The organism is Mycobacterium marinum (genome assembly GCF_003391395.1).
In the GTDB taxonomy this organism is placed as follows: domain Bacteria; phylum Actinomycetota; class Actinomycetes; order Mycobacteriales; family Mycobacteriaceae; genus Mycobacterium; species Mycobacterium marinum.
Genome location: NZ_CP024190.1, coordinates 2,762,740 through 2,820,410 on the forward strand (window position 1 = coordinate 2,762,740; position 57,671 = coordinate 2,820,410).

Below are 57,671 nucleotides of genomic sequence, written 5' to 3' on the forward strand. Positions count from 1 at the left end.
CAGCAACCGCAACGGTTCAGCCACTACCTGGCTGGCCAGCACGTCCTCGACCGAGACTTCCTTGCGGTAGCGGGCGTTGGGGTTTTGCAGGCCGTGCCGGGAGTTCTTGACTTTCACCTGGGCGAAATCCTCGAGGGTGGCCCCGTACAGGTCCATCCGGCGCCGCGCGAGCAAGGCGAAGTAGACCGGGTTGGTAGCCCCGATCAGGTGGAATCGCTGCCAATCGGGATCGTTTTTGCGCTCACCGCCGACCGGGGCGAAAAACCCTTTCGGGGTGGTGTCGGCGCCGACCACCAACGCAACATCGCAGAATCCGGCCAGAATCTGGGCCCGCGCGCTTTGCAGCGCCTGGGAGCCGCTGGCGCACGCGGCGTAGCTCGAACTGACCGGCACGCCGTTCCAGCCGAGCTTCTGCGCGAAGGTGGCGCCGGCCACAAAGCCCGGGTATCCGTTGCGGATGGTGTCCGCGCCGGCCACCAGCTGGATCTGGCGCCATTCCAAACCGGCTTCGCGCAGGGCGGCGCGGGCGGCAGCGACCCCGTACTCGGTGAAGTCGTTGCCCCACTTGCCCCACGGGTGCATTCCGGCGCCAAGGATGTAAAGGGGTTCGGGGGCACTCATCAGGCGATCCTCCAGGCGTACACGATGCGTTCGACGCCGTCCTCGTCGGTGAACAGCGGCATGGTCGTCAGCTCCATCTCCATGCCGATCTTCAAGTCGGCAGCCAGCGTGCCTTCGACAACTTTGCCCAGCACGATCAGCCCCTCGTCGGCGAGCTCCACCGCGGCGACGGCGAACGGCTCAAAGGGGTCGGGGGACGGGTAGGGCGGGGGCGGAGCGTAACGGTTCTCGGTGTAGCTCCACAGCTTTCCCCGACGGGATAAAGCAACGGACTCTAGTTTGTCGTTGGCGCAAGCCGGATTGGGGCAGTTGTTCTCGCGCGGGGGGAAAACATAAGTACCGCACGGGGGGCACTTACTGCCGATCAGATGGGGGCTTCCGGCTTCATCGGTGGTGAACCAACCCGCGACCGCCGGTTGTTGACTGGTGACCTCTGGCACCGGGCCAGCCTACCCAGCACGAGCACAAAACTGAAACGTGTTGCAGTTCTGCCGGTGGTTGGGCTCGGTCGGCGCGTCGCACCGGATGCCTAGAGTGTGAGCCGTGAGTGTCGCGACCGAGCAATCCACAAAGCCGACGCTGATGTTGCTAGACGGCAATTCGCTAGCCTTTCGCGCGTTCTATGCGCTGCCCGCGGAGAACTTCAAGACCCGCGGCGGGCTAACCACCAATGCCGTCTACGGCTTCACCGCCATGTTGATCAATCTCCTGCGCGACGAAGCGCCCACGCATATCGCGGCGGCATTTGACGTCTCACGGCAGACTTTCCGCTCCGAGCGCTATCCGGAGTACAAGGCCAATCGAAGCTCGACCCCCGACGAGTTCCACGGTCAGATCGACATCACCAAGGAAGTTCTCAACGCGCTGGGGATCACGGTGCTGGCCGCACCGGGATTTGAGGCCGACGACATCATCGCGACGTTGGCCACCCAGGCTGAAGGGGAGGGGTACCGGGTGCTGGTCGTCACCGGCGACCGAGACTCCCTGCAACTGGTCAGCGATGACGTGACCGTGCTCTACCCGCGCAAGGGCGTCAGCGAACTCACCCGCTTCACCCCGGAGGCCGTCGTGGAGAAGTACGGGCTCACCCCAGTGCAGTATCCCGACTTCGCCGCCTTGCGCGGTGATCCCAGCGACAACCTGCCCGGCATTCCCGGAGTGGGGGAGAAGACCGCGTCCAAGTGGATTGTCGAATACGGTTCGTTGCAGGGGCTGGTCGACCAGGTTGACTCGGTGCGCGGCAAGGTTGGCGACTCGCTGCGGGCGAATCTGGCCAGCGTGGTGCGCAACCGGGAACTCACCGATCTGGTGCGCGACGTGCCGTTGGCGCAGACCCCAGAGGCCTTGCGGCTGCAGCCCTGGGACCGCGACCAGATTCACCGGCTGTTCGACGACCTCGAGTTCCGGGTGCTGCGCGACCGGCTCTTCGATACGCTGGCCGCCGTCGAACCCGAGGTCGACCAGGGATTTGACGTTCGCGGAGGTGCGGTGTCGCCCGGCGCAGTGGCACAGTGGCTGGCCGAGCATGCCGTGGACGGGCGCCGCTGCGGCCTGACGGTCGTGGGTACCCATCTGCCCCATGGTGGCGACGCCACCGCACTGGCCCTCGCCGCCGCCGACGGCGAGGGCGGCTACATCGACACCGCCACGCTGACCCCCGATGACGACGCGGCGCTGGGTGAGTGGCTGGCCGACCCTGCCAAGCCCAAGGCACTGCATGAGGCGAAGCTGGCTATCCACGATCTGCGGGGCCGGGGCTGGACGCTCAACGGTGTCACTTCCGACACCGCGCTGGCCGCCTATCTGGTTCGTCCGGGCCAGCGCAGCTTCACTCTCGACGACCTCTCACTGCGCTACCTACGTCGCGAATTGCGGGCAGAAACACCTGAGCAGCAGCAACTTTCGCTGCTCGATGACGACGACACCGACGTCGCGGCCGCCCAGACTGCAATCCTGCGGGCGCGCGCCGTCATAGACCTCGCCGATGCGCTGGATGCCGAGCTGGACAGGATCGACTCCACCGGGTTGCTGGCCGACATGGAGTTGCCGGTGCAACACGTGCTCGCGGAAATGGAAACGGCCGGCATCGCGGTCGATCTGACGATGCTCGGCGGGCTGCAAAGCCAGTTCGCTGACCAGATCCGCGATGCCGCTGAGGCCGCCTACGCCGTGATCGGCAAGCAGATCAACCTGGGCTCACCCAAGCAACTGCAGGTCGTGCTGTTCGACGAGCTGGGAATGCCGAAGACCAAGCGGACCAAGACCGGTTACACCACCGACGCGGACGCGCTGCAGTCGTTGTTCGACAAGACCGGACATCCTTTTCTGCAGCATTTGTTGGCGCACCGCGATGTCACCCGCCTGAAGGTGACCGTGGACGGGTTGTTGAACTCGGTCGCCGACGACGGCCGGATTCACACCACCTTCAATCAGACCATCGCCGCAACGGGCCGGTTGTCGTCGACGGAGCCCAACCTGCAGAACATCCCGATCCGTACCGACGCCGGCCGCCAGATCCGCGACGCTTTCGTGGTCGGCGACGGATACAGCGAGCTGATGACCGCCGACTATAGCCAGATCGAGATGCGGATCATGGCTCATCTGTCGCGCGATGAGGGTCTTATCGAAGCCTTCAACACCGGCGAGGATCTGCACTCGTTTGTGGCCTCGAGGGCCTTCGGCGTGCCCATCGAGGAAGTAACCGGTGAATTGCGCCGCCGGGTGAAGGCGATGTCCTACGGGTTGGCCTACGGGCTGAGCGCCTACGGGCTGTCCAGCCAGCTCAAGATCTCCACCGAGGACGCCAAGGTCCAGATGGATCAGTACTTCTCTCGATTCGGTGGGGTGCGCGACTACCTGATGGCCGTCGTCGAACAGGCCCGCAAAGACGGCTACACCTCCACGGTGTTGGGGCGTCGGCGCTACCTTCCCGAGCTGGACAGCAGTAATCGACAGGTACGGGAGGCAGCGGAGCGCGCCGCGCTCAACGCACCGATCCAGGGCAGCGCCGCCGACATCATCAAGGTGGCGATGATCGAGGTCGACAAGGCGCTGAAAGAACACGCCCTCAAGTCGCGCATGTTGTTGCAGGTACACGACGAATTGCTATTCGAAGTAGCGGCCGGCGAGCGCGAACAGATCGAGGCACTGGTACGCGACAAGATGGGCAGCGCCTATCCGCTCGATGTGCCCCTGGAGGTGTCGGTCGGCTTCGGCCGCAGCTGGGACTCGGCCGCGCACTGATCGGTGCCGCGCGGCCCGAGCTGGCTCTGCAACGCCGCACTGCTTGTCGCTCATTTGGACCCGCTGTCGAGCATCGTCATCGCCAACGATGTGTTCATTTCAACCGACGCTCGGGGCCTGGCTACCCGGTTGCGCCGCTGGTACAGGTGCCGCTGATGCTGCTGGAAGCGGTTGCGCTGCTTTGGCGGACACCCGTCCTGGGCCGGCGGGGCACCGCAGGGTAGGCTGATCACGATTCACCGGCTGGGCAGGCCGAGTTTGTCCAGCATGCACGCCGTCGAGTAGCCTCGACGCATACCCGCTGGTGCTCGATGGCGGGTTACACCAAAAACAATTGTCCTAAGTCCCTACGATCGACCCTGTCCGGAGCAACCCAACAATATGCCGAGTCCCACCGTCACCTCGCCGCAAGTAGCCGTCAACGACATTGGCTCCGCCGAGGACTTTCTCGCCGCAATAGACCAAACGATCAAGTACTTCAACGATGGTGACATCGTCGAAGGCACCATCGTCAAAGTGGACCGGGACGAGGTGCTCCTCGACATCGGCTACAAGACCGAAGGGGTAATCCCCGCCCGCGAGCTCTCGATCAAACACGACGTCGACCCCAATGAGGTCGTTACCGTGGGCGACGAGGTCGAGGCCCTGGTTCTCACCAAAGAGGACAAAGAGGGCCGGCTCATCCTCTCCAAGAAGCGCGCACAGTACGAGCGCGCCTGGGGCACCATCGAGGCGCTCAAGGAGAAGGACGAGGCCGTCAAGGGCACCGTCATCGAGGTGGTCAAGGGTGGTCTGATCCTCGACATCGGGCTTCGTGGCTTCCTGCCTGCCTCGCTGGTCGAGATGCGCCGGGTTCGTGATCTGCAGCCGTACATCGGCAAGGAGATCGAAGCCAAGATCATCGAGCTGGACAAGAACCGCAACAACGTTGTCTTGTCGCGGCGGGCCTGGCTGGAGCAGACCCAGTCCGAGGTGCGCAGCGAATTCCTCAACCAGCTGCAGAAGGGCACCATCCGCAAGGGTGTGGTTTCCTCCATCGTCAACTTCGGCGCGTTCGTCGATCTCGGCGGTGTTGACGGTCTGGTGCACGTCTCCGAGCTGTCCTGGAAGCACATCGACCACCCGTCCGAGGTGGTTCAGGTGGGCGACGAGGTCACCGTCGAGGTGCTCGACGTCGACATGGACCGCGAGCGGGTTTCGTTGTCGCTGAAGGCGACTCAGGAAGACCCGTGGCGCCACTTCGCCCGCACCCACGCCATCGGCCAGATCGTGCCGGGCAAGGTCACCAAGCTGGTGCCCTTCGGTGCGTTCGTCCGCGTCGAGGAGGGCATCGAGGGTCTGGTGCACATCTCCGAGCTGGCTGAGCGCCACGTCGAGGTGCCCGACCAGGTGGTCGCCGTCGGCGACGACGCGATGGTCAAGGTCATCGACATCGACCTGGAGCGTCGCCGGATCTCGTTGTCGCTCAAGCAGGCCAACGAGGACTACACCGACGAGTTCGACCCGGCCAAGTACGGCATGGCCGACAGCTACGACGACCAGGGTAACTACATCTTCCCCGAGGGCTTCGATCCCGAAACCAACGAATGGATGGAAGGATTCGACACCCAGCGTGCCGAATGGGAAGCCCGCTACGCCGAGGCCGAGCGCCGGCACAAGATGCACACCACGCAGATGGAGAAGTTCGCTGCTGCGGAGGCGGCCGGACATGGCGACAACGGTGGTGGCTCGTCGAGCAGCAGCTCCTCGGAGAAGTCCGCGGGTGGATCGCTGGCTAGCGATGCCCAACTGGCCGCGCTGCGCGAAAAGCTCGCAGGTAACGGGTAGTCGCGTTCACGGATGCTGCGCATCGGGCTTACCGGTGGCATCGGTGCCGGAAAGTCGGCGCTGTCTGCGACATTCGCAGAATGTGGCGGCATCATCGTCGACGGCGATGTGCTGGCTCGCGAAGTAGTTGAGCCGGGTACCGAAGGACTGGCCGCGCTGGTCGATGCCTTCGGCCATGACATCCTGCTGCCCGATGGGGCACTGGATCGGCCGGGGCTGGCTGCCAAGGCGTTTCGGGATGAGGCGTCACGCTCGAAGCTCAACGGCATCGTGCACCCGCTGGTGGCCCGCCGTCGCGCCGAGATCATCGCGGCAGTATCCGATGACGCGGTTGTCGTAGAGGACATTCCGCTGCTGGTGGAATCGGGGATGGCTCCGCTGTTCCCGCTCGTGGTTGTCGTGCATGCCGACATGGAGGTACGGCTACGACGACTGGTCCACCAGCGCGGCATGTCCGAAGACGATGCCCGCGCCAGGATTGCCGCACAGGCTAGCGATGAGCAGCGTCGTGCCATCGCCGATGTCTGGCTAGACAATTCCGGCAGCCTCGATGCGTTGGTCGAGCGTGCGCGTGACGTGTGGAACAACAGGATCCTGCCTTTCGCCCACAACCTGAGCGTGGGTCAGATTGCGCGGTTTCCTGCCCGTGTGGTGCCGGCAGACCCAAGTTGGCCAGAGCAGGCGCAGCGCATCGTTGCGCGCCTCAAGACCACATGCGGTCACAAGGCGTCGCGGGTCGACCACATCGGCTCGACCGCTGTCGCGGGATTCGATGCCAAAGACGTCATCGACATCCAGGTCACCGTCGAATCACTTGCGGTAGCAGACGAACTGGCCGAGGGGCTGCGCTCGGCCGGTTATCCGCGCCTCGAGCACATCACCCAGGACAACCCCAAAGAAGACCCGCGCAGCCTCATCGACCACTACGACCACGGTCGTGACCCTGCGTTGTGGCATAAGCGTTTTCATGCCTCCGCGGACCCAGGCCGACCGACGAATGTGCACATTCGGGTGGATGGCTGGCCCAATCAGCAGTTCGCCCTGCTGTTCGTGGACTGGCTGCGGGCCAATCCCGGGGCCCGCGCCGATTATCTGGCCATCAAGCGCGACGCAGAAAAGCAGGCGGCGCTCGCTGGCGGCGGCGGCGTGGAGCATTACGTCACCACAAAGGAGCCCTGGTTTCTCGACGCCTACCGGCGGGCATGGGAGTGGGCCGACTCGACCGGATGGCGGCCGTAGCCGGTCCGGTGGTGCGCCGCGCGGTTTCGCAGTTTGGGATGCGCTGTTGCGATTCCATGCCACCGGTTGGCGGCCCATCCCCATGTGGTGCCGATCGGTCGGTGGGCGCGAGTAACGTCACGGCGATTCGGGTTCGTTTCCCATCGCTTGGCTGGGTGCAACGGCATGATCGTCGCTGCGTTTGACCAGTAGCCAGGCCTCTTCGCTGCCCTCCCGAATCCGGGTGAGGGCGTAGCCGCCCCTCAACTTCTGGCCGTGCAAGTGAAACGACAGATGACCTCGATCGAGCCCTTTGGTCATTTCATGTTGGGTTCTGTTGGCGTAGGTGCCCTGGTCCCAGACGACGACAACGCCGGCACCGCATGCGGCGTCGGGAATCACTCCCTTGGATGAGGCCCATTTGACGGGGTGATTCTCGGTGCGACGGGCCATCCGCTTGTACTCGGGGTTGGTCGACGGACCGCTGGGGATCGCCCAGGATACGAGGACACCGCCGATCTCGAGGCGGAAGTCATAGTGACCGCTGCCTGCCGCGTGATGCTGGACGACAAAACGCGGCCCTTCGTCGGGTTTGCGCTTCTTCCAGCGGCGCCGTCCCCGGTGTCGGACGCCTTGGTCGGATTGCCAGTTGTGGCGGTTGTCGCGGAGGGGCATACGACAGGATTACCCACTAGCCAATTCTGGAAACGACCCAGAAAGGGCGTCGGGTGATGCGCTCACGTGGGCCGCCATGTGAGCGCCATGCCCTTGGACGCCAGCCACCGCACCAGGTCGTAATCGTGGTGGGCCAGCCCATCGACCGCGGACACCGCCCTGTGCACCGCTTGCTCGGCCGCCTCGGGGGTCAGCAGGCCGTGGTGAAAGGCGCCCAGCAACTCGTCGACGTCAGCCAGTTTCGCGCCCTGACCAGTGCGAACTTCGATGTCGATGTAGTGGTCCTCGGAGTGCCATTTCGCGGGACCCGCGGTGTATTCGCCCACGTCGAGGTAATAGTCGAAATCGCGCTCATGCCCCGGATTGAAGTGGAAGACCGTGGCGCGCAACCCCAACGACGGCAACAGCCACGACTCGAGGTAGTGGAATTGGGCGCGGCCCGGAGTGGGCCGGGCCAGGTAGAGCCCCCACGGGTGCATCGCATACTCATCGACCGCCCGCACGATGCCTTTGGGATCGGTATTGGTGCGGGCGGCCACGTCGAAGGATTCGTGCTTGGGCGGATGAATGATGACACCCTACCGACCGCTCAGACCCGTGGTTGTCTCCCTCCGACATCAGGGTGCCGGCGGGCATTGCGGGTACGCTCGCCGGGCTTCTTGTCGGTGTCTGCCTTTACCCTGGTGGCATGGCTTTTGCCACTGAGCATCCTGCCGACCACGTGCCGGTCGCGCATTCGGAATACCGTGCCGTCGATGACGTGGTGCGTACCGGCGCCAGTTTCGAGGTAATCAGCCCGCACGATCCAGCCGGCGATCAGCCGGCCGCGATCAACGAACTGGAACGCAGAATCCGAGCCGGCGAGCGTGACGTGGTGCTGCTCGGCGCCACCGGAACCGGCAAGTCGGCTACCACGGCGTGGCTGATCGAACGATTGCAGCGGCCCACCCTGGTGATGGCGCCGAACAAGACCCTGGCTGCGCAGCTGGCCAATGAGCTGCGAGAGATGCTGCCGCACAACGCTGTCGAGTACTTCGTGTCGTACTACGACTACTACCAGCCCGAGGCGTATATCGCCCAGACCGACACCTACATCGAAAAGGACAGCTCCATCAACGATGACGTGGAGCGGCTGCGGCACTCCGCGACCTCCGCGCTGCTGTCGCGGCGTGACGTGGTGGTGGTGGCCTCGGTGTCCTGTATCTATGGTCTGGGCACCCCCCAGTCCTACCTGGATCGTTCGGTCGAACTGCAGGTCGGCACCGACGTCCCACGCGACGGCCTGCTGCGGCTGCTGGTGGACGTGCAGTACACCCGCAACGACCTGTCTTTCACTCGCGGTTCCTTCCGGGTGCGCGGTGACACCGTGGAAATCATCCCGTCCTATGAGGAGCTGGCGGTCCGCATCGAGTTCTTCGGCGACGAAATCGAGGCGCTCTATTACCTTCACCCGCTGACCGGCGACGTGGTCCGGCAGGTCGATTCGCTACGCATCTTCCCGGCCACCCACTATGTGGCCGGGCCGGAGCGGATGGCACAGGCGATCTCCACGATCGAGGAGGAGCTTGCCGAGCGCCTCGCCGAACTCGAGGGCCACGGCAAGCTGCTGGAGGCGCAGCGGCTGCGGATGCGCACCAACTACGACATCGAGATGATGCGGCAGGTCGGGTTCTGCTCGGGCATCGAGAACTACTCGCGCCACATCGACGGACGGCCCGCCGGCTCAGCTCCTGCAACGCTGTTGGACTACTTCCCGGAGGATTTCCTGCTGGTCATCGACGAGTCACACGTCACCGTTCCGCAGATCGGCGGCATGTATGAGGGCGACATTTCGCGCAAGCGCAACTTGGTGGAGTTCGGATTCCGGTTGCCCTCGGCGGTGGACAATCGTCCGTTGCAGTGGGAGGAGTTCGCCGATCGGATTGGGCAGACGGTGTACCTGTCGGCCACGCCGGGGCCCTACGAACTGAGCCAGTCCGGCGGTGAATTTGTCGAGCAGGTGATTCGTCCGACCGGCTTGGTGGATCCCAAGGTGGTGGTCAAACCGACCAAGGGACAGATTGACGATCTCATCGGCGAGATCCGGCAGCGGGCCGAGGCCGACCAGCGGGTGCTGGTGACGACGCTGACCAAGAAGATGGCCGAAGACCTCACCGATTACCTGCTCGAGATGGGTATCCGGGTTCGCTACCTGCACTCCGAGGTCGACACGTTGCGCCGGGTCGAGCTGCTGCGCCAGCTGCGACTTGGTGAGTATGACGTGCTGGTCGGCATCAACCTGCTTCGTGAGGGCCTGGACCTGCCGGAAGTGTCGCTGGTGGCCATCTTGGACGCCGACAAGGAGGGCTTCCTGAGGTCGGCGCGCAGCCTGATCCAGACGATCGGCCGCGCCGCCCGCAACGTATCCGGTGAAGTGCACATGTACGCCGACAAGATCACCGACTCGATGAAGGAAGCGATCGACGAAACCGAGCGGCGGCGGGCAAAACAGGTCGCCTACAACGAGGCCAACGGGATCGACCCCCAGCCACTGCGCAAGAAGATCGCCGACATCCTCGACCAGGTCTACCGGGAGGCGGACGACACCGAAGCCGCGGAGTCAGTTCCGATCGGTGGGTCGGGTCGCAACTCATCCCGGGGCCGGCGGGCCCAGGGTGAACCCGGCCGGGCCGTCAGCGCCGGGGTATTCGAGGGTCGCGATACCTCGGCTATGCCCCGCGCCGAGCTGGCCGACCTGATCAAAGACCTGACCTCGCAGATGATGGTCGCGGCGCGCGACCTCCAATTCGAGTTGGCCGCCCGGTTCCGCGACGAGATCGCCGATCTCAAGAAGGAGTTGCGCGGTATGGATGCCGCCGGGTTGAAATAGCGCAGGCGGCGATTCCTCACCTCCTACGGTGTAGAGGTGACCGAGACCGCGAGGGAGACCGGTAGCTGGCGAGAGCTACGGAGCGGGCATCTGGGGACAGCCACCCTGCTGGCCGGCGGTGTCGCGATGTACGCGACCAACGAGTTTCTCACCGTCAGCCTGCTGCCAAGCACCATCGCCGAAATCGGGGGCAGCCGGCTTTATGCTTGGGTGACGACCCTGTATCTGGTTGGCTCGGTCGTCTCGGCCACCACGGTCAACGCGATGCTGCTGAAGGTCGGCGCTCGCATGTCGTATCTGATGGGGCTGACCGTGTTCGGCTTCGCCAGCCTGGTCTGTGCGGCCGCGCAAAACATGGAAATGCTGGTCGCCGGGCGGACCCTGCAGGGGGTGGCCGGTGGATTGCTGGCAGGGCTGGGTTATGCGCTCATCAATGCGGCTTTGCCGCACAACCTATGGACCCGCGGGTCGGCGCTGGTCTCGGCGATGTGGGGCGTCGCGACCTTGATCGGGCCCGCCACGGGCGGATTGTTCGCGCAGTTCGGATTGTGGCGGTGGGCGTTTGGCGTGATGGCGACGATGGCCGGGTTGATGACGTTCTTGGTCCTGGTCGTGCTGTCCAACGGGGTGGGAGTGGGCGGCGAGAAACCGGTGGCCCCGGCGCACAAGGTGCCGGTGTGGTCGTTGTTGCTGATGGGCGCGGCCGCGCTGGCCGTCAGCGTCGCCGAAATCCCGCAGTATCTGGTGGCGACCGCCGGGCTGCTTGTCGCCGGCGCCTTGCTAGTCGGCATCTTCGTGATTGTCGACTGGCGCATGCATGTCGCGGTCCTGCCGCACAGCGTGTTTGGTAGCGGACCATTGAAATGGATCTATCTGACCATGTCGGTGCAGATGGTTGCCGCGATGGTCACGACGTATGTGCCGCTGTTTGGTCAGGGGTTAGGGCACCTGACGCCGGTGGCTGCCGGATTCCTCGGTGCGGCTTTGGCATTCGGTTGGACGGCCGGCGAGATCGTCAGCGCTTCACTGACCAACCCCAGACTCATTGGCTACATCATCGCGGCAGCGCCGCTGGTAATGGCGTCGGGTCTGGCGCTGGGTGCCGTCACGCAGCGCGCGGATGCGTCGCTGCCGACCGTGGCGCTTTGGGCGCTTGCGCTGCTGATCACCGGGGCCGGTATCGGTATCGCGTGGCCGCATCTCACGGTGCGCGCAATGGATTGCGTCGACGACCCGGCCGAGAGCAGCTCGGCGGCCGCGGCGATCAACATTGTGCAGTTGGTCTCGGCGGCGTTTGGCGCCGGACTGGCCGGGGTGGTGGTCAATACCGCGACCGGTGGAGAGGTGGCCGCTGCCCGGTGGCTCTATACCGTCTTCACTGTGCTGGCCGCGGTCGGCTTCATCGCGTCCTACCAGGCGACCCACCACGATCGTCGCTCACCGGGTTGACTTGATGACCTGCGAGTAGTGGAACTGCCATCGCTCGACGATGTGGAATCCCAGGTAGTGGGGGAATAGGTAGACGGGGGTTTTGCCGAACGCCGTCCCCGGCGACAACGCCGGCCCGACTTCATGGTCAGGAAGTGCGTTGTCGCGATTGGAGATCGTCCACAACGTCGCGCACTTGTTGATCTTCTCCGTGGTCAGCCACACGGCAACATGGCCGTCCCACAAGGTGCCGACCTTGGGCCCGTAGGCGCCGCGCTCCACGTCGATCAGCGACCGGAACGCGGCCGGCCGGGTGGCCAGTAGCGCGCGGACCGGTCCCGGCTTCCAGGGCACGGTGTTGTCCACCAGCAGACAGTCTCCCGGTGCGGCATGGGCGCTGATGACATCGGCCACTTGGCTGTAGTCCCAACCCTCCTTGGCGTACGGGCCGCGTTGGGTGAAGAAATAGTTCGGGAACGCCGCGACGGCCAGCAGCACCACGACACCGGTGATGAGCCAGGGTTTGCGGGCGAGCGTGACGATGCAGACCGCCAGGATGACGGCGGTCGCCGGGGCGGTGAGGATCAGGTAGCGGGGGTAGTAGATCGGTTCAACGATCGCCGAGTACAGCAGAACGATGCCAGTGGGTATGACGACCCAAGCGATGCTGGCCAGCAGTAGCGGGCGCGTCCCCTCGCCCGGCCTCGCTATGCCGGTCAGCCGCACGGCGATGGCGGCGACGACAAGCACGCCGGCCAGGATGGCGAACGCAACACTGTGGTCGAAGTATTGGCGATGCACCACGTCCAGGAACAGATTGCGGTTCAGCCCCGAGATCCATCCGACCTGCCAAACCTGCCCGTGCGCGAACAGCACGAACGGCGTCATTGCCCCAATCGCGACCACCGAGGTGACGGCCCACCAGATGCCGGGAGATTTTCGAGATTTCTTGGGGGCCAGCAGCGGTAGCAGCGCGCCATAGACGGGCACCAACAACCCCAGGTTGATGTTGATCAGGATCGACACCATCAACACCAGCGCGTAGAGCAGCCATAGCCATGGCCGGTTACGCCGCACCGCGGCGACCAGCAGCACGGTCAGCCAGACCGCGGCCGCCACCGACAAGGCCGACGAGCGGGCCTCGATTCCCGCCCACGTCACCCGCGGCAGGATGGCAAAGACGGCACCCGCGCACAACGCGGTGGAGCGTCCGGAGAACTGCTTGGTGAACACGACTACACCCGCGGCGGCACCGCCGATGGCCAAGCTGCTGGGCACCCGCGACCAGAATTCCGTCGGCGGAAAGATCGCATACCAGCCGTGCATCAGCAGGTAGTAGAAGCCATGCACGGCATCGATGTGGCCCAGCAGTTTCCACAGCTCCGGCAACGTCCGGTTCGCGGCGGCCGAAATCGTTGCGCCCTCGTCGAACCACAGAGAGGGCCTACCGGCCCAGGCGACGCTGATCAGCGTTGCCAGCAAAGCCATCAACCACGGGTCGAGCAGCTGGCCACGTGGGCGTACGCGCTCGGCCTTGTCGGTAGCCGTCGCGCCCTGCTCGAGCGTCGGTGTGGACATGATGCTTGTCACTGTAAGGGCCCTGCGATGATCCTGGTCACGCGTGATCTTTCGGGGGTTGGGCGGCCGTTGACCGCGAGGTTTGGGGGGCCCGCCCGGCTGGGCGACCCATAATCGCGAAAATTGTTGTGCTGCTTGAAATTCCAAAGCCGGCGTTGAGGTTTGGGGGCGTTGTCATTGGCAATAGTGTCCGATGAACCCCGCTGGCCAGGCAAATAGATGCTTGCGCCACGCCGTTCCGTTGTGGTTAATCTGAGCCACCTACATCAGGCAAAGAGATACTGTCTGGGGTTGGCGTAGCAACCGACACTGGGAGGTTTAATGGGCGCCTATGGGACCGTGGTGGTAGGAACCGACGGTTCGGACTCGTCGTTGCGTGCGGTGGACCGCGCCGCGCAGATCGCCGGTGCCGATGCCAAGTTGATCATCGCGTCGGCGTACCTGCCTCAGCACGAAGACGCGCGGGCGGCTGACGTGCTCAGGGAAGAAAGCTACAAGGTCACGGGAACCGCCCCGATCTACGAGATCCTGCACGATGCCAAGGAGCGGGCGCACAACGCCGGTGCCAAGAACGTCGAGGAGCGCCCGGTGGTCGGCGCTCCCGTCGATGCGCTGGTGAACCTGGCCGAGGAAGTGAAGGCCGACCTGCTGGTTGTCGGCAATGTCGGGCTCAGCACGATCGCGGGCCGGTTGCTGGGATCGGTGCCGGCCAACGTCTCGCGGCGGGCCAAGGTCGACGTGCTGATCGTGCACACCACCTAGCGGTCAAACTTTGCTGCCGGGTTTCCGGCTTCGCTTACGTCATTCGTTGACGTGATGGACGTCCGGTCCATCTGGTAACGGTTCGTCGTAGCTGGGCTTGCCGCTGTCGAGGTGATGACGGCCGCTCGCGCCGTTGTTTCATGCCTGCGGCCATCGAAGATTGTGCGCAGCGGCGGCGGATCATATCAGAAAGACTGTCGCGGCCTGGGAAATTCTGTGTTTAGTATCTGTGATTTCCCTGTGTGTAGGCGTAGATTTGAGCCGGCGGCGAATGGTCTGACTGATCCGAGGGCCGACCGAGACCGACTCCCGTGACCTTGCCAAGCCTGTCGTGGCCGAAATGTCGGGTCGCACGAAGGGAATCGACGATGTCGGAACAAGAAGAAAACATCGAGCGGATCAGGCAGGGATACGCGGCGTTTGCTGCCGGTGACATCGAGAAGGTGATGAGCCTGTTCGATGACAACATCGAGTGGGTCCAGCCCGGTGAGAGTGAAATCAGCGGCACCTACCACGGCAAAGGTGAATTCGGCCAGTTCCTGGCTCGGCTGGCGGAGAAGTCGACGACGGCCACACCCCACAAGTTCCTTGCCGACGGTGACATGGTTGTCGCGCTCACCGATGTCAGTGTTGGCCAGGAGAGAGGTCAGGACGCTGACGTCTACACGCTTCGCGACGGCAAAGTGGTGCGGGTGCAGGTGCACACCGATACCGCGTTGATGGAGCGCGTCTACGGGCGCAAGCAGGTCGCGGCAAGCTAGCAGCGTGGACCGCGATCGTCCGTCTTAGTTCCTACTGTTGAATCATCAGAAAGGCTCGGCCCGTCATCCCGGTTCGGGGGACGGGCCGACTGCTGCTTGGAGTCCGACCGCGATCGGGGCTACCAACCCCGCTCGCGCCATTCGTCGAGATGAGGACGTTCGACGCCCAGCACGGTGTCATCACCATGGCCGGGGTACACGACCGTGGAATCCGGGTAGACGTCGAACACGCGGCTGCTGACGTCCTCCACTAGTTGGGTGAAGTCACCCGGCTGCCAGGTCTTGCCGACCCCACCCGGGAATAGACAGTCACCCGTGAACAGTTGGGTGACCCCGCCCGTGGCAGCCCCGTCCAGGGCCAGCGCGATGGATCCGGGGGTGTGTCCGCGCAGGTGGATCACGTCGAAGCTGAGCTCGCCGATTTGTACTCGGTCCCCGTTGGCCAACAATCTGTCCGGTTTGACTGGTAGGGGTTCGGCGTCGATCTCGTGTGCGGCCGTTGGGGCGCCGGTGGCTTCGGCCACCGCCTGCAGCGCCTGCCAATGGTCAAAGTGTTGATGGCTGGTGACGATCAGCGCGATCTTGGGGGCGTACCGCCGGATCAGGTCGATCAGCACCTCGGCGTCATTGGCGGCATCGATCAGCAGCGTCTGCCCGGTCGCCGAACAGGTCACCAGGTAGGCGTTGTTGTCCATGGGGCCGACCGACGCCTTGAGGATGGTGGCACCAGGCAAAGTGCGCCGAGCCACGGTCCCGGGGTCGACGTGTCCGGTGTAGTTGTCATCGACGACGGTCATAGGCGCCAGGTTACTGCGGCGCCCGAGCCGGCCTGACCAAACCCCAACCGTCCCGCCTTGTTCAGCCCTTGTCATAGGGGCCACCTAGCATGGAATGCGGCCCATGCCGTGCCGCGTTCGTATTGGCTGATATGGGGTCACAAGTCGGAAGCCCGACGGGCATTCCGGCAAACGAACTTCTGTGAAAGGGACAGCGTGGCTGACCGCCTGATCGTCAAGGGTGCGCGCGAGCATAACCTCCGCGGTGTCGACCTCGACTTGCCCCGTGATGCGCTGATCGTGTTCACCGGTTTATCCGGATCGGGCAAGTCCTCGCTGGCCTTCGACACGATCTTCGCTGAAGGCCAGCGCCGCTATGTGGAATCACTGTCGGCCTATGCCCGCCAGTTCCTGGGACAGATGGACAAGCCGGACGTCGATTTCATCGAGGGACTTTCCCCGGCGGTGTCCATTGACCAAAAGTCGACCAACCGCAACCCGCGTTCGACCGTTGGCACCATCACCGAGGTGTACGACTACCTGCGCCTGTTGTACGCACGGGCGGGCACTCCGCACTGTCCGACCTGCGGTGAACGGATCGCGCGTCAGACCCCGCAGCAAATCGTCGATCAGGTACTGGCCATGGCGGAGGGCACGCGATTCCTGGTGCTGGCCCCGGTGGTCCGCACCCGCAAGGGTGAGTTTGCGGACCTGTTCGACAAGCTCAACGCCCAGGGCTATAGCCGGGTACGGGTCGACGGGGTGGTTCACCCGTTGACGGATCCGCCGAAGCTGAAGAAGCAGGAAAAGCACGACATCGAAGTGGTGGTGGACCGGCTCACCGTCAAAGCGGCCGCCAAGCAGCGGCTGACCGACTCGGTGGAGACGGCGTTGAATCTGGCCGATGGCATTGTCGTGCTGGAATTCCCCGACGATCACGATGAGCACGATCATCCTCGCGAACAGCGATTCTCCGAGAAACTGGCCTGTCCCAACGGGCATCCGCTGGCCGTCGACGACCTGGAACCACGGTCGTTTTCGTTCAACTCGCCTTACGGCGCCTGCCCCGAATGCAGCGGTCTGGGGATTCGCAAGGAGGTCGATCCCGACCTGGTGGTGCCCGACCCGGATCGCACACTGGCCGAGGGCGCGGTAGCGCCGTGGTCGACCGGCCACACCGCCGAATACTTCACGCGCATGCTCGCCGGGCTGGGGGACGCACTCGGCTTCGATGTCGACACCCCCTGGCGCAAGCTGCCCGCCAAGGCTCGCAAGGCAATTCTGGAAGGTGCCGACGAGCAGGTACACGTGCGCTATCGCAACCGGTACGGACGCACCCGGTCCTACTACGCCGACTTCGAAGGCGTTCTGGCATTTCTGCAACGCAAGATGGCGCAGACCGAGTCCGAGCAGATGAAGGAACGCTACGAGGGCTTCATGCGCGACGTGCCCTGCCCGGTGTGTGACGGGGCCCGGCTCAAGCCGGAAATCCTGTCGGTCACGTTGGCCGCGGGGGAGCAGGATGCAAAGTCGATCGCCGAGGTCTGTGAGCTGTCCATCTCAGACTGCGCAGATTTTCTGAACGCGCTCACCCTGGGTGCGCGCGAGCAGGCGATCGCCGGTCAGGTGCTCAAGGAGATCCAGTCGCGACTCGGCTTCCTGCTCGATGTCGGGCTGGAGTACCTGTCTTTGTCGCGTGCGGCGGCCACGCTGTCCGGAGGCGAGGCACAGCGCATCCGGCTGGCCACGCAGATCGGGTCTGGTCTGGTCGGCGTCCTGTATGTGCTTGACGAGCCGTCGATCGGGCTACACCAGCGCGACAACCGTCGGCTGATTGAAACTCTCACCCGCCTGCGGGATTTGGGCAATACGCTGATCGTGGTCGAGCACGACGAGGACACCATCGAGCATGCCGACTGGGTCGTCGACATCGGGCCGGGGGCCGGCGAGCACGGCGGCAGCATCGTGCACAGCGGGCCGTATCAGGAGTTGCTCCGTAACCAGAGTTCCATCACTGGTGCCTTCCTGTCCGGGCGGGAAGGGATAGAAATTCCGACCAGCCGTCGGTCCGTCGACTCCCGCCGACAACTCACCGTGGTTGGTGCCCGCGAGCACAACCTGCGCGGTATCGATGTGGCGTTTCCGCTCGGGGTGTTGACCTCGGTGACGGGAGTTTCGGGTTCGGGAAAGTCAACACTGGTCAACGACATCCTGGCCGCGGTGTTGGCGAATCGGCTCAACGGCGCCCGCCAGGTCCCGGGCCGGCACACCCGCATCACCGGGCTTGACCACCTGGACAAGCTGGTGCGTGTGGACCAATCGCCGATTGGCCGTACGCCGCGATCCAACCCGGCCACCTATACGGGGGTGTTCGACAAGATCCGCACCTTGTTCGCAGCCACCACCGAGGCCAAGGTCCGCGGCTATCAGCCGGGACGTTTCTCCTTCAACGTCAAGGGCGGCCGGTGTGAGGCCTGCACCGGCGACGGGACCATCAAGATCGAGATGAACTTCCTGCCCGACGTGTACGTGCCGTGCGAGGTCTGCCAGGGCGCGCGCTACAACCGGGAAACCCTCGAAGTGCACTACAAGGGCAAAACCATCTCCGAGGTGCTGGACATGTCGATCGAGGAAGCCGCGGAGTTCTTCGAGCCCATCTCCGGCATTCACCGCTATCTGCGCACCCTGGTCGACGTCGGCCTGGGCTACGTGCGGCTCGGCCAGCCCGCGCCGACACTGTCCGGGGGTGAGGCGCAACGGGTCAAGCTGGCATCCGAGCTGCAAAAGCGCTCGACCGGCCGCACGATCTACATCCTCGACGAGCCCACCACCGGTTTGCATTTCGATGACATCCGAAAGCTGTTGAACGTCATCAGCGGCCTGGTGGACAAGGGCAACACCGTGGTCGTGATCGAACACAACCTCGACGTCATCAAGACCTCGGATTGGATTATCGATATGGGACCGGAGGGGGGTGCCGGCGGCGGCACCGTCGTCGCTCAGGGCGCGCCGGAGGATATCGCCGCGGTGCCGGAAAGCTACACCGGGAAGTTTCTGGCCGAAGTCTTGGCCGCCCGGCGCCCATCGACTAGTGGGCGCCGGCCGAACCGGCGGCGAAAAGTCAGCGCCTGAGTCCGCCGCGTCGGTTGGACACGGCGGACCGACCGGGTGCCGTCACGTCGGTACCTTGGCGGCCATGGTGTCGGCGATCTCGCTGGCTTGGTCGGTGACATTGGGCGCGCACACGTTGACGTCCAGGACGATGTTGGACACCGCGCTGAGCACGTGTTGGCAGACCACGACGCTGTCGGCCAAATCGCGCTGCAGCGAGATCTTGGGTGGGGCGCCGCTGACGTCCCGGAAGGTCCATCGGGATGTCTTGCCATTGTTGACTTGGGTAACGTCTTTCCCGGCGCAGCTGCGCCACTGATCGGCCTGAGCCGCCACAAATCCGACGGCCTGGTCTGCGGATGCGAAGATCACGGCGCCCTGAACCACAACGTATCCGGGTGTGCTGCGCGGCTTTTGCATCAGCTGGGCAAGCATGCTGGTGTACCCGCTGCTCTTGTACGTCCGGGTCTGGTAGCCGATGAGTGCGCCAAGGCATTGCTCGGTTGACAGCGAGTTTTCCGGACCGGGATCGGTCATCTCGGTGGCGTTGTGGTCAATGACGATGCCCGTCGTGCCGACAATGGTGTTGATCTGTTCGGGACTGAGCAGAAACGATTCCAATTGCGTGGGCGCCACGGTCGGGCCGGCTGTCGCAGTGGTGCCCGACGGGGCCCCAGCAGTCGTGCTGACGCCACCGGTGGGGCCTCTAGCGGGCTCCTTGCGGGCCAAGAAGAGCCCGGTGCCGACGACCGCGATGACAACAACCAGGACTGCGACCGCCAGGAGCCACGGTGTGCGGGTGCGTCGCGCCGGTGGGGTCCACGGTGGCGGGGCCCACGGCATCGGACCGCTAGGTGGCGCGGCGAGCTGGTGGGTACCGGCGATCAGGGTCGCCGCGCGTTCTTGGTCCCCAGCGCTCAAAGCGTGCCGGGCGGCACGCGCCAGCTCACCGGCGGTGGGGTAGCGCAAGGCGGGGTCTTTGGCCATGCCCCGGGCGATCACCTCGTCAAAGGCGGTCGGGATGTCGGGGCGGTGCCGGCTGGGGCGGGGGATCGGCTGCATCAGGTGTGCGCCCATCAGCGTGCTCAGGTTCTGGGTCTGGTAAGGCGGTGTGCCAGTGAGGCATTCGTAGAGCACACAGGCCAGTGCGTAGATGTCTGAACGGTAGGTGACTTCGTCGTCGCCGAATCGTTCTGGCGCCATGTAGCTCCAGCTGCCCACCGCGGTTCCGGTCTTGGTGAGGTGTTGGTCGGTGGCTGCCGCCGCGATCCCGAAGTCGACCAGGTAGGCGAAGTCGTTGCCGGTGATCAGGATGTTTTCGGGTTTGATGTCGCGGTGCACGACTCCGCCCCGGTGCGCGGCATCGAGCGCTTCAGCCACCTGGCTGACGATGGCCACGGCGCGTGGTGCGGGTAGCGCGCCGCGCTTGAGCACCGAACCCAGGTCAGTGCCTTCGATGAAGCGCATGTCGATGAACAGTTGGCCGTCGATCTCACCGAAGTCGTGAATGGGCACGATGTGCGGTTCTTGCAGGCGGCCGGCGGTATGGGCCTCCCGCTGCATGCGACGGCGAAATGTGCTGTCTGAGTTGAACTGTTGGGACATGAGTTTGAGCGCCACGGTGCGGTCTTTGACGGTGTCGTGGGCTTCGTAGACTTCGCCCATCCCGCCGCGGCCGAGCAATCGCCGTAGCCGGTAGGGCCCGAATTGGGTGCCTACCCGCGAGGTGGGGACAGTGTCACTCATGCTCGCGCATCGACTCGCGGATCTGTGCCAACCGCTCAGCCGCGGCCCGCTGGCGTTGCTCGTACTGTTCCTCGACGGTGCGTCCTTCGGATGTCTCCGCGTCGAGTTCCGCCGCGCCCAGCGCCGTCGCGTAGCGGGACTCGATCTTTTCGCGGACCGACTCGAAGGTCGGCGTGCCGGCGTCGTCGTACCCCGGGTCGGGGGGTGCAGACGGCGTCTCGGCGGGAGGCTCTGGTTGGTCGGGCATGCCGCCACGTTACTGCGGGCGGCGATCGAACTAGTGCCGTCTGCTCCACGACCAACGCCGGAATCAACGCCATCAGCACCAGCTGTGGCGATGTTGGGCCGCGGGTTGCTTCAGCCGTTCGAGGGGGGGGCAACGAAATCACCGGCCGGCAGGAACCACCTGAGTCGCCGGAGACACCGTGCCTGGCAGCGGAATACGAGGCACTCCCGGGGTCCCCAGCTGACCGGCCAGCCACGGCAGCGCCCGGGCGAACACCTGGTCGGCGAAGGGCCAGTCGTGCCGTCCTGGCTGGGGGACCACCGCGCAGTCGATGCCGTTGGCGCGGCCCAGTGCGCACAAGGAGTTGGCCGCGGCGGTCTGGTTGCTCGGATTGGCGGCGGCTTCGCGTCCGGCCAGCCGCATCACGACGGGGTCGGTGATCGCGACGTCACGCGGGGCTCCCGGCCCCGCCGGTACCGAAATGCTGAACCAGCCCGAAATTCCGGTGTACTGCCCATGTCGGTTGATCACCGTTGTCGGGTCGAACGCGGCCCAGGCGTCAGCATTGCCGCCGAAAAGCCTGGTGATGGTTTCCGCCTTGTTTCCCGCGTTTGGGTAAAAGTCGCCCGCAACATCAACAAAGGCGCTGAACAGGGAAGGGTGCATGACGGTCAGATCTACCGCGCAGGTCCCGCCCATCGACCAGCCCACAATGCCCCAGTTTGATGGTTCGGGGCTGACACCAAACGCCGAGATCATATAGGGCACAACATCTTTAGTTAGATGGTCGGCTGCGTTGCCGCGCCGCCCGTTGACGCATTCGGTGTCGTTGTTGAAGGCGCCCCCGGAATCCACGAACACCAGCACCGGCGCATTGCCGTTGTGGGCGAGCGCAAAATCGTCGATCGTGCGCACGGCGTTACCGGCGCGCGCCCAGTCGGCGGGCGTGTTGAACTGGCCGCCGATCATCATCACGGCCGGCAGCCGCGGCGGCGGATAGCTGGCGAACCAGGCGGGAGGCAGATAGACGAGTTCACCCCGGTGTTTGAAGTGCGACGCGTTGGACGGGATCGCCACCGGAACCATGCTGCCGTGCGCTGGGCGCACTCCCTTGCCGGCCATCGCGACAACCGCGGCCGGGTCCGCCTGATCCGGCAACGGGCCAGAGCTCAGCTGATTCCACGCGGCCTGCACGGTCGGGAAGTAGCCGACCCAGATGTTGAGCCCCAGCGCCGCGCAAAGCGCACAGAGTGGAACTGCGACCAGGGTGGCGGTGCGGCGTCGCCAGCGGGCCCCGCGCCAGCCCACGACCAGCATCGCCGCGGCCACCGCGGTCAACCCGACCCACACCCACAACGCCGCCGGGACGGGCTCATTGGCCAGTGTGCCCAGGTACCAACGGGTTGCCCAGGCCGCTATGGCGCCAAAAATCACGGCCGCGGGTAGTCGCCGCCGAGATCGCCAACCGATGGCAAGCAGCAGCACGATCGCGGTCACGACCTGCACGGTGACCGGCACCCAACCATGCATCAAAGAGGTGTGAGTACTGGCCAACACGCGCGCCAGGGCAGGCGGCGACGTTGTCACGGTCTCATTGTCAAACATCACCGGCCCCCAACCACGGGGAATAGCTGTGAGCTGGCTGGGATTAGTGCGGCTTGGCCAGCGGGAACGGGAGCGTTTCACGGATGCTGCGCCCGGTGATCAGCATGACGACCCGGTCGACGCCCATGCCGAGGCCCCCGGTGGGCGGCATCGCGTATTCCATGGCCTGCAGGAAGTCTTCGTCGAGCTGCATCGCTTCGGGATCCCCGCCGGCGGCGAGCAAAGACTGCTCCTCCAAGCGGAGCCGCTGTTCGACGGGGTCGGTGAGCTCGCTGTAGGCGGTACCAAGCTCGACGCCCCAGGCCACCAGGTCCCAACGTTCGGCGATTCCGGGCTTGCTGCGATGCGGCCGGGTCAGCGGGGACACCGAGGTTGGGAAGTCGAGGTAGAACGTCGGCTGCTCGGTGCGGCTCTCCACCAGGTGTTCGTAGAGCTCCAGCACCACCGCGCCGGCATCCCACTGCGCCCGATAGGGGATGCGTGCGGCGTCGGCCAGCCTGCGCAGGGTGGCCAAGTCGGTATCGGCGTCGATCTGCTCACCGAGGGCCTCTGACACCGCGTCGTGCACGGTCTTGACCGCCCAGACCCCCGAGATGTCCACCGGTTCGAGGCGGCCGCCGCCGGCCGGGCGCATCGCGACAGGAGCACCGTTGGCGGCCTGGGCGGCGTTTTGGATCAGCTCGCGGCAGCTGTCGATCCATACCCGGTAGTCGGCGTGCGCTTGATAGGCCTCCAACAGGGTGAACTCCGGGTTGTGGCTGAAGTCGACGCCCTCATTCCGAAAGGCCCGGCCGAGTTCGAAGACCCGTTCCACCCCGCCGACGCACAGCCGCTTGAGATACAGCTCCGGCGCGATGCGCAAGAACAGGTCCATGGAGTAGGTGTTGATGTGGGTGATGAACGGGCGGGCCGTTGCGCCGCCGTGTACCTGTTGCAGGATGGGTGTCTCGACCTCGATGAACCCCTTGGCGGACAGGGTTTCTCGGACGGAGCGCAGCACCGCGCTGCGGGCCGTGATGAGGGCGCGCGACTCGGCGTTGACAGCGAGGTCTACGTAGCGGGTCCGCACTCGGGCTTCGGGATCGGTCAACCCCTTCCACTTGTTGGGCAAGGGGCGCAGGCACTTACCGATCAGACGCCAGCGGCGCACGATCAGTGATCGCGTTCCGGTCTTGCTCGAACCCATCTGCCCGGTCATCTCGACCAGGTCACCAAGGTCTATGGCCGCGTTGAAATCCGCGGCGCGGCCCTGCTCGAGTCGCGAGTTGTCCAGCAGCACCTGTATCTCGCCGCTCCAGTCGCGCAAGTGCGCGAACAGCACTCCACCATAGTTGCGTACCCGCAAGATCCGCCCGGATACCGACACGCTCGCCTGGTCGTCGGCGTCCATCGCTTGCGCGACTGTATGAGTGGGCGGTTCGCCCACCGGATAGGCGTCAATGCCGCTGATGCGCAATTTCTTCAACTTGTTCAGCCGCACCCGGACTTGCTCGGGCAGCCGACGTTGGGGGTCGTCGCCGTCGGCAATTGCCGATTGCCGCAGCCCGCTGACGTCGGGCGCCGATCCGTCATGGTGCAACAAACCGGTGGCCGCCAGCCGTTCGGGGACCGCGGGATGGTGACCGGTGTGCACCTTGTTGCGCCGGCTGAATGGCAATACCAGGAACCCCTCGGCGATCACGGAGGCGACACCCACCTTGGGGATCACCCGCGCGTCCTCATAGCAGGCGTAGCGGGGCACCCATTGCGGCTGATACTTCTGGTTGGATCGGTACAGCGTCTCGATCTGCCACCACCGGGAAAAGAAGACCAGCAGCCAACGCCACAAGCGGGCCACCGGCCCGGCGCCCAATTGGGCGCCTTGCTCGAAAGCCGACCGGAACATCGCGAAGTTCAGCGAGATGCGGCTGATGCCGAGGCCTTCGGCGCGCAGCGCCAGTTCGCTGACCATCAGCTCGATGGTGCCGTTGGGCGATTGCGGAGAACGTCTCATCAGGTCCAGGGAGACCCCGCTGGTACCCCAAGGCACCAGCGACAACATCGCCACTACCAGGTCGTCGGGGTCAAGCGCCTCGACCAACAAGCAGTCGGTGTCGGCCGGGTCGCCGAGGCGGCCGAGCGCCATCGAGAAGCCGCGCTCGGATTCGGTGTCGCGCCAGCCGTCGGCGCGATCGATCGTCTGTTCCATTTCGGCGTCGGAGATATCCCGGTGACGCCGGATGCGCACCGTCAGACCGGCGCGACGTGCCCTGGTCACGGCTTGGCGCACTCCGCGCATGTCGGGGCCGGACAGCGTGAAATTGGCGGGCACCAAGATCGCCTCGTCGCCGAGTTCAAGCGCGTTCAAACCTGCCTCGCGATATGCCTTGGCCCCTTGTGAACTGGCCCCCATCACACCGGGCGACCAACCATAGGTCTGGCACAGCCGTAGCCATGCGTCGATCGCTTGCGGCCACGACCGCGGGTCGCCTACCGGATCGCCACTGGCCAGGCAGACACCGATTTCGACCCGATAGGTGATGGCGGCACGGCCGCTGGAGGCGAATATCACCGACTTGTCGCGACGGGTCGCGAAGTAGCCCAGCGAGTCGCTGTTGCCGTACAGCTCGAGCAACCCCCGGATGGCCGACTCGTCCTCACCGGTCAACGCGTTATCGGCACGCTGGGACTGAAACAGCACGATGGTGGCGGCAATTAGGGCGAGAGCGCCGAACAAGCCGAACATGGCGTTGAGGAAGACGTGTGGCCGGCCGGTGAACAGGTCGGGATCGGCCAGGGCGAAGCCGATCACCCGGTTGGCCACGTAGGGCAAACGGTCGTGCGGCGCGAGGGATCCCGGAAACAGCTCGACCAGGCCCCAGGACACCAGGATTCCGATAGCACCACCGGCCACCAGCACCGCGGCCGCCTTGAACAGTGCACCCCTGCGGACCTTGGCCCAGAACTGCCGATATCCCAGCACCAGCACGACGATCGCCACCACGTGTACTGCGAACCCGAGGTTTTCGCCGAAGTTCTGGGCCGCGGTGTTGCCGCCCGCGGCGATGTCGGCGGCGTTGAGGAAAGCCGCCAAGACGACGTTGGTCAGCAGCAGTAGCCAGGCGATCCGTTTACGCGCGGCCAGGGCCGCCGCCAGCAGTGCCAGCACAAAAGACCAGGCGAAGCTGGTGTCGGGAAAATTGAACAGATAACTGTTGATGAATTCTCGGGGAACCTTGATGATCCACCGAACCAGCGGCGAAATGCTGGCCAGCAGTGACAGGGTCGCGATGACCCCGACGGCCCAGCCAGCGGCGGCCGGAACCCAGTCATACCGAGAGATGTGCCTACCCTGCACCGAGCGAGGCTTTGTGACGGTCACAGACCGCGAGGATATTCCTTATGAACCGGAAAATCCCGGCGAAGTGGCAGCCGAGTCCTACCGCCCTGGTGCGCGCGGGTCGGCGGCTGGGTGAGCACATTGTCCGGGTAGAGCGTCATGGCTGCTAGACTGACGGTCGCGACCATCCCGGCGAAGGCCAGGGACAGTTAAGTGGAGTCCCACTCCCACCGCTAGCCACGAGAACTTTCTCGGTTTTCAAGGTTGTGCGGTCCGGTCACAGGCATCACGAAATTGCCTGTTCTGCGTGTGACGCAGGCGGCTGCAGTAGTCACTACTGGGCCCGCGATCGGTCGGCATTGGGCCCTGCTAGCGCAGGGCTTTTTTGCTGATGGCTTGGCATTCCACCGCGCTGATTCCCGCCCGTCCGGGCTCTGACCGCCGTGGAATAAGACCAACCAGGGAGGCCCCATCAGCACTGAGACCCGCGTCAACGAGCGCATTCGCGTACCTGAAGTCCGATTGATCGGCCCAGGAGGGGAGCAGGTAGGCATAGTGCGTATCGAAGACGCACTCCGCGTCGCCGCGGATGCCGACCTCGACCTTGTCGAAGTTGCCCCGAACGCCAGAGCACCGGTCTGCAAGATCATGGACTACGGCAAGTACAAGTACGAGGCGGCGCAAAAGGCGCGTGAATCCCGCCGCAACCAGCAGCAGACCGTTGTCAAAGAACAGAAGCTGCGGCCGAAGATCGACGACCATGATTACGAGACCAAAAAGGGCCACGTGATCCGCTTCCTGGAGGCGGGATCGAAGGTCAAGGTCACCATCATGTTCCGCGGGCGCGAGCAGTCCAGGCCGGAGTTGGGCTACCGACTGCTGCAGCGGCTGGGCGCCGATGTCGCCGAGTACGGGTTCGTCGAAACCTCCGCCAAGCAGGACGGGCGCAACATGACGATGGTGCTGGCACCGCACCGCGGCGCAAAGACACGTGCCAGGGCCCGGCATCCTGACGACCCCGCGGCCCATTCGGCCGACGGTGACAACCAACCGAACTAACTCGTTAGCGAACACCAGAACTGAGGAAAAATGCCCAAGGCTAAGACCCACAGCGGGGCCTCGAAGCGCTTCCGGCGTACCGGTACCGGAAAGATTGTCCGGCAGAAGGCCAACCGTCGGCACCTGCTCGAGCACAAGTCGAGCAAGCGAACCCGGCGCCTGGATGGCCGCACCACGGTGGCCGCCAACGACACCAAGCGAGTCAAATCGCTGCTGAATGGCTAACCCGCCGTCTCAAAGACCGGCCGGCGCCAGCACCTGACCAACCACGTCCGAATGAGAGTAGGAACAACCCATGGCACGCGTTAAGCGGGCAGTTAATGCCCACAAGAAGCGGCGCTCAGTCCTAAAGGCCTCGAAAGGCTATCGCGGCCAGCGGTCGCGGCTCTACCGCAAAGCCAAAGAGCAGCAGCTGCATTCACTGAACTACGCCTACCGTGACCGTCGCGCGCGCAAGGGCGAGTTCCGGAAATTGTGGATCTCGCGCATCAATGCGGCCGCGCGTGCCAACGACATCACCTACAACCGGCTGATTCAGGGGCTCAAGGCCGCTGGCGTCGAGGTGGACCGCAAGAACCTGGCTGACATCGCGATCACCGATCCGGCGGCGTTCACCGCGCTGGTCGATGTTGCCCGCGCTGCGCTGCCGGAGGATGTCAACGCTCCCTCCGGAGAGGCTGCTTAACCTGGCGACGATGCGGACTGTGCCCGGCCCGACGAGGAGCCGGGCACTTTCGTCGCTATCCGGCGACCGCGTATGCCGTGCACGAATCTGAGCGGAGCCGGCCCACCGGCCCCGCTCAGATTCTCACCGAGCGCTCGGCCAGGGTTTCGGCAGCGGCAAAATTGCAGCGCCACGTGGGGCGTCGCCGCACGGGCCGCTTTCTTGCCGAAGGGCCTAACCTCGTCGAGGCCGCGGCGGCGCGCGGGCTGATCCGCGAGCTGTTTGTCACCGAGGCCGCCGAGCAACGGCACGAGCCGCTGCTAGCCCGGCAGGACGCGCCGGTCTATGTGGTGACAGAGCGTGCCGCAAAGGCTTTGTCCGACACCGTTACCCCAAGCGGCCTCGTTGCCGTCTGCCAAATGCCGACGACCGGGTTGGCGGGGGTACTCAGCGGTGCGCCGCGGCTGGTTGCGGTGGCCGTCGAGATCGGCGAGCCGGGCAACGCGGGCACACTCATCCGCATTGCCGATGCCATGGGGGCCAACGCGGTGGTTCTGGCCGGCAACAGTGTCGATCCCTATAACGGGAAGTGTTTGCGCGCATCGGCCGGCAGCATCTTTGCGATTCCCGTCATCGTCGCGCCTGACACCAGCGCAGCGCTTGGTGCGTTGCGCGGGGCCGGTCTACAGGTGCTGGCCAGCGTGGTAGACGGTGAGAAGTCCCTCGACGACATCGACCAACTGCTCGAAGCTCCCACCGCGTGGCTGTTCGGCCCGGAAGCACACGGATTGTCGGCCGAGGTCGCTGCTGCGGCGCATCACCGCGTCCGCATTCCGATGTCTGGGGGAGCGGAGAGCCTCAACGTGGCCGCGGCCGCGGCCATTTGTCTGTATCAGAGCGCCCGGGCATTGAGCAGCGATCGCTGATTCCTAGGCCGCGGTCGTGGTGCGACTCCGACCGCGAGCGGGCCGCAGCCCGGCGATCGAGAGGGTGCTGTGGACCAGCGATCCCGCCCGTTCGAGCAATACCTTGGCCGGGTGGGCGCGTGGCGGAAAGTAGTGCATGGGCAGGCCACGGCGATCCGATGGAGGCGCCATGAAACTGGGCGCCTCGACCAGTGGAGCGTCACGTTTGACTCGTCCCTCAGCCCGTCGGTAGGCGGCCAGCGCCCGGGGGTGTAGCCGGATCTCATCGGGCACCGCCAGAAACGCCAACTCGACGGCCTTGCCGAACAATCGCAACAACACCTCGTCGCCCTGGGTCCAGTGCATGCCCGCCTTCTCACGGACGGCCGGCTCGAACAGGCCGGCGGCAATCCAGCGCTGACCGGCCACCAGCGGTCGGAACAGCTGGTCCCAGATGCCTGTGGGCATGAGTACGAACTTCGGCTTGGGGATGCGCATATTGAAAATGTCGAGGGTGGCCTGATTGATCTCGAGTTCGTCGCGGCCCACCCGCTCCCAGTAATCCTGAAAGTCTTCCCACGTCTCGGGCACCGGGCGCATGCTCATCCCGTACATCCGGTACCACTGCACGTGCTCGTCGAACAACTGGCGCTTCTCGGCCTCGGTCAAGCCACCGCAGAAGTATTCGGCCACCTTGACCACCAGCATGAAGAACGTGGCATGTGCCCAGTAGAAGGTTTCCGGATTGAGTGCGTGGTATCGACGTCCACCGGCGTCCACGCCCTTGATGGTTCGGTGATAACCCTTGATCTGCTGTCCGGTCTGAGCGGCGCGGTCGCCGTCGTAGACCACACCCATGATGGGGTAGACCGACCGGGCCACCCGCTGCAGTGGCTCGCGGAGCAGGATCGAGTGTTCCGTGACGCCAGCGCCCAGCTCGGGATACATGTTTTGGATCGCGCCGATCCACACGCCCATCATCCCGGTGCGTAGGTCGCCGAAGTATTTCCAGGTCAGCGAGTCTGGCCCGAGCGGGTTGGCCGCTGGCGGAGAGGTGGCTGTCATCACGGCCTCCATGCGTTCAATTTGCGCTCACGATAGGCGGTGACAACGCACGTTGTCTACGATTTCGGCGGATATCCGGCGATGGTGTTACCGAGTGTCCACAGTGGTGTAGCAACGGCGTGATCAGCCTGTTTGTTGTCCAGAAATTCGGTCCCGGCCGCTCCCGCGAGGGCCGCTGACTGGCGGTTGGGGCGGCACCTGAACCATGGTTGGCGGACATCGCGGGTAGCGGAAATCCGGCCTCGGGGAGAGCTCCCAAGAAATTGTTATAAACAGGACGTTTGCTCGGCTGTACACTAACTTTCGCGGTGTTTAGCTGGTGAATCTTTTGGTCAATCAAGGGAGACAGAGCTATGTCGTTTCTGAACGTGGCGCCCGAAATGGTGGCCGCAGCGGCCGACAATGTGGAAAGCATTGGCTCGGCCCTAACTGCGGCCCAGGCTGCTGCCGCGGCACCGACGATCGAGCTTGTCGCACCCGCGGCCGATGGAGTTTCGATAGCCGTCACCGCTGCATTTGGGTCGGCCGCCGAGGAGTTCCAGGAGCTGGGCGCCCAGGCAGCCGCGTTTCATGAGCAGATCGTCGCCCTGTTGAACACCGCCGCAGCCGCGTATGCCGGCGCCGAAGCCACTGCCAAGCAGGCGTTACTCGGTGTGGTCAATGGGCCAGCCCAGGCGCTACTGGGGCACTCATTGGTTGGGCCGACCGCAGGCGGCTACACCGCCGCCGCGGCCGACGGGACCAGCGGTGGCGTTGTCGGCGCGTTGCTCGGTGACCCACTGTTGGGCGTGCCGTTCAGCGCTCCCTACAGCTTCGATACTCCATTCGGTCCGGTGGCCCTGACGCTGAACGGGACTGCCTCGCCACTGGGAGAAGTCGTCATCGACTCGGGATCGCTCAACGTCCCCCTCCCGCTCCGGCTCGGGGTGAACGCGCTCGGCCCGGCGATCACCACGGCGGCTGCGCTGCAGGCCAGCGGCACGGCATTTTCGGGCGCGGTGCAAAGTGGGGACCTGCTAGGGGCGGCCGGTGCCCTGCTGACAGCTCCCGGCAGCGCGGTGAACGGCTTCCTGTTCGGCCAAACCGCAATATCGCAGATGGTTCCCGCGCCGGACGGGTCTGGATACACGTCGGTGGATGTCAGTGTGCCGGTTGGGGGTCTGCTGGCTCCCACCAGCGTCGCTACGCTCACGTTGACACCGACTAGTGGTGCGCCGACCGCCATTCTCTTGGACGGAAGCAAGTTTGGTGGCCTGATCACGGGCCTCTTGGATGACTTCGTGCCCGGTTTCTAGACGTGTCCAACGCCTCAGATCCACGGTGATCTGGGCGTTTGTTCGGAGGGTGTGACACACCCGCTTGGCCGTCGTTGCCTGGGTCAGCCACCACCACCTACCCTTGCGAGGTGGAAGTCGGCGCTGACAACGGGGACCCCGGCGTGCCCGATGAGACGGCGATCACGCTGGCTGCGACTGCCCCGCGTCGACGCTCTCCGGTCGAGTGGCTGAGGTCCACGAACCACAGTCCTGGTGTGGTGGCTTTCGTCCGACGAGCGCGGCGATTATTGCCCGGCGATCCTGAGTTCGGTGATCCGCTATCCACCGCCGGTGACGGCGGTCCCCGTGCCGCGGCGCGGGCCGCCGACCGGCTGCTGGGGGATCGCGATGCCGCATCGCGGGAGGTCAGCCTGAGTGTGCTTCAGGTGTGGCAGGCGTTCACCGAGGCGGTTTCGCGCCGGCCGGCGAATGCGGAGGTGACGCTAGTCTTCACCGATTTGGTGGGTTTCTCGACGTGGTCGCTGCAAGCCGGCGACGACGCGGCCCTGAAATTGCTGCGGCAGGTGGCGCGGGCCGTCGAGCCGCCGTTATTGGATGCCGGTGGACATATCGTCAAGCGCTTGGGTGACGGGATCATGGCGGTGTTCCGCAACCCCACCGTCGCGGTGCGTGCCGTCCTGATTGCTCAAGATGCCGTGAAAGCTGTTGAAGTGGAGGGCTATACGCCGCGAATGCGAGTCGGTATCCACACCGGTCGACCGCAGCGGCTGGCGGCTGACTGGCTCGGAGTCGACGTCAACATCGCAGCTCGGGTGATGGAACGCGCTACCAAGGGCGGCGTCATGATCTCGAGCCCCACCCTGGACTTGATCCCACAAAGCGAGTTGGATGCCATGCGCGTCGTCGCCAAGCGGGCACGCAGGCCGATGTTTGCCAGCAAGCTAACCGGGATTCCGCCGGACTTGGCGATTTATCGCCTCACCACTCGTAAAGACCTGGCAACTATTGGTGACACCGCGGACACAGATTTGCAGGCATAGTAGAAGGCAATGACTTACGCGATTCAGTGGATTTTCGCCATCGTGTGCCGGCTCGCGCGGGTCCGCTTCACAGTCAGCTACCTAGCGGCGCTCGCCTCGGTGAGCATCGCAATGCTGATGCTTGGTCCGCAGGCTCACGAGCGAGTGATTCGGCATGCCAGCACCAACCTGCACAATCTGGCGCATGGCCGCTTGGCAACCCTGTGGAACAGCGCCTTCGTCATCGACGAGGGTCCGCTCTACTTCTGGCTCCCGTGCCTGGCCTGTCTGCTCGCCCTTGCCGAGCTGCACTTGCGCACCGCGCGGCTTACCGTCGCGTTTTTCGTCGGCCATCTAGGGGCGACGCTACTAGTAGCGGCGACGCTTGCCGGTGCGGTCGAGTTCGGTTGGTTGCCCGTTTCGATCGCCCACGTCAGCGACGTCGGTATGAGCTACGGCGCGCTGGCGGTGTTGGGGGCGCTTACCGCGGCAATTTCGCGACGGTGGCAGCCGGCGTGGATTGGCTGGTGGGTTGCCCTGGGCTTGGCGGCTGCGGTCGCCGGCGGCGATTTCACCGACTCGGGTCATGCCGTTTCGTTGTTGCTGGGCATGCTGGTGACCGCGCGCTTCAGGCACCCGATTCGCTGGACTCCCGCGCGCTACGCGTTACTGATGGTCTCGTCGGGGTTCGGTTTCCTGCTATTGGCACATACCCGCTGGACATCGGCGAGTGGGGTGGCGCTGGGGGCGGTGGGTGCGTTGGTCGTATACGGCTTGGCGCGCTGGACAACGATGCGGGTCGCGCCGGCTTAGGCGCAGCGCCGACCGGTAGTGAATGTCTGGGTACAGTGGGGTTCGCTGAAGCGAACCGATCATGACTTATGATCGGCATCTGCGTCGTACCCGTGCCGTGACCCCACCCCGCGATGACGTGGGTCCTTTGAGGACCCACTTGTTGGACGGGGGACGGACTGAGGTGGGTGGCCCCCTGCGGGGTGCAAGCACCACTCCCGTGCGGGGGGAAGCCAGGCAGCTATACCCAACCTCGTCAGCAAGGAGAGTGTCGCCGCGTGGGTGATCAACCCGTCGACCTTTCGCCGCAAGGATTGGCGAACGTAGTCAAACTTGCCCATCAGGCCTTTGCTTCGGCCGACAACCTGGAGGCATTGGCACGCGCCAAGACCGAGCACCTCGGCGACCGCTCGCCGCTGGCGCTGGCCCGCCAATCCTTGGGCACGCTTCCCAAAGAACAGCGCGCGGACGCCGGTAAGGCGGTGAACCTCGCTCGCGGTGACGCGCAGTGCAGCTATGACGAACGGTTGGCGGTCCTGCGGGCCGAACGTGACGCGGCCGTGTTGGTGGCCGAGCGCATTGACGTCACATTGCCGTCGACCCGGCAGCCGACCGGCGCGCGGCACCCGATCACGATATTGGCCGAGCACATCGCCGACACCTTCATCGCGATGGGATGGGAGCTGGCGGAAGGGCCGGAGGTCGAGACCGAGCAGTTCAACTTCGATGCTCTGAACTTTCCGCCTGATCACCCCGCGCGCAGCGAACAGGACACCTTCTACATCGCGCCGGAGGATTCTCGGCAGTTGCTGCGGACCCATACCTCGCCGGTGCAGGTACGGACCTTGCTGGAGCGCGATTTGCCGGTCTACATCATTTCAATCGGCCGGACATTCCGAACCGACGAGCTCGATGCCACCCACACGCCGGTGTTCCATCAGGTAGAGGGTCTTGCCGTGGACCGTGGGCTGACCATGGCGCACCTACGCGGAACGCTGGATGCCTTTGCCCGCTCGGAATTCGGGCCACTGGCGCGCACCCGAATTCGGCCGCACTTTTTCCCATTCACCGAACCCTCCGCCGAGGTCGATGTATGGTTTGCCAACAAGAAGGGCGGAGCTGACTGGGTGGAATGGGGCGGCTGCGGAATGGTGCATCCAAACGTGTTGCGGGCCGCGGGAATTGATCCAGAAGTGTATTCAGGATTTGCATTCGGTATGGGTCTTGAGCGAACGCTGCAGTTCCGCAATGGAATTCCAGACATGAGGGACATGGTTGAAGGCGACGTCCGGTTCTCGTTGCCGTTCGGGGTTGGTGCCTGATGCGTGTCCCTTATAGCTGGCTGCGTGAGGTTGTTGCGGCCGGTGCGCCGGGGTGGGATGTCTCGCCGGAGGAGCTCGAGCAGGCGCTGGTGCGCATTGGCCACGAAGTCGAAGCGGTGACTCCGGTGGGACCTGTGACCGGCCCGTTGACCGTTGGCCGCGTGATCGAGATTGAAGAGCTCTCCGGGTTCAAGAAGCCGATCCGCGCCTGTAGCGTCGACTTCGGTGAGGGCGAGGGCCGCGAGATTGTTTGTGGCGCAACCAACTTTGCGGTTGGTGACCTGGTCGTAGGGGCCCTGCCAGGCACCATCTTGCCCAGTGGATTCGAGATCGTCGTCCGCAAGACCTATGGCCGCAAATCAAAGGGGATGATGTGCTCGGCGGCCGAACTCGGTCTGGGGGCTGAGCATTCCGGGATCCTGGTGTTGCCGCCCGGAACCGCCCAGCCTGGGGCCGCGGCCGCCGGCATCCTGGGTTTTGATGACGTGGTCTTCCATCTGGCCATCACCCCCGACCGTGGTTATTGCATGTCGATCCGCGGTTTGGCCCGTGAGATCGCGTGCGCTTTCGACCTGGACTTTGTCGATCCCGCCGATGTGGCACCGTTACCGGCCGAGGGCGAAGCATGGCCGTTGAACGTGCACCCCGAGACCGGCGTGCGCCGGTTTGCGCTGCGTCCCGTCACCGGCATCGACCCGAGTGCTGTGTCGCCATGGTGGCTGCAACGCCGGCTGTTGATGTGCGGTATGCGCGTGACCTCGCCAGCAGTGGATGTGACCAACTACGTGATGCTGGAACTGGGGCACCCGATGCATGCGCACGACCGCAACCGGATCAGCGGGGCGTTCAGTGTGCGCTTTGCCCGGCCCGGCGAAACCGTGGTCACTCTCGACGACGTGGAACGTCGGCTCGATCCCACCGACGTGCTGATCGTCGACGAGGTCGCGACCACCGCGATCGGGGGCGTCATGGGCGCGGCCAGCACCGAGGTGCGCGGCGATTCCACCGATGTGCTGCTCGAGGCGGCGATATGGGACGCCGCCGCGGTATCACGCACGCAGCGGCGACTGCACTTGCCCAGTGAGGCGGCCCGCCGGTACGAACGGTCGGTTGACCCCGCAGTTTCGGTGGCCGCTCTGGATCGCTGTGCGGCGCTGCTCGCCGACATCGCCGGGGGAGCGGTGTCGCCGACGCTGACTGACTGGCGGGGTGACCCGCCGCGCGATGACTGGTCGCCACCACCGATCCGGATCGACGCTGACCTGCCGGATCGGTTTGCGGGAGTGGTCTACGGCCCGGGCACAACGGCCCGGCGGCTGGCCCAGATCGGTGCCGAGGTGCTTGTCGATGACGAGGCGGCGTTGACCGTGACACCGCCAAGTTGGCGACCGGACCTTCAGCAGCCCGCTGACCTCGTTGAGGAAGTGATGCGGTTGGAGGGGCTCGAGGCTATTCCCTCGGTGCTGCCCTCCGCGCCAGCGGGTCGCGGGCTGACCGCTGGCCAGCGGCGCCGCCGCGCGATCGGAAAGTCGCTGGCACTGTCCGGATTCACCGAGATCCTGCCGACGCCTTTTCTGCCCGCCGGCGTATTTGACCTGTGGGGGCTGGCCGCCGACGATCAGCGACGGGCGACGACAAATGTTGTCAATCCATTGGAGGCCGACCGTCCCCAGCTGGCCACGACATTGCTTCCCGCACTGCTTGAGGCACTGGGGCGCAACGTCTCCCGGGGTCTGGCAGATGTCGCGCTCTACGCCGTGGCGCAGGTGGTCCAGCCAACTGATCAGACTCGCGGCATCGAGCTAATTCCCGTGCACCGCCGGCCCACCGACGGGGAGATTGCCGCGCTGGATGCGTCCCTGCCCCGCCAACCACAGCACGTCGCCGCGGTCCTGACTGGCCTACGTGAACCGCGGGGACCGTGGGGCCCGGGTCGCGCCGTCGAGGCCGCCGACGCCTTCGAAGCGGTGCGTATCGTCGCGCGCGCCAGCGCCGTCGACGTGATGCTGCGGGCCACGCAACACCTGCCGTGGCATCCGGGGCGATGCGCGGAGGTGCTCGTCGGTGAAGCCGTCGTCGGTCACGCCGGCCAGCTGCATCCCGCGGTGATCGAACGGGCCGGCCTGCCGAAGGGCACCTGCGCGCTTGAGCTAAATCTCGACGCGATACCCATTGTCGAAACGCTGCCAGCACCGCGGGTTTCACCCTTTCCCGCGGTGTTCCAGGATCTCAGCCTGGTGGTGGCCGCCGACGTCTCGGCACAGATGGTCGCCGATGCCGTCCGAGACGGTGCCGGAGATCTGCTGGAGGATCTGCAGCTGTTCGACGTCTTTACCGGCCCGCAAATCGGGGACGACCGAAAATCGTTGACCTTCGCGCTGCGGTTCCGTGCACCAGATCGCACGCTGACCGAAGACGACGCGAGCGCGGCACGCGACGCCGCGGTGCAATGCGCTGCCCAGCGAGTCGGCGCCGTCTTGCGCAGCTGAACGACTGACCAGGCGTCGGGTGGCCCGGCCACATCCACCCGAGCCGGGGGCACTTTGGTGCCGATCCGCCACGGCCCCCGCACCGGTGCCTTCTGATTCCGCACGCTCCTGTCCGGTTCCGTAGTGAATGCTGTCAGTTCGCTTCGACTTTCGCGCACGTCGCCGTTGCCGCACTAGTTTTGTTCCTGCCTGGTGACCAGCGGTCATCGTCGCAGCGGAGCGAGAGGCGAGCGATATGTCGTTTGTGAATGTGGTGCCAAACACGGTGGCGGCCGCGGCGGGCGATTTGGCGAGCATTCGCTCGGCACTCAGTGAGGCCACTGCGGCGGCGGCGGGGCCGACGACTGACGTGCTGGCTGCCGGCGGCGACGAGGTATCGACGGCGATCTCGCAGCTATTTGGCGCCCACGGCCAGGAATTCCAGGTCGTGAGCGCCCAACTGAGGGGATTTCACGACCAGCTGGTGAGGTTGATGCGGGCTGGTGCGGCTGCCTATGCCAGCGTCGAGGCCACCGCGCAACAAGACTTGTCCATGGCCGAGCAGGGGCTGGTGAACGCGGTCAACGCGCCTGCCCAGGCGCTGTTGGGGCACCCGATAATCGCCACCGGCGGATCCGGCAGTCAGTCCGCGACCACGGGAACATCGAACTCGGGCGTGACGAGCGGTTCGGTCGCGTCCGGCTCGACGACCGGTTCTGTTTCGTCCGGCGCGACCGCTGGCACTGTCTCGACCGGTGCGACGACCGGTTCGGTTACGTCCGGTGCGACCGCTGGCACTGTCTCGACCGGTGCGACGGACGGTGCGGTTACCTCCGGCACTACCACCTCGTCGTCCGACGGGACGACTGTGTCTGCGGGTGGCGTCGCTGCGACTGACCCCGGCTCCGATGGTGGTGTCGCGGTGAGTGACCCCGGCTCCGATGGTGGTGTCGCGGTGAGTGACCCCGGTTCGGATGGCGGTGTCGCGGTGAGTGGGTCTGGTTCCGGCAGCGGCGTTGCGGTGGGCGGCACAGACACGCCAGGGACATCCGCGCCGGCTCCTGTCACCCCGAACACATTCGGTGACGTCGTCGCCGCGCCGTATCAGACGCTGATCTCCAATACGGTCACCAACCTGCAAAGTCTCGACGGCGCCTGGGCGGCCAATCCGGCGCCGTTCCTGCATCAGCTCATCGCCAACCAGATGGGCTACGCGCAGACTGCCGCGACTGCGCTGCAAAGCTCAGTCAGCAATCTGCCCGCGGCGTTGGCGCACTTGCCGGCCGATATCCAGCTCGGTGCCCACTCCCTAATGGCCGCTGACCCGGGCGCGTTCCTACACTCGCTGGTCACCAATCAGCTCGGCTACGCCCAGACGATCAGCACGGCACTGCAAAGCGCCGCCCATGACTTTGGTACCGGAGCGGCGGCATTGCCGGCGGCTTACCAGGCGGCCTTCCAAGACTTCATGGCCGGCAATGTCAGCGGCGCGGCCGACCATCTCGAGTCGGGTTTGGCAAACCTGTTCATCACGGGCTTTGACGTGACTGCCGGTTCGGATGCCGTCCTGAGCATCACTCCGACGGGGACAGTTGGAGACCTCTTGCCGATCTTGGGCATTCCTGGGCAGATGGCGCAGAACTTCACCAACCTGCTGCCAGCCGGATCGGTACCGGAACTGGTATCGCAGAACTTCACCAACATCGTCAACGCCGCCACAAACACGGCCGTTACCTCAACGCTGACCCTCGTTGTAGATCCGAGCAGCCCCACCGGTATCGGGGTGGCCATCGACGCCACTATGGGTTTGCCGTTGGCGTTAGGAGTTGAAGCCCTCGGCGGACCTGTCGATGCGCTTGATGCGTTTGGTACCAGCGCGACAGCGTTCGTCACGGCGGCGCAAAGCGGAAACGTCTTGGCGGCGACCGCGGCGGTGCTGGATGCTCCTGCTGTCGTTGCGAATGGCTTGCTCAACGGTCAGTCCACATTCCCGTTGACGATCGACGCATTGGGCATCCCAACGACGCTGAATCTGCCGATGGACGGAATTCTTATGCCGGCCGGCCCCTACACCGCGACCATTCCAGATCTTGGCGTCACGGCCACCGTCAATGGCACACCGCTTGGCGGCGTTGCACCGGGGCTCCTGACCTTGCTGCCCGAACAGCTTGCCGAGGCGATCGGCGCAAGCCCAGCCACTGACTGAGCTTGCCGCGACGCCCGATCATCGGCGGTGCCGCCAATCTGTCCTTCGCCGTCGCGGGCGCGCCGACCAGCCGTTGAGGTGTTCGCCGTTTGCTGTGACGTGAGTGGGGTTCACCTCGCCCCATTTCGTGGGTATCGGACTCCCACAGGATCTGGCCCGGAGCGGAGGGGTCATGTCCTAGGGCGCGAGAACAAATTCATCAGTTTTCCAGCGGGTTAATACAGTGCCCTATTAGTCTCGACCTGCCTTGGTGATTATCGGGAGGTCGCCACGGCGGGGCGAGAGGAGCCACGGATGTCGTTTCTACTTGTGCAGCCGGAGATGGTCAGCGCGGCCACGGAAAGCCTTACGGCAATCCGCTCCGCGTTAGGCGAAGTCAGTGCGGCAGTCGCGGGTCCCACGACCGCGGTGGTGGCCGCCGCCGGTGACGAGGTGTCGGCGGCGATCTCTCAAGTGTTCGGTGCCTATGGGCAGGAATTTCAAGCGCTCAATGCCCAAGCGGCGGCGTTTCAAGCCGAGTTCGAGGGTTTGCTGAGTGGCGGCGCTGCGGCATATGTCAGCGCCGAGGCGTTGAACTCTTCGGTCTTCGGGCCGCCGATGCAGGAATTGCTCAAGGTGGTCAATGCGCCGACGCAAATGCTGCTGGGACGGTCGCTGATCGCCGACGGGGCCAACGCGACGGTGGCCGGCGGCGATGGCAGGCCCGGTGGAATCTTGATGGGCAAGGGCGGCGACGGGGCGCCCGGCGGCCCCGGTCAGCCCGGCGGTAACGGCGGGGCTGCTGGCTTGATTGGTACCGGCGGTGCCGGAGGCAAGGGAGCCCCGTCTATGCCCGGCGGGCTCGGGGGCCGAGGCGGGTTGCTGTGGGGCGACGGCGGCAAGGGCGGCGATGGCGGTGCTCCGGTGTATGACGCCTGGGGCTATTTGCTTGCTGAAGCCGGTACTGGCGGCGCGGGCGGCTTGCCGGGAATGTTCGGTGGCCTGCCGGGAGTTGCGGGCGCCTGGGGCGGTGAGGTGCCTACCGCGCTAGCGGCCCCGATGGCTCTGTCGGCGGCGGCGAGCAGCCCCGCTGCAGTTGGCGGCGCCTACCAGACCCTATTCGACAACACGTGGACCAACCTGCAAGCCATCGGCGCTACCTGGAATGCCGATCCGGCGCCCTTCCTGAGTCAATTCATCGCCAACCAACAGACCTACGCCAATACGGTGTTTACGTCCTTGTCGAACTCGGTCCAAGACTTCGGGGCGGGATTGGTGGCGTTGCCGGCGGCCTACCAGGGGGCCTTCCAAGCACTCATGACCGGCAATGTCAGTGGAGCGGTCGAGATCCTGGGGAAGGGCTACCTCGGTTTGGTCTTTAACGGCTTCGATTACACCAATGTGCCAGTTGTTACCGTGCAGGGCGCCTTGGGTGATCTCCTGCCCATAACCACCATCCCCGGTCAGATTTCGCAGAACATGACCAACGTGCTGCAGACGGTTACCGACACATCGATCATGGCCAACATCTCCTTGTTGAATCCATCGTTCACCACTGGTTTTCCTCTGACGCTTGCTCTTGATGCGCTGGGGGCGCCGATCGTCACCGGTCAGGCAGCTTTGCAAAGTGCGACGACCTTTATTGATGCGGTCCAGGCTGGCGATGTCGCGGGGGCATTCGGTGCCATTGTTGATGCGCCTGCCGTCATCGCCAACGGGTTCCTCAATGGCGAAGGGACGATAACGCTGGATCTGCCGACCTACCTGTCGCCCATTTCTGGAACAGAGTCGTTGACGTCAGCGATCCCGATTGGTGGGATTTTGACTCCGCTGCAGCCTGTGGAGTCGACCGTGGTGTTCCGGGTGCTCCCGCATACGCCTCCGATCACTCAACAAATAACCCTCGGTGGTACGGAGTTTGGTGGCCTCATCCCTGGCCTGCAGAGCGCGTCCGCGCAGCTAGCGGATGCGATCAAGCTCAGCTAGTAGATGGCGCGGACCTGTCCGTGCGGGTCTCGATGCACGGTCAGGTGCGACGTGGTGGTCGGCTCCGGCGGTGAAGGTGTCGCGTTGACTGAGAGTCGCAGCCACGGCCATCCGGTTGTCTCGGCATGCCTCGAACAGATTCGTGGCTCCAAATCTCCTGCGGCCAATTCTTCGCCTAACAGGTTTGGGGCTGAGACCCTCTGGGTAGCCGCGCCCTGCGCCGTGCGTTACGCGTTGGGCAACGAGGGGAGCTGACTATGTCGTTCGTGATCGCTGATCCGGAGATGGTGACGGCAGCGGCGGCAGATTTGGCGGGCATCCGTTCGACGCTCGGGGCGGCGGCAGAGGCGGCCGCAGGGCCAACAACCGGCGTGGCGGCTGCGGCCGCCGATGAGGTATCGGCGGCCATCGCGCACCTCTTCGGTGCGTATGGGCAGGAATTTCAGGCTCTCAACGGCCGAGCGGCAGCGTTTCATGCCGAGCTCGTGCGCTTGTTGAACGGTGGCGCTGCAAGCTATCTCAGTGCCGAGGTCGTCAACGTCGAAGCATTGCTCGGCCGATCGCTGAACGGCGGTGCGGCCGCTGCCGCCGATCCTCTCAGCGGGCTTCTGGGATCGATCCTCGGCACTAGCTCAGGTGGTAGCGGAAGCGTTGGCGGGATCCTCGGTGGTAGCGGGGGGCTGTTGGACCCGATCCTGTTCGGGGGCACTGGTGGGCTCCTTGGCCCGCTGGTGGGGGGCAATGGCGTGCTGACTTCGCTCGTCGGCTCCGGACCTTTGGGCCCGTTCTTCAACGGTGTCGGAGGGGAGATCGGCGTCGTCACATCCGCTCTGATCGGCGGCGACGGCGCCGCGTTGCTGTCTGATCAGATCGGCGGCATCACGGGCGCCCTCACTAGTCTGCCCGGATTGAGCGGCCTGCAGACATTGCTACCGGGTCTGTTCCCGTCCTCCGGGGACACAACCACAACACCTGCGCCTGGCGGTGCCTGGCAGCAACTCTTTGAGAACACCAGCTCGAACCTGAATGCCCTCGGCACAGCGTGGTCTGAAGATCCATTCCCGTTGCTGCGTCAGGTGATCGCCAATCAGCAGGGCTATGCGTACACGCTCGGGCAGGATCTCAGCCTCGCGATCCAGAACCTACCCACTGAGCTGGCACACCTGCCGGAGAACATCGAGACCGGCATCCAGGGATTTCTAGCTTTCAACCCCGGCCTCTACGCTCAGCAGTTCGTCGCCGGCACGATGAACGACTTCCACACGATCGGCACGTCGCTCTCGGAAGCGGGTCAGGACCTTCAGATCGGGCTGGCCGGCTTCCCGGCCGACATGCAGCCAGCCTACGAGGCGTTCGCAGCCGGCAACTACAACCTGGCGGTCAACGACGCGACGAAGGCCTTGCTCAATGTCTTCATCACCGGATTCGATACCAGCAACTTGAACGACATCAGATTGCTGGGGCCGGTAGCGGACCTTTTCCCGATCCTGGCCCTCCCCGGGCAGGATGTTCAGGGCTTCAGCAACCTGTTGCCTGCCGGCTCGATTCCCGCGCAGATGACTCACAACCTCGCCAACGTGCTCAATGCGCTTACCGATACCAGCATTTCGACGACGATCTCCGGAACCTTGGATCCGCCCGCACTTGTACTCGACGCCAACTTCGGTCTGCCGTTGTCGATCCTCTTCGGTGTCGCGGGCGCGCCGGTTGCGGGTCTCGACGGACTGGCCACCGCCGGGACAACGATTGGCACTGGCGTAGCAACCGGGAACCCGTTCACGGTGGTCGGTGGCCTAATCGACGCGCCGGCGGTCGTCTTGGACGGCTTCCTCAATGGCGAAACGATTGTCGACATGTCGTTGCCGGTGACCTTCGATGTGCCAGTCCTCGGGCCGCTAAACATACCGGTCGTCATTCACCTTCCCTTCCAAGGGCTTTTGGTTCCGCCGCATCCGATTACAGCGACGGTGCCGCTGGAGATTCTTGGGGTCGACATCCCAATCAACCTGACGCTCGGTGGCACCCAATTCGGGGGGCTGGTGCCCACGCTGGTGAACTACACGTCCCGGCACCTGGCCAACGCAATAACGCCCGCCGCGTAGTGCCCCAGGCGCCGCCGAAACCTGCAGGTGCTTGCCGGTGATCGTCACTGGCGCGTAAGTCGCTCGGAGCAAATGATTCTGCTCATTCCAATCTCACAGGGTGTGCAGTCGTGGGTCACTTGGTAATGGCTTGATGTGTCCCAGCGAACCTGGGTGACCTGCCTGCTTTGCGCGCAATTGTGGGATAGCGGCCGATCATTTGGGGCCACAGAAATCGTGGGTCGTTTTGGCGTGTCCCGCGCCGCTGTAAGCCGGGAAAAGATGCATAATGTTCGCCGCCGATTCATCGGGTTGCCGAAGGGCTGGCTAGCGGATTGATGCCCGCCTTCGTCATGTGTGGAATAACGGCCTTGCGGCGAAAATCCTAAGGAGGATTGGGGAGCTTGCGGAAAGGGTATTCCGCATAGACTTTTCGACCTTCGGGGTGCCCTGCCGCGGCAACGGCCAAGGGCTCATGACGGCCGCTTGTTAGTACGAGGGCTCCGTTGGGGCGCCCAAAAGTGTTCCGCTGCAACGGTAGAACATCTGGCATGGGCGTGGTCGGGAGCCCCGGACGGCGGGGTAGGCGCCGGGGCGGGCGGCTTACGAACTCATCGCCTGGTCGCCCGGTGAAGGCTTTGTCGGGTGAAGTCGGTGTCGCTGAACATTCGCGAAATTTACTCTGCTGCAATTAATTAGCGGCGGCCAAACTGTGTGTTGGGGCTGCGGCATCCAGATCTTGATAAAACTCCTGACGGCAGGCAGCAGAAGTCGGTACCCGGCTTCCGGTGAAATCTGGCCCGGGGTGAAGTCGTTTCGTCAATCAGATTGCCTGGGGTTGGATTCGGGCAGGTGAAAACGATGGTTTTCTTGTGTAGTTCTGCCACAGCGGATTACGTTTCTTCTGCCGATGAGATCGGGCCTCTTCGGATCACAGACCGTTCATTCTGCGTGGGGATGATGAACATGTCTTTTGTGACCGCTGTGCCCGAGCTCGTCGAGTCGGCAGCCCAGGACTTGGCAGGAATCCGTTCAGCACTGGTGGAGGCCGCTCAGGCAGTAGCAGCGCCGACCACCGCACTGGCGGCCGCGGGAGAAGATGAGGTATCCGCTGCAATAGCAGCGCTATTCGGCACTTTTGGCCAGGAATATCAAGCAGTCAGTGCACAAGCGGCGTCGTTCCACGAGTCTTTCGTCAGGGTGTTGAGCGGTGCTGCGGCTTCGTACGTGGAAGCTGAGGTAGCCAACGGTGCTGCCCTGCTCGCGGGCGAAAGTGCCGCCGCTGCAGTCAGCGGCGGATTTAGCGGTGGGCTGACGGCCGGACTTAGCGCGGAGTTGGCTCTTCAAGCGGCGAACTCCCTCGCGACAGCTTTCGGCTCCGGAGTTTCCGGTCTTGCGCTGCAGACCGGTGGTGCGCTTGTGTCCGGTCTTGGGACCGGTCTGGTTCAAACCGGCGAGGTCATCGTGTCGGCTGGCCAGGCCTTGCAGAACCTCGGTTCGTTCATGGCGGGCGCTGGTGCTGGGTTGAGCGCTCAAGCCAGTGCGGCCCTCACCCAGGCAATGAATTTGGGTGGCTCACTGAGCGCACAGCTTGGGGCTTCCCTGTCGGGCAACTTCAACCTCGCTCTGCCGGAACTGATCGCGGGATTCAATAATGGGCTGACTGGGCTGTTTCAAACCGGCCAGACCATCACGACCAGCCTGATCGGTAGCGCCGGCAGCGGCCTTGGTGCGCTTTTCCAAACCGGCGGAACCGTGCTTACCAACTTCGGGAGCGCCTTGCCCGAATTCGCCGCTCAGCTAAGCGGTGCGATCTCGGCGACCGTTGGCAGCAGCCTGCCCGGCCTCGTCGGCGCGTTCGATAGCGGATTCACCGGCCTGGTCCAGGCGGGCCAGTCTTTGGCGACAAACCTGGCGGGCAGTGTGGGCGGCGGTCTGGATGCGCTCATCCAGACCGGAGAGACCCTGGCAGGCAGCTTGACGGCCAGCCTTAGCGCTCCCGTATTGGCGGCCGAGTTGTCGGCGGCGTTGCAGGCGAGTTTCGGTACGTCGCTGCCAGAGTTGGTTGCTGCGTTTACCGGTGGGTTGAACGGGCTGGTGCAGGCGGGTCAAACGTTGGCCGCGAATGTGGCGGGCAACTTTGGTGGCGGCCTGAGTGGGTTGTTGGAGGCTGGGCAGGTGTTGATGGCCAACCTGGCAGGTGGGTTTAGTCTGCCGGCGTTGGCGGCCCAGATTAGTGCGGCGTTGCAGGCCAGTTTCGGTGCGTCGTTGCCGGAGGCGGTGGCGGCGTTCACGGGTGGGTTGAACGGGCTGGTGCAGGCGGGTCAAACGTTGGCGGCGAATCTGGCGGGCAGCGTTGGTGGTGGGTTTAGCGCGTTGATTGAAGTTGGTCAGGCGTTGGCCGCCAACCTGGTTGGTGGGTTCAGCCTGCCGACGCTGGCCGCTGAGTTGTCGGCGGCGTTGCAGGCTAGCTTCGGTGCCTCGTTCCCGGAGGCGGTGGCCGCGTTCACCGGTGGGTTGAACGGGCTGGTGCAGGCGGGTCAAACGTTGGCGGCGAATCTGGCGGGCAGTTTTGGCGGTGGCCTGAGTGGGTTGTTGGAGGCCGGGCAGGTGTTGGCTGCCAACTTGGTTGGCGGGTTTAGTCTGCCGACGCTGGCCGCTGAGTTGTCGGCGGCGTTGCAGGCCAGTTTCGGTGCGTCGTTGCCGGAGGCGGTGGCGGCGTTCACGGGTGGGTTGAACGGGCTGGTGCAGGCGGGTCAAACGTTGGCCGCGAATGTGGCGGGCAGTTTTGGTGGCGGCCTGAGTGGGTTGTTGGAGGCTGGGCAGGTGTTGATGGCCAACCTGGCAGGTGGGTTTAGTATGCCGGCGTTGGCGGCCCAGATTAGTGCGGCGTTGCAGGCCAGTTTCGGTGCGTCGTTGCCGGAGGCGGTGGCGGCGTTCACGGGTGGGTTGAACGGGCTGGTGCAGGCGGGTCAAACGTTGGCGGCGAATCTGGCGGGCAGCGTTGGTGGTGGGTTTAGCGCGTTGATTGAAGTTGGTCAGGCGTTGGCCGCCAACCTGGTTGGTGGGTTCAGTCTGCCGACGCTGGCCGCTGAGTTGTCGGCGGCGTTGCAGGCTAGCTTCGGTGCGTCGTTGCCGGAGGCGGTGGCCGCGTTCACCGGTGGGTTGAACGGGCTGCTGCAGGCGGGCCAAACGTTGGCGGCCAACCTGGCCGGCAGCCTTGGTGGCGGGTTTAACGCGTTGATTGAAGTTGGTCAGGCCTTGGCTGCCAACCTGGTTGGCGGGTTTAGCCTGCCGGCGTTGGCGGCTCAGATCAGTGCGGCGTTGCAGGCCAGCTTCGGTGCGTCCTTGCCGGAGGCGGTGGCCGCATTCACCGGTGGCTTGAACGGCCTGGTGCAGGCGGGCCAAACGTTGGCGGTCAATCTGGCCGGCAGCTTTGGCGGTGGCCTGAGTGGGTTGTTGGAGGCCGGGCAGGTGTTGATGGCCAACCTGGTTGGCGGGTTTAGTCTGCCGGCGTTGGCGGCCCAGATTAGTGCGGCGTTGCAGGCCAGCTTCGGTGCGTCGTTCCCGGAGGCGGTGGCCGCGTTCACCGGTGGCTTGAACGGGCTGGTGCAGGCGGGCCAAAGCTTGGCGGCGAATCTGGCCGGCAGCTTTGGCGGTGGCCTGAGTGGGTTGTTGGAGGCCGGGCAGGTGTTGATGGCCAACCTGGTTGGCGGGTTCAGTCTCCCGACACTGGCCGCTGAGTTGTCGGCGGCGTTGCAGGCCAGCTTCGGTGCCTCGTTCCCGGAGGCGGTGGCCGCGTTCACCGGTGGCTTGAACGGGCTGCTGCAGGCGGGCCAAACGTTGGCGGCCAATCTGGCGGGCAGCCTTGGTGGTGGGTTTAACGCCTTGATTGAAGTTGGTCAGGCGTTGGCCGCCAACCTGGTTGGTGGGTTCAGTCTGCCGACGCTGGCCGCTGAGTTGTCGGCGGCGTTGCAGGCTAGCTTCGGTGCGTCGTTGCCGGAGGCGGTGGCCGCGTTCACCGGTGGCTTGAACGGGCTGCTGCAGGCGGGCCAAACGTTGGCGGCCAACCTGGCCGGCAGCCTTGGTGGCGGGTTTAACGCCTTGATTGAAGTTGGTCAGGCCTTGGCTGCCAACCTGGTTGGTGGGTTCAGTCTGCCGACGCTGGCCGCTGAGTTGTCGGCGGCGTTGCAGGCTAGCTTCGGTGCGTCGTTCCCGGAGGCGGTGGCCGCGTTCACCGGTGGCTTGAACGGGCTGCTGCAGGCGGGCCAAACGTTGGCGGCGAATCTGGCGGGCAGTTTTGGCGGTGGCCTGAGTGGGTTGTTGGAGGCCGGGCAGGTGTTGGCTGCCAACTTGGTTGGCGGGATTAGTCTGCCGGCACTGGCGGCCCAGATCAGTGCGGCGTTGCAGGCCAGCTTCGGTGCGTCGTTGCCGGAGGCGGTGGCCGCATTCACCGGTGGCTTGAACGGCCTGGTGCAGGCGGGCCAAACGTTGGCGGTCAATCTGGCCGGCAGCTTTGGTGGCGGCCTGAGTGGGTTGTTGGAGGCCGGGCAGGTGTTGATGGCCAACCTGGCAGGTGGGTTTAGTCTGCCGGCGTTGGCGGCCCAGATTAGTGCGGCGTTGCAGGCCAGTTTCGGCGCGTCGTTGCCGGAGGCGGTGGCGGTGTTTACCGGTGGGTTGAACGGGCTGGTTCAGGCGGGTCAAACGTTGGCGGCGAATCTGGCGGGCAGTTTTGGCGGTGGCCTGAGTGGGTTGTTGGAGGCCGGGCAGGTGTTGATGGCCAACCTGGTTGGCGGGTTTAGTCTGCCGGCGTTGGCGGCCCAGATTAGTGCGGCGTTGCAGGCTAGCTTCGGTGCGTCGTTCCCGGAGGCGGTGGCGGTGTTTACCGGTGGGTTGAACGGGCTGGTGCAGGCCGGCCAAAGCCTGGCGGCGAATCTGGCCGGCAGCCTTGGTGGCGGGTTTAACGCCTTGATTGAAGTTGGTCAGGCCTTGGCCGCCAACCTGGTTGGCGGGTTCAGTCTCCCGACACTGGCGGCCCAGATCAGTGCGGCGTTGCAGGCTAGCTTCGGTGCGTCGTTCCCGGAGGCGGTGGCCGCGTTCACCGGTGGCTTGAACGGGCTGCTGCAGGCGGGCCAAAGCTTGGCGGCGAACCTGGCCGGCAGCTTTGGCGGTGGCCTGAGTGGGTTGTTGGAGGCTGGGCAGGTGTTGATGGCCAACCTGGTTGGCGGGTTTAGTCTGCCGGCGTTGGCGGCCCAGATCAGTGCGGCGTTGCAGGCTAGCTTCGGTGCCTCGTTCCCGGAGGCGGTGGCCGCATTCACCGGTGGCTTGAACGGCCTGGTGCAGGCCGGCCAAACGTTGGCGGCCAACCTGGCCGGCAGCCTTGGTGGCGGGTTTAACGCCTTGATTGAAGTTGGTCAGGCCTTGGCTGCCAACCTGGTTGGTGGGTTCAGTCTGCCGACGCTGGCCGCTGAGTTGTCGGCGGCGTTGCAGGCTAGCTTCGGTGCGTCGTTCCCGGAGGCGGTGGCCGCGTTCACCGGTGGCTTGAACGGGCTGCTGCAGGCGGGCCAAACGTTGGCGGCGAATCTGGCGGGCAGTTTTGGCGGTGGCCTGAGTGGGTTGTTGGAGGCCGGGCAGGTGTTGGCTGCCAACTTGGTTGGCGGGATTAGTCTGCCGGCACTGGCGGCCCAGATCAGTGCGGCGTTGCAGGCCAGCTTCGGTGCGTCGTTGCCGGAGGCGGTGGCCGCATTCACCGGTGGCTTGAACGGCCTGGTGCAGGCGGGCCAAACGTTGGCGGTCAATCTGGCCGGCAGCTTTGGTGGCGGCCTGAGTGGGTTGTTGGAGGCTGGGCAGGTGTTGATGGCCAACCTGGCAGGTGGGTTTAGTCTGCCGGCGTTGGCGGCCCAGATTAGTGCGGCGTTGCAGGCCAGTTTCGGCGCGTCGTTGCCGGAGGCGGTGGCGGTGTTTACCGGTGGGTTGAACGGGCTGGTGCAGGCGGGTCAAACGTTGGCGGCGAATCTGGCGGGCAGTTTTGGCGGTGGCCTGAGTGGGTTGTTGGAGGCCGGGCAGGTGTTGATGGCCAACCTGGTTGGCGGGTTTAGTCTGCCGGCGTTGGCGGCCCAGATTAGTGCGGCGTTGCAGGCTAGCTTCGGTGCGTCGTTCCCGGAGGCGGTGGCGGTGTTTACCGGTGGGTTGAACGGGCTGGTGCAGGCCGGCCAAAGCCTGGCGGCGAATCTGGCCGGCAGCCTTGGTGGCGGGTTTAACGCCTTGATTGAAGTTGGTCAGGCCTTGGCCGCCAACCTGGTTGGCGGGTTCAGTCTCCCGACACTGGCGGCCCAGATCAGTGCGGCGTTGCAGGCTAGCTTCGGTGCGTCGTTCCCGGAGGCGGTGGCCGCGTTCACCGGTGGCTTGAACGGGCTGGTGCAGGCCGGCCAAAGCCTGGCGGCGAATCTGGCCGGCAGCCTTGGTGGCGGGTTTAACGCGTTGATTGGAGTTGGTCAGGCGTTGGCCGCCAATCTGGTTGGTGGGTTTAGTCTGCCGGCGTTGGCGGCCCAGATCAGTGCGGCGTTGCAGGCTAGCTTCGGTGCGTCGTTCCCGGAGGCGGTGGCCGCATTCACCGGTGGCTTGAACGGCCTGGTGCAGGCCGGCCAAACGTTGGCGGCGAATCTGGCCGGCAGCTTTGGCGGTGGCCTGAGTGGGTTGCTGGAGGCCGGGCAGGTGTTGATGGCCAACCTGGCGGGCGGGTTCAGCTTGCCGGCGTTGGCGGCCCAGATCAGTGCGGCGTTGCAGGCCAGTCTTGGCACCTCATTCCCCGAGCTGATGGCCGGATTCACCGGTGGCTTCACCGGCTTGCTCCAAACTGGACAATCTCTGGCGGGCAACCTCGCGGGTAGCTTTGGCGGCGGACTGGATGCGCTAATCCAGACAGGTCAGAACGTCGCGGCCAATCTTGTCGGCGCCTTCAACGCACCGGCACTGCTAGCCGGATTGAACAGCGGGTTGAACGGACTAGTCCAGACCGGCGCGTCGCTGGCTGGGAACCTGGCGGGAGCCTTTGGTGCAGGCCTGCCGGACCTTGCTACCCAGCTGTCGGCTGTGTTGTCGGCCAGCCTGAGCGGTGACCTGTCGGCGGAGTTGAGCGCCGCGCTGACGGCGAGCCTTGCCAACACGGCGTCGGGGCTGTTGTCAGGCCTGGCACAGACCGGTGCAACCCTGGCAGGGGGGATCGGAGGAGGGCTGCTAGGTCTGATTGGCACCGGCGAAACCCTGGCGAGCAGCCTCGCAGGAGGTGTTTCCGGCTTGCTGGGCACGGGCGAATCGCTGCTGATGATCTGGCAAAACGCCACGGCAGAGGTGACCGGTGCGCTCAGCGATGCTGTTGTTGCCAGCATCGGCGTTGGTCTGCCCGGGCTGTCACAGGCCGCGGTCACCCTGTCGACAGGCATCGCCAACGCCAGCGTTGGCCTGACCCAGACCGGAGGCGTCATCGTGAGTGCCCTGGATAACGCAGCTCTTGGAATCACCGGAGACATCAGTGCTGCATTGGCCAATCTTCAACTCGCCATCCAGGCGGCGTTGAACGCGAGTTTCGGAGTTCAGGTCGCTGCCTAGCTGGGGCTGACTACCCTTGAGCTAAGTCGTGGTCGCAACACAGGCCAGAATGGATTTGCGAAATATTGCATAACCATGCAAAATCCTCGAAATGGCCCACGCGACCGAAGCAATCAGGGTGGCCGTAGCGGGTGCCAGCGGCTATGCAGGCGGTGAGATCCTTCGCCTTCTGCTGGGGCATCCCGCCTACACCTCGGGACGGCTGACGATCGGGGCGGTGACCGCAGCGGCCAGCGCGGGAAGCGTCCTCGCGGAGCACCATCCGCATCTGTTGCCGCTGGCCCAGCGGATCCTCGAGCCCACCGAGCTCGAGGTGCTCCGCGGACATGACGTGGTATTCCTCGCTTTGCCGCACGGGCATTCGGCGGCGCTGGCCGATCAACTCGGCCCAGAAACTCTGATCATCGACTGTGGGGCCGATTTTCGGCTCACCGATGCGGCGGCTTGGGAGCGGTTCTATGGGTCGGCGCATTCCGGCAGCTGGCCCTACGGACTACCCGAATTGCCGGGTGCTCGGGAGCGGTTGCGTGACACCCGCCGCATAGCGGTTCCGGGTTGCTACCCGACCGCGGCGCTGCTCGCACTGCTGCCCGCGGTGGCCGAGGACCTCATCGATCCGGCCGTGACGGTGGTCGCCGTTAGCGGTACCTCGGGGGCTGGCCGGGCCGCCAAGGCCGACCTGCTCGGCTCGGAAGTCATCGGGTCGGCCCGGGCCTACAACATCGCGGGTGCGCACCGGCATACTCCCGAGATCGCACAAGGCTTGCGCGCGGTCACCGACCGAGACGTCACCGTTTCGTTTACACCGGTTCTTATCCCGACCTCACGTGGAATTCTGGCAACCTGTACCGCACGTACCCGCTCGCCGATCGCTCGGTTACGGTCAGCCTACGAAAAGGCCTATGAGGCAGAACCTTTCATTCATTTGATGCCGGAGGGTCAGTTGCCCCGCACTGGTGCCGTGATTGGCAGCAACGCGGCGCACATAGCGGTCGCTGTGGATGAAGAAGCCGAGACCTTTGTTGCGATTGCCGCAATCGACAACCTGGTCAAGGGCACTGCCGGGGCCGCCGTGCAGTCGATGAACCTGGCGCTGGGCTGGCCCGAGACAGAAGGGCTCTCAGTGGTCGGGGTGGCGCCATGAACGGCATCGACGACCAGTTGCCGAGTGACCGGGAGCAAGGACTACCGCCTGGCAGCGGGGAGAGTGACACACATGACTGAAGTTGTCAGCGCCGGGCGGCTGTTGCGTAGTCAAGGCATTACTGCCCCGGCAGGTTTCCGGGCTGCAGGCATCGCGGCTGGGATCAAGGCGTCGGGTGCTCGCGACCTCGCGCTGGTATTCAATGAAGGCCCCGACTACTCAGCCGCCGGCGTGTTCACCCGGAACCAGGTCAAGGCCGCACCGGTGTTGTGGACGCAGCAGGCGCTAACGACCGGGCAGCTACGTGCGGTGATCCTCAATTCCGGTGGTGCAAACGCCTGTACTGGCCCCGGCGGCTTCCAGGACACGCACGCCACGGCAGAGGCCGTCGCGACCGCGTTGTCGGACTGGGGAACAGAGACCGGCGCAGTGGAGGTCGCGGTCTGCTCGACCGGGCTGATCGGCGACCGCCTGCCGATGGACAAGGTGCTTGCCGGTGTCGAACACATCGTGCATGAGCTGCATGGCGGCCTGCACGGCGGCGACGACGCTGCCCACGCCATCATGACCACTGACACCGTCGCCAAACAAGTTGCGCTACATCATCAGAGCAAATGGACTGTCGGTGGGATGGTCAAAGGCGCGGGCATGCTGGCCCCCTCGCTTGCGACCATGCTTTGTGTGCTCACCACCGACGCGGCCGCGAGTTCGGCGGCACTCGAGCAGGCGCTGCGTAGGGCAACCGCGCGTACGTTCGACCGGCTCGACATCGACGGCAGCTGCTCGACCAATGACACGGTGCTCTTGCTGGCATCGGGTGCCAGCGAAATAGCGCCGTCGCAAGCGGATCTCGACGAGGCGGTACTACGAGTTTGCGATGACCTCTGTGCTCAACTGCAGGCCGATGCCGAAGGCGTCACCAAGCGCGTTACCGTCACCGTGAAGGGCGCCGCCACAGAAGAAGACGCACTGATCGCCGCGCGGGTGATCGCTCGTGACAGCTTGGTCAAGACCGCGCTGTTCGGATCCGACCCGAACTGGGGGAGAGTTCTGGCAGCGGTCGGGATGGCCCCCATCACCCTCGACCCCAATCGAATCAGCGTGCTATTCAATGGCTCTGCCGTCTGCATCGACGGCGTTGGTGCCCCGGGCGCGCGTGAGGTGGACCTCTCGGCCACCGATACCTATGTCACCGTCGAACTTGGCGTCGGCGATGCTCACGCGGCCATCCGGACCACCGATCTGTCCCACGCCTACGTCGAAGAGAATTCGGCATACAGCTCATGACGATTGAAACGTTGTCCACCCAGTCCAAGGCCCAAGTGCTGGCCGAAGCGTTGCCCTGGCTCAAGCAGTTGCACGGCAGGGTTGTCGTTATCAAGTACGGCGGCAACGCGATGACCGACGACACATTGCGGCAAGCCTTCGCTGCCGACATGGCTTTCCTGCGAAACTGCGGAATTCATCCGGTGGTGGTGCACGGTGGTGGGCCACAGATCACCGCCATGCTTGGCAAGCTCGGCATCGAGGGTGACTTCAAAGGCGGATTCCGGGTCACTACACCGGAAGTCCTCGACGTGGCGCGGATGGTGTTGTTCGGACAGGTCGGTCGCGAATTGGTCAACTTGATCAACGCGCACGGGCCCTATGCGGTGGGGGTCACCGGTGAAGACGCACAGCTGTTCACCGCAGTGCGGCGCAGTGTGAACGTCGACGGCGTCGCTACCGACATCGGCCTGGTCGGTGACGTCGACCATGTCAATGCCGCGGCGCTGATGGATCTCATCGCCGCACATAGGATTCCGGTCATTTCAACACTGGCTCCGGACGCCGAAGGCGTGGTGCACAACATCAACGCGGACACCGCCGCGGCCGCCCTCGCCGAAGCCCTTGGAGCCGAGAAACTGCTGATGCTTACCGATGTGGAAGGCCTCTACACCAGCTGGCCCGACCGGGACTCATTGGTCAGAGAAATCGACACGGCGGCTTTGGAACAGTTATTGCCCAGGCTGGAGGCGGGCATGATCCCCAAGGTCGAAGCATGTCTGCGGGCGGTCACCGGTGGGGTGCCCAGCGCGCACGTCATCGACGGGCGTGTTGAACATTGCGTGCTGGTCGAGCTGTTCACCAATGCGGGGACCGGCACCAAGGTGGTGTCCGCATGACGCATACCGAGGACACGCGGGCCCGATGGGAAGCCGTGATGATGAACAACTACGGCACCCCGCCCGTGGCATTGGCCAGTGGCGAAGGCGCGGTAGTTACCGACGTCGACGGTAAGAACTACGTCGACCTGCTGGGCGGCATCGCGGTCAACATACTCGGCCATCGCCACCCCGCCGTCATTGAGGCGGTGACTCAGCAGATGTCGACGTTGGGCCACACCTCCAACTTGTATGCCACCGAGCCCACCATCGCGCTCGCCGAAGAATTGATCACGCTGCTGGGAGCTGAAGCGCCGGCGCGGGTGTTCTTCTGCAACTCCGGGACCGAGGCCAACGAGGCTGCGTTCAAGCTGTCTCGGCTTACCGGTCGTACGAAACTTGTTGCTGCGCAAGAGGGTTTTCACGGCAGGACGATGGGATCGTTGGCACTCACCGGACAGCCGGCCAAGCAAGCGCCGTTCGAGCCGTTGCCCGGCTACGTTACCCACGTTCCCTATGGGGATATCGACGCGTTGGCCGCCGCCGTCGACGACGAGACTGCCGCCGTGTTCCTCGAGCCCATCATGGGGGAGAGTGGTGTCGTCGTGCCGCCGGAGGGCTACCTGCTGGCGGCTCGCGAGATCACCGCACGCCACGGCGCGCTGTTGGTGCTCGACGAGGTGCAGACCGGAATTGGCCGCACCGGAGCTTTCTACGCGCACCAGCATGACGGCATTACTCCCGATGTTGTGACACTGGCCAAGGGGTTAGGGGGCGGATTGCCCATTGGGGCGTGTCTGGCCATTGGCCCAGCGGCGGAGTTGCTGACACCGGGGTTGCACGGCAGTACGTTCGGCGGCAACCCGGTTTGTGCCGCGGCGGCGTTGGCGGTGCTGCGGGTAGTGGCCTCCGAAGGTCTGGTGCGCCGCGCCGAAACGTTAGGCAAAACCTTCAAACAGGGCGTCGAGTCGTTGAGCCATCCGTTGATCGACCATGTGCGCGGGCGCGGATTGCTCTTGGGCATTGTGCTGGCAGGCCCGCACGCCAAGGCGGCGGAGGTGGCCGCGCGCGACGCCGGCTACCTGGTAAATGGCGCCGCGCCCAACGTTGTCCGGCTCGCGCCACCATTGGTCATTACCGAACCGCAGCTCGAAGGCTTTGTCGCCGCGCTGCCGGGAATCTTGGACACCGCGGGAGCATCAGCATGATCCGACACTTTCTGCGTGATGACGACTTGTCGCCTGCCGAGCAGGCCGAAGTTCTGCAGCTGGCGGCCGAATTGAAGCGGGAACCGTTCAGCCGCCGTCCCCTGGACGGGCCGCGGGGAGTGGCGGTGATCTTCGACAAGAATTCCACCCGCACCCGCTTCTCCTTTGAGATGGGTATCGCCCAGTTGGGTGGGCATGCAGTGGTTGTCGACGGTCGCAGCACCCAGCTGGGCCGCGAGGAGACCCTGCCGGACACCGCAAAAGTGTTGTCTCGCTTTGTTGATGCCATTGTTTGGCGCACCTTCGGCCAGGATCGCCTGGAGGCCATGGCTTCCACCGCGACGGTGCCCGTCGTCAATGCGCTGTCCGACGAGTTCCACCCCTGCCAGGTGCTGGCCGATTTGCAGACCATCACGGAACGTCGGGGCTCCTTGAAAGGCTTGCGGTTGTCCTACTTTGGTGACGGCGCCAACAACATGGCGCATTCACTGATGTTGGGCGGGGTCACCGCGGGCATGCATGTGACAGTTGCCGCTCCCGACGGATTTCACCCTGACCCGTCGGTCGTTGGCGCCGCGGAGCAGCGTGCCGAGACGACCGGTGCCTCGGTGCGGCTCACCGCTGACGCCCACGTGGCAGCGGCCGGCGCCGATGTCCTGGTCACCGATACCTGGACGTCGATGGGCCAGGAAGATGACGGGCTCGACCGCGTCAAGCCCTTCCGCCCATTCCAGGTGAACGAGCAGCTGCTGGCGGCGGCTGATTCCGAAGCCGTTGTGCTGCACTGTCTTCCGGCGCATCGAGGCGACGAGATCACCGATCAGGTGATGGACGGTCCGGCCAGCGCGGTGTGGGACGAGGCGGAGAATCGGCTGCATGCGCAGAAGGCGCTGCTGGTGTGGTTGTTGGAGCGGGGGCGATGAACGGCGCCAAACAAGCACCCGAGATCAGTGTCAATCGTGCTGGTCGGCAGGCCCGAATCGTGGCGATTTTGTCCACGGAGTCGGTGAGCAGTCAAAGTGAATTGGCCGCGTTGCTAGCGGTCCAGGGGATCGAGGCGACCCAGGCTACGTTGTCTCGTGATCTCGAAGAGCTCGGCGCGGTGAAGCTGCGCGGCGCCGATGGTGGGGTGGGTGTCTACGTGGTGCCAGAAGACGGTAGCCCGGTGCGCGGGGTGACCGGGGGCACCGGACGGCTGGCGCGGCTGCTGGGTGAGCTGCTGGTGTCCTCCGATGCCAGCGCCAACCTCGCGGTGCTGCGCACCCCGCCCGGCGGGGCGCACTACTTGGCCAGCGCAATCGATCGTGCGGCGCTACCGTACGTGGTCGGCACCATTGCCGGCGATGACACTGTGTTCGTGGCTGCTCGTGAGCCGATGACCGGGGCCGAGTTGGCAATCGCCTTGGAAAAATTGAAGTAGGACCTGAAATACACTGCTGCCGGTTCGGCGAAATGAAGGAGTTGGTTCATGTCAGAACGCGTCATCCTGGCGTATTCCGGCGGTCTGGACACCTCGGTGGCCATCAGCTGGATAGGCAAGGAGACCGGCCGTGAGGTCGTGGCTGTTGCGATTGACCTCGGCCAGGGTGGCGAGGACATGGAGGTCGTGCGTCAGCGAGCGCTCGATTGCGGTGCCGTCGAGGCGGTCGTGGTCGATGCTCGCGACGAGTTCGCGGAGGGCTACTGCCTGCCCACCATCTTGAACAATGCCCTCTACATGGACCGCTATCCGCTGGTGTCGGCCATCAGCCGGCCGCTGATCGTCAAGCATCTGGTGGAGGCGGCACGCGAGCACGGCGGTGGGATCGTCGCGCACGGGTGCACGGGCAAGGGCAACGACCAGGTGCGATTTGAGGTCGGGTTCGCGTCGCTGGCTCCCGACCTGGAGGTGTTGGCACCGGTTCGCGACTACGCCTGGACCCGGGAGAAGGCGATCGCATTCGCCGAAGAGAACGCGATCCCAATCAACGTCACCAAGCGCTCGCCGTTCTCGATCGACCAAAACGTGTGGGGCCGAGCTGTCGAAACCGGCTTCCTCGAGCACCTGTGGAACGCGCCCACCAAGGACGTCTACTCCTACACCGAAGATCCGACCGTCAACTGGAACACCCCCGATGAGGTGATCGTCGGCTTCGAACGCGGCATGCCGGTGTCGATCGACGGCAACGCGGTCACGATGCTGCAGGCCATCGAGGAGCTCAACCGCCGGGCCGGGGCCCAGGGCGTCGGGCGCCTCGATGTCGTCGAGGACCGCTTGGTGGGCATCAAGAGCCGGGAGATCTACGAGGCGCCCGGGGCCATGGTGCTCATCACGGCCCACGCCGAGCTCGAGCACGTCACCCTCGAGCGTGAGCTGGCCCGATTCAAGCGGCACACCGATCAGCGCTGGGCCGAGCTGGTGTACGACGGACTGTGGTATTCGCCGTTGAAGACCGCGCTGGAGAGCTTTGTCGCCAAGACCCAGGAGCACGTGTCTGGTGAGATCCGGCTGGTGCTGCACGGCGGTCACATCGCCGTCAACGGCCGGCGCAGCGCGGAGTCGCTCTACGACTTCAACCTGGCCACCTACGACGAGGGCGACACCTTCGACCAGTCGGCTGCCAAGGGGTTCGTCTACGTGCACGGCTTGTCGTCCAAACTCTCCGCCCGCCGGGATCTGCAGTGAGCCGCTACTGCCGAGCAGACGCGAAATCGCAGATGCACCGGCGCGTTGGTGCGATTCTGTGTCTGCTCGCGGAGGAAAAGCTCGCGGAGGAAAAGCTCGCGGAGGAAAAGCTCGCGGAGGAAAAGTGAGTACCAATCAGGGATCGCTGTGGGGTGGGCGGTTCGCCGGCGGGCCTTCCGACGCGCTGGCGGCGCTGAGCAAATCCACCCATTTCGACTGGGCCCTGGCCCCCTACGACGTCACCGCATCGCGGGCCCACGCTGTGGTGCTCTTCCGCGCTGGGCTGCTCACCGAGGAGCAGCGCGACGGTTTGT

At 64.8% G+C, this 57,671-nt stretch carries 40 protein-coding genes (2 of these 40 only partly in view); 29 read left to right on the forward strand and 11 right to left on the reverse strand.

What is annotated here, in order from left to right; genetic code table 11:
• Window positions 1-621, reverse strand: the 5' portion of a protein-coding gene (locus tag CCUG20998_RS11690) for a lipid-transfer protein (protein WP_012394175.1). Its footprint begins 582 nt before the window's first position; only the first 621 of its 1,203 coding nucleotides appear in the window; it begins with the start codon at window positions 619-621; the stop codon falls past the left edge of the window.
• A complete protein-coding gene (locus tag CCUG20998_RS11695; protein ID WP_011739731.1) occupies window positions 621-1,061 on the reverse strand; it encodes a Zn-ribbon domain-containing OB-fold protein in 441 nt (146 codons plus the stop codon). The genes CCUG20998_RS11690 and CCUG20998_RS11695 overlap by 1 nt, the downstream gene beginning before the upstream one ends.
• Window positions 1,062-1,203: 142 nt before the next feature.
• Between CCUG20998_RS11695 and polA the strand changes: the two genes are divergently transcribed.
• The 3 genes from polA (at window position 1,204) to coaE (ending at window position 6,930) form a co-directional block, all read left to right on the forward strand.
• On the forward strand, window positions 1,204-3,864 hold the full coding sequence (gene polA / locus CCUG20998_RS11700) for a DNA polymerase I (RefSeq protein ID WP_103654038.1): 2,661 nt from the start codon (window positions 1,204-1,206) through the stop codon (window positions 3,862-3,864).
• 381 nt (window positions 3,865-4,245) lie between these two features.
• Window positions 4,246-5,691 carry a 30S ribosomal protein S1 gene (gene rpsA / locus CCUG20998_RS11705; protein ID WP_011739733.1) on the forward strand — a complete coding sequence of 482 codons (1,446 nt, stop codon included), beginning with the start codon at window positions 4,246-4,248 and terminating at the stop codon, window positions 5,689-5,691.
• Window positions 5,692-5,703: 12 nt separating this feature from the next.
• Window positions 5,704-6,930 (forward strand): dephospho-CoA kinase, encoded by a 1,227-nt coding sequence (gene coaE / locus CCUG20998_RS11710; protein WP_020728726.1) that lies wholly within the window; start codon window positions 5,704-5,706, stop codon window positions 6,928-6,930.
• A 117-nt stretch (window positions 6,931-7,047) separates the two neighbouring features.
• Here coaE and CCUG20998_RS11715 read toward each other — a convergent pair whose 3' ends face one another.
• Both CCUG20998_RS11715 and CCUG20998_RS11720 read right to left on the reverse strand, forming a co-directional pair.
• On the reverse strand, window positions 7,048-7,584 hold the full coding sequence (locus CCUG20998_RS11715; protein WP_020728727.1) for a DNA polymerase ligase N-terminal domain-containing protein: 537 nt from the start codon (window positions 7,582-7,584) through the stop codon (window positions 7,048-7,050).
• 62 nt (window positions 7,585-7,646) lie between these two features.
• Window positions 7,647-8,087 carry a ribonuclease FAU-1 family protein gene (locus CCUG20998_RS11720; RefSeq protein WP_161965520.1) on the reverse strand — a complete coding sequence of 147 codons (441 nt, stop codon included), beginning with the start codon at window positions 8,085-8,087 and terminating at the stop codon, window positions 7,647-7,649.
• A 185-nt stretch (window positions 8,088-8,272) separates the two neighbouring features.
• On the opposite strand from CCUG20998_RS11720, the gene uvrB reads away from it, so the two are divergent.
• Window positions 8,273-10,453 carry an excinuclease ABC subunit UvrB gene (gene uvrB / locus CCUG20998_RS11725; RefSeq protein WP_012394180.1) on the forward strand — a complete coding sequence of 727 codons (2,181 nt, stop codon included), beginning with the start codon at window positions 8,273-8,275 and terminating at the stop codon, window positions 10,451-10,453.
• Between the two features lie 36 nt (window positions 10,454-10,489).
• Window positions 10,490-11,902 carry an MFS transporter gene (locus CCUG20998_RS11730; RefSeq protein WP_020728729.1) on the forward strand — a complete coding sequence of 471 codons (1,413 nt, stop codon included), beginning with the start codon at window positions 10,490-10,492 and terminating at the stop codon, window positions 11,900-11,902.
• Here the strand turns inward: CCUG20998_RS11730 and CCUG20998_RS11735 are convergent.
• A complete protein-coding gene (locus tag CCUG20998_RS11735; RefSeq protein ID WP_020728730.1) occupies window positions 11,891-13,459 on the reverse strand; it encodes a mannosyltransferase in 1,569 nt (522 codons plus the stop codon). The two genes, CCUG20998_RS11730 and CCUG20998_RS11735, sit on opposite strands and share 12 nt — an antisense overlap.
• A gap of 321 nt (window positions 13,460-13,780) precedes the next feature.
• Here CCUG20998_RS11735 and CCUG20998_RS11740 point away from each other — a divergent pair, with 321 nt between their 5' ends.
• Both CCUG20998_RS11740 and CCUG20998_RS11745 read left to right on the forward strand, forming a co-directional pair.
• Window positions 13,781-14,221: a universal stress protein gene (locus tag CCUG20998_RS11740; RefSeq protein WP_012394183.1), complete on the forward strand. Its 441-nt coding sequence runs from the start codon at window positions 13,781-13,783 to the stop codon at window positions 14,219-14,221.
• 368 nt (window positions 14,222-14,589) lie between these two features.
• The gene (locus tag CCUG20998_RS11745; RefSeq protein ID WP_012394184.1) at window positions 14,590-14,982 is read left to right on the forward strand and encodes a nuclear transport factor 2 family protein; all 393 of its coding nucleotides are present in this window, start codon (window positions 14,590-14,592) and stop codon (window positions 14,980-14,982) included.
• 119 nt (window positions 14,983-15,101) lie between these two features.
• On the opposite strand, the gene CCUG20998_RS11750 is transcribed toward CCUG20998_RS11745, so the two are convergent.
• Window positions 15,102-15,779, reverse strand: a complete 678-nt coding sequence (locus CCUG20998_RS11750) for an MBL fold metallo-hydrolase (protein WP_012394185.1) — start codon at window positions 15,777-15,779, stop codon at window positions 15,102-15,104.
• Between the two features lie 195 nt (window positions 15,780-15,974).
• On the opposite strand from CCUG20998_RS11750, the gene uvrA reads away from it, so the two are divergent.
• The gene (gene uvrA / locus CCUG20998_RS11755) at window positions 15,975-18,890 is read left to right on the forward strand and encodes an excinuclease ABC subunit UvrA (protein ID WP_020728731.1); all 2,916 of its coding nucleotides are present in this window, start codon (window positions 15,975-15,977) and stop codon (window positions 18,888-18,890) included.
• A gap of 42 nt (window positions 18,891-18,932) precedes the next feature.
• Here the strand turns inward: uvrA and CCUG20998_RS11760 are convergent, their stop codons facing one another.
• From CCUG20998_RS11760 to lysX, 4 genes are all read right to left on the reverse strand, one after another.
• Window positions 18,933-20,615 carry a serine/threonine-protein kinase PknH/PknJ gene (locus CCUG20998_RS11760; RefSeq protein WP_036455616.1) on the reverse strand — a complete coding sequence of 561 codons (1,683 nt, stop codon included), beginning with the start codon at window positions 20,613-20,615 and terminating at the stop codon, window positions 18,933-18,935.
• On the reverse strand, window positions 20,608-20,862 hold the full coding sequence (locus tag CCUG20998_RS11765) for a hypothetical protein (RefSeq protein ID WP_012394188.1): 255 nt from the start codon (window positions 20,860-20,862) through the stop codon (window positions 20,608-20,610). Before CCUG20998_RS11765 ends, CCUG20998_RS11760 begins: the two co-directional genes overlap by 8 nt.
• A gap of 138 nt (window positions 20,863-21,000) precedes the next feature.
• Window positions 21,001-22,446 (reverse strand): alpha/beta hydrolase, encoded by a 1,446-nt coding sequence (locus CCUG20998_RS11770; protein WP_036455618.1) that lies wholly within the window; start codon window positions 22,444-22,446, stop codon window positions 21,001-21,003.
• 43 nt (window positions 22,447-22,489) lie between these two features.
• Complete coding sequence (gene lysX / locus CCUG20998_RS11775; protein WP_020728734.1) at window positions 22,490-25,807, reverse strand: bifunctional lysylphosphatidylglycerol synthetase/lysine--tRNA ligase LysX; 3,318 nt, start codon at window positions 25,805-25,807, stop codon at window positions 22,490-22,492.
• A 429-nt stretch (window positions 25,808-26,236) separates the two neighbouring features.
• On the opposite strand from lysX, the gene infC reads away from it, so the two are divergent.
• From infC to CCUG20998_RS11795, 4 genes are all read left to right on the forward strand, one after another.
• Window positions 26,237-26,824 (forward strand): translation initiation factor IF-3, encoded by a 588-nt coding sequence (gene infC, locus CCUG20998_RS11780; RefSeq protein ID WP_103654037.1) that lies wholly within the window; start codon window positions 26,237-26,239, stop codon window positions 26,822-26,824.
• Between the two features lie 30 nt (window positions 26,825-26,854).
• Window positions 26,855-27,049, forward strand: a complete 195-nt coding sequence (gene rpmI, locus CCUG20998_RS11785; RefSeq protein ID WP_011739748.1) for a 50S ribosomal protein L35 — start codon at window positions 26,855-26,857, stop codon at window positions 27,047-27,049.
• Window positions 27,050-27,119: 70 nt separating this feature from the next.
• Window positions 27,120-27,509, forward strand: a complete 390-nt coding sequence (rplT, locus tag CCUG20998_RS11790; protein ID WP_012394192.1) for a 50S ribosomal protein L20 — start codon at window positions 27,120-27,122, stop codon at window positions 27,507-27,509.
• A 119-nt stretch (window positions 27,510-27,628) separates the two neighbouring features.
• Window positions 27,629-28,414: a TrmH family RNA methyltransferase gene (locus CCUG20998_RS11795; protein ID WP_036455872.1), complete on the forward strand. Its 786-nt coding sequence runs from the start codon at window positions 27,629-27,631 to the stop codon at window positions 28,412-28,414.
• A 3-nt stretch (window positions 28,415-28,417) separates the two neighbouring features.
• Here the strand turns inward: CCUG20998_RS11795 and CCUG20998_RS11800 are convergent, their stop codons facing one another.
• A complete protein-coding gene (locus tag CCUG20998_RS11800; protein ID WP_036455874.1) occupies window positions 28,418-29,458 on the reverse strand; it encodes an oxygenase MpaB family protein in 1,041 nt (346 codons plus the stop codon).
• A 353-nt stretch (window positions 29,459-29,811) separates the two neighbouring features.
• Here CCUG20998_RS11800 and CCUG20998_RS11805 point away from each other — a divergent pair, with 353 nt between their 5' ends.
• From CCUG20998_RS11805 to argH, 17 genes are all read left to right on the forward strand, one after another.
• Window positions 29,812-30,753 (forward strand): PE family protein, encoded by a 942-nt coding sequence (locus tag CCUG20998_RS11805; RefSeq protein WP_012394195.1) that lies wholly within the window; start codon window positions 29,812-29,814, stop codon window positions 30,751-30,753.
• A gap of 110 nt (window positions 30,754-30,863) precedes the next feature.
• On the forward strand, window positions 30,864-31,775 hold the full coding sequence (locus tag CCUG20998_RS11810) for an adenylate/guanylate cyclase domain-containing protein (RefSeq protein ID WP_011739753.1): 912 nt from the start codon (window positions 30,864-30,866) through the stop codon (window positions 31,773-31,775).
• Between the two features lie 9 nt (window positions 31,776-31,784).
• Window positions 31,785-32,567 (forward strand): rhomboid-like protein, encoded by a 783-nt coding sequence (locus CCUG20998_RS11815; RefSeq protein ID WP_020728737.1) that lies wholly within the window; start codon window positions 31,785-31,787, stop codon window positions 32,565-32,567.
• A 257-nt stretch (window positions 32,568-32,824) separates the two neighbouring features.
• Window positions 32,825-33,868, forward strand: a complete 1,044-nt coding sequence (gene pheS / locus CCUG20998_RS11820) for a phenylalanine--tRNA ligase subunit alpha (RefSeq protein ID WP_020728738.1) — start codon at window positions 32,825-32,827, stop codon at window positions 33,866-33,868.
• Complete coding sequence (gene pheT, locus CCUG20998_RS11825) at window positions 33,868-36,357, forward strand: phenylalanine--tRNA ligase subunit beta (RefSeq protein WP_020728739.1); 2,490 nt, start codon at window positions 33,868-33,870, stop codon at window positions 36,355-36,357. The genes pheS and pheT overlap by 1 nt, the downstream gene beginning before the upstream one ends.
• Before the next feature lie 235 nt (window positions 36,358-36,592).
• Window positions 36,593-38,542 carry a PE family protein gene (locus CCUG20998_RS11830; protein WP_020728740.1) on the forward strand — a complete coding sequence of 650 codons (1,950 nt, stop codon included), beginning with the start codon at window positions 36,593-36,595 and terminating at the stop codon, window positions 38,540-38,542.
• A 294-nt stretch (window positions 38,543-38,836) separates the two neighbouring features.
• Window positions 38,837-40,507: a PE family protein gene (locus tag CCUG20998_RS11835; protein ID WP_036455621.1), complete on the forward strand. Its 1,671-nt coding sequence runs from the start codon at window positions 38,837-38,839 to the stop codon at window positions 40,505-40,507.
• 257 nt (window positions 40,508-40,764) lie between these two features.
• Window positions 40,765-42,609 carry a PE family protein gene (locus CCUG20998_RS11840; protein WP_020728742.1) on the forward strand — a complete coding sequence of 615 codons (1,845 nt, stop codon included), beginning with the start codon at window positions 40,765-40,767 and terminating at the stop codon, window positions 42,607-42,609.
• Window positions 42,610-43,554: 945 nt separating this feature from the next.
• Window positions 43,555-50,196 (forward strand): PE family protein, encoded by a 6,642-nt coding sequence (locus tag CCUG20998_RS28100; protein WP_205869992.1) that lies wholly within the window; start codon window positions 43,555-43,557, stop codon window positions 50,194-50,196.
• Window positions 50,197-50,287: 91 nt separating this feature from the next.
• On the forward strand, window positions 50,288-51,340 hold the full coding sequence (gene argC / locus CCUG20998_RS11870) for an N-acetyl-gamma-glutamyl-phosphate reductase (protein WP_020728744.1): 1,053 nt from the start codon (window positions 50,288-50,290) through the stop codon (window positions 51,338-51,340).
• A 72-nt stretch (window positions 51,341-51,412) separates the two neighbouring features.
• Entirely contained in the window at window positions 51,413-52,627 is a 1,215-nt protein-coding gene (gene argJ / locus CCUG20998_RS11875) for a bifunctional glutamate N-acetyltransferase/amino-acid acetyltransferase ArgJ (protein ID WP_020728745.1), read from the forward strand.
• Entirely contained in the window at window positions 52,624-53,505 is an 882-nt protein-coding gene (gene argB, locus CCUG20998_RS11880) for an acetylglutamate kinase (protein ID WP_020728746.1), read from the forward strand. The genes argJ and argB overlap by 4 nt, the downstream gene beginning before the upstream one ends.
• On the forward strand, window positions 53,502-54,692 hold the full coding sequence (locus CCUG20998_RS11885; protein ID WP_020728747.1) for an acetylornithine transaminase: 1,191 nt from the start codon (window positions 53,502-53,504) through the stop codon (window positions 54,690-54,692). The genes argB and CCUG20998_RS11885 overlap by 4 nt, the downstream gene beginning before the upstream one ends.
• Complete coding sequence (argF, locus tag CCUG20998_RS11890) at window positions 54,689-55,615, forward strand: ornithine carbamoyltransferase (RefSeq protein WP_020728748.1); 927 nt, start codon at window positions 54,689-54,691, stop codon at window positions 55,613-55,615. Before CCUG20998_RS11885 ends, argF begins: the two co-directional genes overlap by 4 nt.
• Complete coding sequence (locus CCUG20998_RS11895; RefSeq protein ID WP_011739767.1) at window positions 55,612-56,112, forward strand: arginine repressor; 501 nt, start codon at window positions 55,612-55,614, stop codon at window positions 56,110-56,112. Before argF ends, CCUG20998_RS11895 begins: the two co-directional genes overlap by 4 nt.
• A 48-nt stretch (window positions 56,113-56,160) precedes the next feature.
• On the forward strand, window positions 56,161-57,357 hold the full coding sequence (locus tag CCUG20998_RS11900) for an argininosuccinate synthase (protein WP_012394209.1): 1,197 nt from the start codon (window positions 56,161-56,163) through the stop codon (window positions 57,355-57,357).
• A gap of 124 nt (window positions 57,358-57,481) precedes the next feature.
• Window positions 57,482-57,671, forward strand: the 5' portion of a protein-coding gene (gene argH, locus CCUG20998_RS11905; RefSeq protein ID WP_020728750.1) for an argininosuccinate lyase. Its footprint extends 1,223 nt past the window's final position; only the first 190 of its 1,413 coding nucleotides appear in the window; it begins with the start codon at window positions 57,482-57,484; its stop codon lies off the right edge, out of view.

Excerpts from the sequence above, each read along its gene's own strand:
- CCUG20998_RS11830 (WP_020728740.1), top strand. The coding sequence starts at position 36,593 with ATGTCGTTTGTGAATGTGGTGCCAAACACGGTGGCGGCCGCGGCGGGC.
- CCUG20998_RS11715 (WP_020728727.1), bottom strand. The coding sequence starts at position 7,584 with ATGCCCCTCCGCGACAACCGCCACAACTGGCAATCCGACCAAGGCGTC.
- CCUG20998_RS11900 (WP_012394209.1), top strand. The coding sequence starts at position 56,161 with ATGTCAGAACGCGTCATCCTGGCGTATTCCGGCGGTCTGGACACCTCG.
- CCUG20998_RS28100 (WP_205869992.1), top strand. The coding sequence starts at position 43,555 with ATGTCTTTTGTGACCGCTGTGCCCGAGCTCGTCGAGTCGGCAGCCCAG.
- CCUG20998_RS11805 (WP_012394195.1), top strand. The coding sequence starts at position 29,812 with ATGTCGTTTCTGAACGTGGCGCCCGAAATGGTGGCCGCAGCGGCCGAC.
- argC (WP_020728744.1), top strand. The coding sequence starts at position 50,288 with ATGGCCCACGCGACCGAAGCAATCAGGGTGGCCGTAGCGGGTGCCAGC.
- argF (WP_020728748.1), top strand. The coding sequence starts at position 54,689 with ATGATCCGACACTTTCTGCGTGATGACGACTTGTCGCCTGCCGAGCAG.
- CCUG20998_RS11760 (WP_036455616.1), bottom strand. The coding sequence starts at position 20,615 with ATGAGTGACACTGTCCCCACCTCGCGGGTAGGCACCCAATTCGGGCCC.
- rpsA (WP_011739733.1), top strand. The coding sequence starts at position 4,246 with ATGCCGAGTCCCACCGTCACCTCGCCGCAAGTAGCCGTCAACGACATT.
- CCUG20998_RS11770 (WP_036455618.1), bottom strand. The coding sequence starts at position 22,446 with ATGTTTGACAATGAGACCGTGACAACGTCGCCGCCTGCCCTGGCGCGC.
- CCUG20998_RS11895 (WP_011739767.1), top strand. The coding sequence starts at position 55,612 with ATGAACGGCGCCAAACAAGCACCCGAGATCAGTGTCAATCGTGCTGGT.
- CCUG20998_RS11735 (WP_020728730.1), bottom strand. The coding sequence starts at position 13,459 with ATGTCCACACCGACGCTCGAGCAGGGCGCGACGGCTACCGACAAGGCC.
- CCUG20998_RS11815 (WP_020728737.1), top strand. The coding sequence starts at position 31,785 with ATGACTTACGCGATTCAGTGGATTTTCGCCATCGTGTGCCGGCTCGCG.
- CCUG20998_RS11740 (WP_012394183.1), top strand. The coding sequence starts at position 13,781 with ATGGGCGCCTATGGGACCGTGGTGGTAGGAACCGACGGTTCGGACTCG.
- rpmI (WP_011739748.1), top strand. The coding sequence starts at position 26,855 with ATGCCCAAGGCTAAGACCCACAGCGGGGCCTCGAAGCGCTTCCGGCGT.
- pheT (WP_020728739.1), top strand. The coding sequence starts at position 33,868 with ATGCGTGTCCCTTATAGCTGGCTGCGTGAGGTTGTTGCGGCCGGTGCG.
- argJ (WP_020728745.1), top strand. The coding sequence starts at position 51,413 with ATGACTGAAGTTGTCAGCGCCGGGCGGCTGTTGCGTAGTCAAGGCATT.
- polA (WP_103654038.1), top strand. The coding sequence starts at position 1,204 with ATGTTGCTAGACGGCAATTCGCTAGCCTTTCGCGCGTTCTATGCGCTG.
- CCUG20998_RS11750 (WP_012394185.1), bottom strand. The coding sequence starts at position 15,779 with ATGACCGTCGTCGATGACAACTACACCGGACACGTCGACCCCGGGACC.
- CCUG20998_RS11800 (WP_036455874.1), bottom strand. The coding sequence starts at position 29,458 with ATGACAGCCACCTCTCCGCCAGCGGCCAACCCGCTCGGGCCAGACTCG.
- argB (WP_020728746.1), top strand. The coding sequence starts at position 52,624 with ATGACGATTGAAACGTTGTCCACCCAGTCCAAGGCCCAAGTGCTGGCC.
- CCUG20998_RS11765 (WP_012394188.1), bottom strand. The coding sequence starts at position 20,862 with ATGCCCGACCAACCAGAGCCTCCCGCCGAGACGCCGTCTGCACCCCCC.
- CCUG20998_RS11745 (WP_012394184.1), top strand. The coding sequence starts at position 14,590 with ATGTCGGAACAAGAAGAAAACATCGAGCGGATCAGGCAGGGATACGCG.
- uvrB (WP_012394180.1), top strand. The coding sequence starts at position 8,273 with ATGGCTTTTGCCACTGAGCATCCTGCCGACCACGTGCCGGTCGCGCAT.
- CCUG20998_RS11840 (WP_020728742.1), top strand. The coding sequence starts at position 40,765 with ATGTCGTTCGTGATCGCTGATCCGGAGATGGTGACGGCAGCGGCGGCA.
- CCUG20998_RS11885 (WP_020728747.1), top strand. The coding sequence starts at position 53,502 with ATGACGCATACCGAGGACACGCGGGCCCGATGGGAAGCCGTGATGATG.
- coaE (WP_020728726.1), top strand. The coding sequence starts at position 5,704 with ATGCTGCGCATCGGGCTTACCGGTGGCATCGGTGCCGGAAAGTCGGCG.
- rplT (WP_012394192.1), top strand. The coding sequence starts at position 27,120 with ATGGCACGCGTTAAGCGGGCAGTTAATGCCCACAAGAAGCGGCGCTCA.
- CCUG20998_RS11835 (WP_036455621.1), top strand. The coding sequence starts at position 38,837 with ATGTCGTTTCTACTTGTGCAGCCGGAGATGGTCAGCGCGGCCACGGAA.